Below are 41,280 nucleotides of genomic sequence, written 5' to 3' on the forward strand. Positions count from 1 at the left end.
CGCGATCGAGGTCTGCGAGACACCCTCACGCCGGGCCACCTCCGACATCGTCACCTCACCACGTAGAACAGCGAGCACAATCCGCACCTTGTCCTCCGCCGATCTCGACGGTGGTCGCGCCATCGGTTCTCCTTCGGGTCAGGCCCAACCTTGGCCTGTCTCACGAATCATGACACGGGACACTGCATGTCCCCCGGGATCTCGACATCCACGTGGTGTTGGACAATCTGTCGGCTCACAAGGCGCCACCGGTCGCTCAATGGCTGGCGCACCCCCGCCGGACCCGCTGGCATCTCCACTTCACCCCCACCAGCAGCTCATGGCTCAACCTCGTCGAACGCTGGTTCAACGAACTCACCGCCCGACGTCTACGCCGCGGCGTCTTCACCTCCGTCGACTCGCTCATCGAAGCCATCGAGATCTGGGCCGACCACTGGAACCACGACCCCACACCCTTCATCTGGCACAAACCCGCCCAAGAGATCATCGCCAAAGTCAGCCGAGGCAGAACCGCACTCACCACAGTCTCGACACGTGGGCATCTTCGATCGACTCGCTCAGCGCTTCCGGGGGAATCGGCTGCCCGAGGCTGATGACGAACAGCCCGGGGTTGTGGTAATTGGAGTCCAGATGGCAAAGGCGGTCGATGCCGACCGTGCGTGGCGCGCCGAACGAGGGCACGATCAACCATCGCCGATCGGTGCTTTGTACGACGTGGGTGCTAGTGAAGGAGACCTGCTCCGGTTCATCGACTCGGATGTGGACCTCCTGATCGATGAGCTCGTCGCCACATACCGATCATCGACACCCACCCAGCGAGGGGCGATGCTGACGAGCATCGGACTCGATGACGCATACGCGCTCCTGCTCTATGCGCGAAGGTGCGCAGTCCGGGCGATGCGGGCGCAGAACGCCCCGACTGCAGTCGATGGGCTCACCGCTGTCTCGATGGTTCCGGTCGAGAGAGTGGACCCGCGAGACCTCCCCCAACCCGTCGGCCTCCTGTTCTTCGTTCTCGGTGAGCTTGGTGAGGATGCAGCGGGCATCTGCCGACAAGTCGGTGGAACGGGCGCGTCCGAGGCCGCACAGTACGTGGCCGCGTTTCCGGATCGGTTCGGAGATGGATTCAAACTGTCGGACTGGATGTATCGCGCAATCGACACACCGAACGGTGTCGGGTTCGTGGATCAGTCAATCGACCAGTGGGAACCTACGTTCGACTTGCTGGGAGCAGGTCTTGCCATCGCCGAGGTGCTTGAGGCCGACAAGTACCGGGCATCGCTGGAGGTTGCCAGTGGCCTGCCCGGCGTCTGGATCGGCAGCGGACCGCGGAGTACAGCACGGGCAGACCGACAGCCCCTGGCTGACTCAGCGAGGGCGGGACTGGCCGTTCACGGATACCTCCGGCCCGGCACAACGGAACGGCCCGAGGACCAGATGTTCGTGGTCTTTATGAGCGAGATGCGCTCATCCGAGGACGCTGCACAGATCGCGGCGTGGGCAACGGAAGCGCGACGACCAGCGAGCCACGTTGGATTCGGATTCAGCGTCGGGGTGGTTGCGGCCGTAGTAGTCGCTCGCTCCACGGTGATGGGTGTCGAACACTCCGAATCTGAGCTCGCCATCGAACGCTTCCGGGAACCGTTCGTCCGCGCGGTCGAGGCCTGCGTGTAGGCGAAACGCTCTGCTGAACCATCATCTGGGACGCTCACTACGCCGGTCCGGTAGGCCGTGGCAGCGCTTGTACTTCACACCCGATCCGCACGGGCATCGTTCGTTGCGGCCGGTCTTTGCGCTGACTTGCGCGGGCTGTGTAGACAGTTTGGTCGCTGCCTCCACTCGCCACTCCCGGACCTCCAGTTCGTGCTCCCACCCGCGGAGGTGCTCGCTCCACCGGCGGACCCGCTCTTCGGCTGCGCCGAGCTCGCCCTCTCGCTTGGTGAGCGCGGCCTCACGATCCACGACTTGCCGCTGCGCCTGCTCTTCAAACATCGACACCGCCCCTTCACTGGACTTGCCGAACACTGAGGCCAGCTCGTAATCGATGAGTTGAGCGATGGCGCGGCCCATGGAGATCCCGGCGGTATCGCAGTAGCGCTTCCACGTTGACCATTCCGCCGGCGTCACTGGGACCCGCACCATCTGGAAACGCTCGTCCCGACCGAGACCGGCCAACAGCCGGCGGTCGAGTCTCGCCAGCTTGCCGCGGTCAAGATCCATCACAGCCTCCGATGTCTACATGTAGACATCGGCAACTGTGTTGCAGGTGCGTGTGGTTTTCGAGGGGGTCGGTGCGCGAGGCGCGCATGCTGTCGATCGCATCCTCCTTGGCTGTCGTCGTGTCCATCCGGGGTGCTCCTCGTTCGTTCCTGCCATCGGCGCGATTCTTCTCCGGAACGCTTTCATTTCGATCTCAGCGTGGCGCGGGCAGATCGCTCCTGGACTCGTTTCACTGGCCCAAGTGCCTACACCGGCCGACCGCTGCGGCCGTTGTTCCACGGCGTCGATCGAGGCCGGTGCTCGGAGTCCTCGTCCCGACCCCGTTCCACCTCGAGCCATCCCGTCCGCCTGACGTGACCACCGAGGAGGTGTGAAACCGATTCTGCGACTGGCTTGTAAGCGGTGCTGCGACTCGCATGTGACCCGCATCTAGCAGGCGACCCTGTTCTCCGAGTGCCCGGAACCCTGTCATTCCGCGGTCATTTCGATGCTTCGGCTGCTCGTGTTCATCCCGGTACAGACACCGTCGCATCTGGGAACGCCGGCCACGACGGTGGGGGAAGCTCGGCGCAACGAGCCGATCGGTGAGGAGATGACAGGGTCACGGACAGGGTGTGTGCAATCGTGTTGAAAGCGGTGTCCCGCAGGATGCGTCGATGGAATCGAAGGATCGTCTGCTGACGGTGCAGGAGCTGGCCGCGTACCTCGCGGTTCCCGTGGCGACTGTCTACCAGTGGCGATGGCGTGGGGAGGGCCCACCCGGCTTCCCGGGTCGGGCGGCACGTCCGCTACCGCTGGAACGACGTCCGGGAGTGGGTCGACCACCAACTTCACGACTTCGTCGACTGAAGATCTGTCGGCGCCGACCTGTACGTTCGGAGGCGTCGGGCAGGGACCACGGTCGTCACAACTGACGGCTCAGTGACGGGAGGCTGAATCGTGCGCAACGGGAGCAACCCCACCGGTCATGTGGAACGACGTGGCGACGCGTGGCGGGTCGTCGTCGAATCAGGTCGTGACCCGGCAACCGGCCGGCGGCGCCGGATCGTTCGATCCGGCCTGGCGTACCAGGAGGCTCGACGCGAGTTGCGGCGAATCCTGGTCGAGCTCGAGGGACAGACGTACGTCGAACCGGATCGGAGTTCCGTTGCCGGCTACCTCGAAGGTTGGCTCCGAGGCCACGCCATGGTGGCCGCCGAGAACACGCTGGAGGTCTACGGCCATCAGATCCGGGCGTACGTCGAGCCGTACATCGGTGGCATCGCCCTCCAGGACCTCACACCCACGGATCTCGACCACCTGTACGCCACACTCCTGAAGAGCGGGCGGCGGAACGGCACCGACCTGGCGCTGAAGACGATACGCAACGTCCACGTCATGCTCCACCGGGCATTCCAGGATGCCGTCGAGCACGATCTGCTCCGGCGAAATCCGGCTACCCGGGCCAAGCCACCCAGCGCCCGACGAGCACGCAAGCCCGCGGTGCAACGACGCACCTGGAGCCGTGACCAGGTCGAGACCTTCCTCGGCCAGGTCGCCGCCGATCGACTGCGCGCCCTGTACACGGTCGCACTCACCACCGGAATGCGACGCTCCGAGGTACTCGGACTCTCCTGGGACCACGTCGATCTCGACGACGGTCATCTGGCCGTAATGCAGGCACTGGTCGAAGTCGGGCACCGACCGCAGCTCAAGCCGTTTCCGAAGACCGACCACTCACGACGCCGCATCGCCCTCGACGCCGCGACCATCAGAGAGCTGCGAACCCATCGCACACGACAGCTCGAAGAACGGCTTGCTGCCGGCGACGAATGCCACGACCACCGTCTCGTGTTCACCCGAACGGATGGAGCACCGATCTCGCCGACGTCGCTCTCACGTCGATTCGCCACGTTGGCAAGGGATGCCGGACTCCCCGACCTGAGCCCGCGGCCTTTCCACGGTCTCCGCCACAGCTACGCGACACTCGCCCTAGAAGCCGAAGTGCCCATCGAGATCGTCTCCAAGCGTCTCGGACATGCTTCCCTCGCCATCACCGCCGACCTCTATCAGCACGTCACGAAAACCGTCGATCGGGATGCGGCAGAGGCGGTCGCTGGCCTCATCTTCGGCGGTTCCTAGAGGCTGCGGGCACCTGAACGGGCACCTGAGAGGGTGTCGACACCCGTCACCCGGACCAGCGATCGCCGAAAACCCTTACACAGCCTGGTGTCGGAGAGAGGACTCGAACCTCCACGAGCTATTAGCTCACTAGGCCCTCAACCTAGCGCGTCTACCAATTCCGCCACTCCGACGCGGGTGCGAGATTATAGAGCCGCGAGGTCAGACAACCTTGACGACCTCTGGGAAGTGGCAGGCGACCCAGTGAGCCGGCTCGAGCTCCGTGAGCTCCGGGTCGATCACGTCGCACGTGCCCATCTGGGCCTTGGGACAGCGGGTGTGAAACCGGCAACCGGACGGCGGGTTCGCCGGCGAAGGGATGTCCCCCTGAAGGATGATGCGCTTGCGGCTGGCCTCGACCGTCGGGTCCGGGATCGGGACGGCCGAGAGCAAGGCGTGGGTGTAAGGGTGCATCGGTCGGTCGTAGAGGGTCGCCCGGTCTGCCATCTCGACCATGCGGCCGAGGTACATGACCGCAACCCTGTCAGAGATGTGCCTCACGACAGACAAGTCGTGTGCGATGAACAAGTAGGTGAGGCCGAGCTCGTCCTGGAGGTCGTCGAGCAGGTTGAGGACCTGGGCCTGAATCGAGACGTCGAGTGCCGATACCGGCTCGTCGAGGACGATGAAGCTCGGGTTGAGCGCCAGCGCCCTGGCGATGCCGATGCGCTGCCTTTGCCCGCCGGAGAACTCATGGGGATAGCGATTCGTGTGCTCGGGGCTCAACCCGACGACCTTGAGCAAGTCCTTGACCTTCTGGAGGCGCTCCGACGAAGAGCCGATACCGTGCACGGTCAGCGGCTCGGCGATGATCGACGCCACCGTCATCCTCGGGTTGAGGGACGCATACGGGTCCTGGAACACGATCTGCATGTTGTTGCGCAGGACCCGTAGCCGGCTACGGTCGGCACTGGCGATGTCGATCACCTCGGTCCGACCGTCACCGTCGCCACCGGCGATCTCCGCCCTGAAGTACACCTGCCCGGATGTCGGCTCGAGCAGCCGCAGCAAGCATCGTGCCGTCGTCGACTTGCCACACCCGGACTCGCCGACCAGACCGAGCGTCTCGCCCTTCTTGATCTGGAACGAGATGTCGGAGACGGCTTGGACTGCGCCGACCTGCCGCTTCAGGAACACCCCGCGCGAGATCGGGAACTCCTTGACGAGGTGGTTGACGCGCAACAGCACGTCTTCGGGGAGGTCGGCGGCGGGGCGTTCCCCGGTGCGGGCCGTGTCGGTCATCCGGCCGCCCCGACGGCGATCGACTTGAGGTCGAGCTCCTCCGAGTAGTGGCAGGCCGCCTCCTGGACGGTTCCGGGGATCGGTCGCAGCAGCGGAAGCTGTTGACGGCACAGGTCGGTGGCGAAGTCGCACCGCGGGCTGAACCGGCAACCTCTTGGCAGGTCGATGAGCGAAGGCGGGGCGCCGCGCACCGAGTTGAGCCGGTGCTTGTCGGTCTCGTCCAAGCGGGTCATCGACCCGAGCAGCCCCCACGTATACGGGTGCTGCGGATCGTGGAAGAGGTCGTTGGCGTTGCCGCGCTCGACGATCGAGCCGGCGTACATCACCTGGATGGTGTCGCAGAAGCCGGCGACGACGCCGAGGTCGTGGGTGATGAGCATCACCGCCGTGCCCCTGTCGTCGGCGAGCTTCAACATGAGGTCCATGATCTGGGCCTGGGTCGTCACGTCGAGGGCAGTCGTCGGCTCGTCCGCGATGAGCAGGTCGGGGTTGCACGACAACCCCATGGCGATCATCACCCGCTGGCGCATCCCGCCCGAGAACTGGTGTGGGAAGTCGTCGAGTCGCTGCCCGGCTTTGGGGATCTGCACGTCGGCCAGCGACTGGGCGGCGATCTCCCTCGCCTCACCCTTCCTCACGTGCTGATGGAGCATGATCGTCTCGACGAGCTGGTCGCCGATCGTGTACACCGGGTTGAGCGACGTCATGGGGTCCTGGAAGATCATCGCGATCTGGCCGCCGCGGATCTGCTGCATCTCGTCCTCCGACAAGGCGAGCAGGTTGCGGCCCCGGTAGCGGATCTCCCCCGTCACGATGTTGCCGGCCGGCGGCTCGATGAGGCCCATGATCGACATGGCCGTCACCGACTTGCCCGACCCAGACTCGCCGACCACGCCCCTGCGCTCGTGAGGATCGAGTGTGAAGGAGACCCCGTCGACGGCGCGCACGACGCCCTCTTCCGTCGAGAAGTAGGTGCGCAGGTCGTCGACCTCGAGGAGGTGGTCGGCCACTGCGCTACTTTCGCTCGATCGTCTGGGTCGGATCGAGCGCGTCACGGAGCCCGTCACCGATGAAGTTCACGGAGAGGACGGTGAGGACGAGGGCGAGGCCGGCCCCCACCAGCTCCCACCAGAAGCCTCTGGCGGCGATGCCGGCCCCCGACTGCGCCATGCCACCCCACGTCGGTGTCGGGGGCGGCACCCCGAAGCCGAGGAAGCTGAGCGCCGCCTCGAGGATGACCGCCGTGCCGACGATCAGCGTCGTCTGCACGATGATCGGGCTCATCGCGTTCGGGAGGATGTGACGAAACACGATGCGGCGGTCGCTGGCGCCCGACGCCCTGGCCGCTTCGACGAACTCCTTCTCCCGAAGCGACAGGAACTCGGCCCGCACGATGCGCGCCAGGGTGCCCCACAAGAGAAAGCCGAACAGGAAGGCAATCCCCCAAGGTCCACCGCGCATCCACGGCGGTAAGAACGGGAGGTCCTGGATTACCCGGCCCACGACGATGGCGACTGGTAACAGGGGTAACCCGAGCACCAGATCGGTGAACCTCATGAGGGCTTGGTCGACCGGCCCCGGGTAGAAACCGGCGATCGAGCCGACGACCGTGCCGAACAATGCGACGATGAAGCCCGTCACCAGTCCGACGAGGAGGCTCGCACGACCGCCGTGGACCACCCTCGAGAGCACGTCGTGAGCGACCTCGTCGGTGCCGAGGACGATCCCGTCTCGCGGGCCGATGTTGACGAGGAGGCGTCCGGTTGCGTCCCGACGCTGGGTCTCCGGGTGGTAGAAGACCTTGTCGCACGGGTCGACGTTCTTCTCACACGTCACGAGGGGGGCGACGACGAAGGACAGCAACACCATGAACAGCAGGAACGCGGCGGACAGCATCGCCAGCCGGTGCCTGCGCAACCGAGTGAAGAACAGGTCCCATTGGGTGACCGGCTCGTCCGAGATGCCCTCGGCCGCGTCGATGCCGCCGAGTCCGACCCCGTCCGGGTCGCGGTCGCGATCAGTCATACCGGACGCGAGGGTCGAGCACTCCGTACATGATGTCGGCGAACAGGTTCATGACGACGATGCCGATGCCAATCGCCATCACCACCGCCATGATCACCGGGTAGTCGATGGCGTTGATCGCCCCGATGTACGCCCGCCCGATCCCCGGCCAGCCGAAGATCGTCTCCGTGATGATCGCCCCACCGATGATGCCTGCGATGTCGAGCGACACGAGCGTGACGATCGGGATCATGGCGTTGCGGAGGGCGTGCTTGATGATCACCTTGCGCCGCGGCAGCCCCTTGGCCTTGGCGGTGCGGAGGTAGTCGGAGTGCATCACCTCGAGCATCGAGGCACGCTGGAAACGCGAGTATTGGGCGATCGAGATCAAGGCGATCGCCAGGGCCGGCAGCGCCAGGTGGCGAAAGATGTCACCGAACTGGGCGAGTGACGGGAGCTCGAGGGGGCCGATGTTGATGCGGCCGAGCGACGCATAGGTCGTCTCCGTCATGCCTGCCGTGAAGAAGAGCTTGACGCCCGTCCAGCGGTCGAGGTAGCTCGCCAGGAGCAGCTGCAACCCGACGCCGATGATGAAGATCGGGGTCGAGAACGCCACGAAGGAGAACGTCGTGCCGAGTTGGTCGAAGAACGAGTACTGCCTGATCGCCTGGTAGATCCCGAGGGGGATCCCGACGATGAGCGCCAGGACGAGGGCTGCGAGACCGAGACGGAATGTGGCCCCCGCCGCGCCGAACACGTAGTCCCACACCGGCCCGTCCCCGCGGAACGACTCGCTCCAATCGAGCGCCAACGCGATGCGCGAGTGGACGAACCACAGGGCGAGCACCCACACCGCGGCGCTGGCGAACGCCCGGAAGGTCCTGAACCACGGGCGGTCGTATCTCGCCAGGAAGAAGATCGCAGTGACGCCCACCGCGATGAGCAGGGCGATGACGGGAGCGAGGCCCCGGAAGCCGAGGCGCCAGAACGGGATGATGTTCGGGGTGTCGAGCGAGGTGATCGGGTTCACGTAGTCGGTGCGGAGCACCACGAACAACCCGCTGCCGATGAGGAGCACCGGGATGGCGGTGCGCCTGAACGCCGGCCACCACGCATCGCGCACCCTGACGACTGCGATGCCTATGGATGCGCCGATGGCGGCCACGAGGGCGACGATCGGCGCCGCCCCGTTGACGCCGAACCTCCAGAAGAATGCGTACTGCCGGCCGGTGGCCTCGATCGTTTCCTCGACGACCGGGATCGGAGTCACGAATCCCTTCAGCCACACGAGATACTGCTGCCAGGCCGGCTTGTCGAGGCCGAAGTGCTCCGTCATCCGCTGGATAGTCCCGGCTTGAATCCGCGGGTTTTGCTTGAGCCGATCGAGGGGTGACCCCCCGCCGAGCTGGATGACCGTGAAGACGACGATGCTCAACGCGAGCAGCGTGACCAGGCCATACACCAGCCTACGAATGATGTACGCAACCACTGAGCGGTGCCTCCGGCTCGGTTGCCAGAAACTATACCCACCCGGAGCCGCCGTCGCCGTGGCACCGGGCCACCATCGCCGCCGCCACGGGTCCGTTCGCCCCCGGGCGCGGGAGGGCCCGCCTCACGGCGGGCCCTCCCTGCTAGTCGTTTGGTCCGAGGCGGCCTACAGGTCGACCCGGTACCACGTCTCGATGTTCCACTCGGTGCTGGCCTGCGACGGGTTGTGCTTGAACCCGCCGATCTCGTCGGACCACACCGCGCCGGGGTCGAGCCTGGCATACAGCGGGATGATCACGACCTCATCGGCGATTATCTGCTCGCCCTCGGCGATGAGCGGCAAGAGCACCGCGTCGTCGACGGAGGAGTTCAGCTCGTCGCGGATCGCCGCGAAGCGGGCCGTGTTGTCGTTGATCACCGCAGAGTCCTCGGTGCCCCAGCGGTAGTAGTTGCCGCCCTCCGGGGGAGGTGCCTCCGGGTCGAACAGGTCGAACGCCGACACCAGGCCGCTGAAGCCGGGAGTCCCGACCCACGCCCACTCGCCGAAGTCCCAGAGACCGGTGTCGAGGGTCTCGCCGAAGAACAGCTGGCTGTCCTCCAGGTCGTTCTGGTAGACGATCCCCACGGCCTCGAACATGCCCTGGAAGAGCTCGGAGAGCGTCACGCGGGCGTCGTTGTTGCTGGTCGTCGTGAAGACGGTTTGGATGTCCGTGACACCCTCTTCCGCTCGCACCTCGTCGAGCAGCGCCATCGCCGTCGCCGGGTTGTAGTCGTACTGCGACCACGAAGCCCCCGACAGTGTCGGGCTGTAGGCCTCGACGAAGCTGTTCAGCGGCTGTACCTGGCCGGCGAGGATCTCGTCCACGATGAGCTGCTTGTCGATCGTGTGCGCCACTGCCTGTCGGTACTTCACGTTGTGGTTCAGCGAGTCCGGGTTGCGCTCGAGGCGCCTAGGCCCGAACTGGAAGTTGACGTGCTCCCACAACGGACCGCTCAGCACCTCGACGGTCGCGCCCTCGGGCTCGAGCGTCTGCAGGTCCTGGATGGTCGCCGTCGCCGGCGGCGGGTTGATCACGTCGACCTCACGGTTCTTGAAGGCCGTGATGAGCGACTCCGTCTCCGGGATGAACCGGAAGATGACCTCGTCGAGGAACGGAAGCTGCTGGTTGGTCTCCGGATCCGTCTTCCAGTAGTTCTCGTTGCGAGTCAGGCGGATGAATTCGCCCTTCTGCCACTCGGAGAACACGAATGGTCCACCGGACGCCCACATCGTCTCGTTCCAGTCATTGACGAAGTCGGTGCCTTCGACGTCGTGCTTCGGGATGAGGGTCCCGAAGATGAGGTCGTACTGCACCGACGGGGCAGCGAGCGTATAGGTGAAGGTCTTCGGTCCGACCTCCGTGTCGACGATGTCCTCGTAGATCGTCATGTCGGCCAGGTTGTCCGGGTTGAGGATCGTGTCGAGCGTGAACTGGAAGTCGTCACCCGAGATAGGGGTGGCGTCATCCCACTGCGCCTCGTCGCGAATCTGATACGACACCGTCATCGTCCCATCGTCGTTGAGGACGACGCCGCCGTTGTCGACCGTCGGCAGGTCGGTCACGACTTCAGGGATGAGCTCGAGCGTGAAGCCGTCGACATCCCAGACGCCCGTGTGATAGGCCTGACCGACCTTCGACACGATCAGGTTGTCACCACCGGGAACGAACGGGTTGAGAGTCGGTGGCTCCTGGTCGTCGCCGATGACGACATTGCCACCGTAGGCTTTGCCTTCGGCCGCGGTCGTCGTCGTCTCGCCTGCCGTGGTTGCCACGGCTGCCGTGGTCGTCGGCGCCGCCGTGGTGTCAGTCGGGGCTGCAGTCGTATCCGACGGCTCCGAGTCACCACAGGCGGCTGCTACCAGCGCGAACGCAAGCAGCGCTACGAACCACATGACCGTGCGGCTGCGCCACAAATGAGTCAAGGTGTTGCCTCCTTAGTCTTCCTCCAGGGTCCCCCGGCTTCGCTCAGCTCCAGAGCCACGTCAGTAGAAACGTGGTGATGCCGAACAGCGCAGCAGCTGCCACCGTGATCCGGTCGAGGTTTCGCTCCATGACCGTCGATCCCGATGGGCCTCCCGCGCCGAATCCGCCACCGAACATGTCCGATACTCCACCGCCCCGGCCCGCGTGAAGCAGGATGAGGAAGATGAGGAGCAACGACAGCACGACGTGGAAAACGGCCACGATGCCAGTTAGCAAGGGAACCCTTTCTTGCACGGGACCCGCTCCACGGCGGACCATCCGTGTAGAGAAGTATGAATCTCCCGCGGAAACTTTTCAAGTCTCGCCCCCCCAGGTACTGCCAAGGTGGACGAAGGGCCAGCGTGCGGGGGCTGCGGGTCAGCGGGCCTGGTTTGCTACGGCGCGCGCCGCCGCTTCGGCAGCGGCCGGATCGCCGAGATACCGGCTGCCGACTGGGGCGAGATCGGCGTCGAGCTCGTACACCAGGGGGATGCCGGTCGGGATGTTGAGGTCGGCGATCTCGTCGTCCGGGATGGCGTCGAGGTGCTTCACGAGAGCCCGCAGGCTGTTGCCGTGCGCCGCCACGAGCACCCGCCTCCCGTCACGGAGCGCAGGCACGATGGCGTCGTACCAGTGCGGCAGCATCCGCCCGACGACGTCCCGGAGGCACTCCGTCGCAGGGAGCAGGTCGGGAGGCATCCACGCATAGCGGGCGTCGTGGCGCGGATGCCGCTCGTCCGATGGGTCGAGCGCCGGCGGCGGCACGTCGTACGAGCGACGCCACAGGTGAACCTGTTCTGCGCCGTGCTGTTCGGCCGTCTGTTTCTTGTCGAGACCTTGCAGCGCCCCGTAGTGGCGCTCGTTGAGGCGCCAGCTCTTCCGCTCGTCGATCCAGCCGAGCCCCATCTCCTCGAGCGCGATATGCAACGTGTCGACGGCGCGCCGCAGCACCGAGGTGAACGCCAGGTCGAAGGTGAATCCCTCAGCCTGCATCAGCCGCCCCGCTTCTCTCGCCTCGGCGACGCCGCGGTCGGACAACTCGACATCGGTCCATCCGGTGAAGACGTTCTCGAGATTCCACACGCTCTCGCCGTGGCGAAGCAGCATCAGTCGAGTCATGCTTCCGAGATTAGAGAGACGGCGCAGGCTCGGCGGCGACTCCGTCGGCGCCGACGCCGAGGGCGCGTTGCCGCCTGATCAGGACGCTCCCCGAGTCACCTTCGCCGAGCGCAGCTGCCAATGAGGCGTCCGCAGACCCGACCAGGCGTTCACGTTCGACTTGGCACGGGACTCGGCGCGCAGGTTGAGGAGGCCTTCGTGGGCTCCGCCCGCTCCCCTGATCGCCTCGCCGAGGATGCTCCTCGCCTTGGTGTCGGCCTGCTCCTCCGACTCGGCAACGAGCACGACCTCGAAGTGGAGCGCAGCCGACGACAGGTCCCCTCCGAGGCGGTACTGCTCGATGCCCGGCGCCGAGTCCAGCCGGGCACACACCGTGTCGAGATGGCGCTCGAGGGCGTCGAGTTCCTCACCCCACGGGATGCGGCGCCCGACCTTGAAGTCGAACACGCCGTGGTAGGCGGCCGGCTGAGGCATGACCCGACGATACCCTGCTCCTCCTCAGCCAGATCAGAGCCTCAGACCCAGTAGCGGACGACCGACGCGAAGGTGTCGGGATCGAGGCTCGCTCCCCCGACGAGCGCACCGTCGATGTCGCGCTTCGCCATGAACCCTGCAATGTTCCCGGGGTTCACGGAGCCCCCGTACAAGACGCGAACCGAGTCGGCCGCCTCTCCCCAACCCTCGAGAATGGTGGCCCGGATGAGCTCCGCCACCGCACCTGCGTCGTCGGGGTCGGCGGTCCTGCCGGTGCCGATCGCCCAGATCGGCTCGTAGGCGACGACGAAGCCGGCGACGTCGGCCGGATCGACCCCGCCGAGCCCGGCCCGGAGCTGTGAGGTGACACGGCTCTCGGTGGCGTCCTCGTCTCGCTCCGCCTCGGTCTCGCCGACACACATGATCGGTGTCATGCCTGCGGCGTGGACCGCTTTCACCTTGCGGTTCACGTCGCCGTCCGTCTCGCCGAACAGCTGGCGGCGCTCCGAGTGGCCGACGATGACGTGGCTCACGGACAGCTTGGAGAGCATCCCGGGCGAGATCTCCCCCGTGAAGGCGCCCTGGGCCTCCCAGTGACAGTCCTGGGCGCCGAGCTTGATGCGGAGGTGATCGCTCTCGATGACGGTTTGGGCGGAGCGCAGCGCCGTGAAGGGCGGACACACGACGACGTCGACCCTGTCGTAGTCCGGGAGGTCGAGGCGATACGACAGCTTCTGGACCATCTGGATCGTGTCGAGGTGAGTGGCGTTCATCTTCCAGTTGCCGGCGATCATGTCCTTGCGCACGTCACTCCTCCTCGAGCACGGCGACGCCCGGAAGCGTCTTTCCCTCGAGCATCTCGAGGCCGGCGCCTCCACCCGTCGACACGTGGGTCACGGAAGTGTCCAGTCGGAGGAGGCGCAATGCGGCGACGCTGTCGCCCCCGCCCACCACCGTGAAGCCGTCGGAGCCGGCGATGGCCTCGGCGACGCCTGCGGTCCCCGCCCGGAAGGCCTCCCACTCGAAGACACCCATCGGGCCGTTCCAGAACACGCTGCGGCCCGAGGCGATCACCTTGCCGAACCGCTCGACGGTCTGCGGCCCGACGTCGAGCCCGAAAGCGTCTCGTGGGATGGCGGTGGCGCCGACGATGCTCGGCTCGGCGTCCTCTGCGAAGCGGTCGGCGACCACGATGTCCACCGGCAGCATGAGCTTGCCGCCGTCCTCGGACCCGAGCAGGTCCTCCACCTCGTCGAGCATCGACTGCTCGACGAGCGAGTTCCCGATCTCGTGGCCAGAGGCCGCCAGAAGGGTGAAACACATCCCTCCCCCGACGAGCATCAGGTCGACCCTCGGCAGGAGGTGCTTGATGACAGCGAGCTTGTCCGAGACCTTGGCGCCGCCCAACACCACGATGTACGGACGATCAGGATCGCCGAGGAGCCTGCCGAGGGCGGCGACCTCGTTCTCCATGACAGGCCCGGCCGCCGAGGGCACGAGCTCGGCCACCCCGACCGTAGATGCGTGGGCGCGGTGCGCCGACCCGAAGGCGTCCAGCACGAAGGCGTCTGCCAGGGCGGCGAGCCCGCTCGCCAAACCGGGGTCGTTCGTGGTCTCGCCCGGCTCGAACCTGGTGTTCTCGAGCACCGCCACGGTTCCCGTTGGCCTCGCCTGCCCTGCCGCCTCGAGCGCCTCGTCGCCGACGACCTCGTCGGACTTCACGACCGGGAAGCCGCCGAGCTCGCCGAGGCGCTTGGCGACCGGGTCCATTCGGAACCCGGGCTCGCGATCCTTCGGTCGCCCCAGGTGACTGCACACGACCACGGACGCTCCACGCCCGTGCAACTCGGCGATCGTCGGGACCGTGGCCGCGATCCGGAAGTCGTCGGTGATCTCACCCCCGTCGAGGGGGACGTTGAGGTCGGCACGCACGAGGACACGGCGCCCATCGAGCTCGAGGTCGTCGAGCGTTCTGAGGCGATGCACGTCAGCCGAGCTTCTTCACCAGATCGACGAGGCGGCTCGAGTAGCCCCACTCGTTGTCGTACCAGCCGCAGATCTTCACCATGGTGTCGCCCGACGTGAGCGTCAGTCCGCTGTCGAATACACACGAGTGGGGATCGCCGACGATGTCCGTCGACACGAGCGGCTCGTCCGTGTAGCTGAGGATCCCCTTGAGCTCGCCTTCCGCCGCTTCGCGAAACGCCGCGTTCACCGAGTCGACCGTCACGGTCTCTCGCGTCGTCGCCACGAGGTCGGTGATCGACCCGTCGTTGACGGGGACCCGCATGGCCACCGCCTCCATGCGCCCGTCGAGCTCGGGAAGCACGAGCCCGATCGCCCTCGCCGCCCCCGTCGAAGTCGGGATGATGTTGCTGGCGGCGGCGCGGGCTCTCCGGTAGTCCTTGTGCGGCAGGTCGAGGATCTGCTGGTCGTTCGTGTATGCATGCACCGTCGTGAACATGCCGCGCTCTATCCCGAACGAGTCGTTGAGCACCTTGGCCATCGGGGCGATGCAGTTCGTCGTGCACGAGGCGTTCGAGATCACCTTGTGGGCGGCGGGGTCGAGCATGTCGTCGTTGACACCGAGCACGATACTGATGTCGGCGTCGCCCGCCGGGGCGCTGACGATGACATGCTTGGCGCCGGCCTCGAGGTGCTTGGCGGCGCCCTCGCGTTTCGTGAAGATGCCCGTCGACTCGATGACGACGTCGACCCCGAGGTCGCCCCACGGCAAGTTCGCCGGGTCGCGCTCGGTGAAGACCTTGAAACGGTCGCCGTCGACGTCGAGATCGCCGTCGATGATCTCGATCCGGGCCCCGTAGCGCCCGTGGACACTGTCGTACTTGAGGAGGTGCGCCAGCATGTTGGCGTCGGTCAGGTCGTTGACGGCGACGATGTCGATGTCTGAATCGTTTCCCTTGGCGGCGCGGAAGAAGTTGCGCCCGATCCGCCCGAACCCGTTGATCGCTACCTTCATGATTCCTTCCTCAGTCGTCGGAGATCAGCTGCCGCAGGACCTCGCCGAGCTTCGCCGGATCGTGGCGCGGCCAGTCGGCGCCCTCGTCCAGGAGGTCCCTCGTGATGGTATCCACACCATACGTCTGCATGATCTCCGGGTCGGCCTGGAGCGCCTCCAGCGGTGCAGCGACCTGGATGGGCTCCGAGTTGGCGACGATAGCAGTGGGGGATCGCAGCCCCGTGAAGGAGAGCAGCGCCTCGAGGTGCTCCCGGCAGTCCATGCCGAGGGTCTCGCCGTCCTGCGTCATCATGTTCGACACGTAGACGAGTTGGGCGCCCGACCCGTTGACAGCCTCGGCGAGGCCCGGCACCAGCAGCGTGGCGACGACCGACGTGAACAGGCTCCCGGGGCCGAGCACGATCTGGTCGGCGGCCTGGATGGCGGCGACGGCGGAAGGGCTCGCCTCGGCATCGGGCGGGAGGACGGCCAGGGACTCCAACTTGCCGCGGGAGGTGGCGATGTTCACTTGACCATGGACGGGGGTCCCTTCGATGACCGCCGTCAGGCTGAGGCGCTGCGGTGAAGCGGGCACGACGGAGCCGACCGATCCGAGGAGTCGTTCGGATGCACGCAGCGCCGCCTCGAAGTCGCCTTCGAGGTCCGCCAGGGAGGCGATGATCAGGTTGCCGAGCGAATGGCCAACCACGTCGGCACCGTCGAACCGGTACTCGAACAGTCGTCGCCACACCGTGTCCTCCGGCGTGAGCGCGATGAGGCACTGCCGGATGTCTCCCGGAGGAGGGATGGCGAGGGCGGGAGCGAGCCTGCCGGAGGACCCTCCGTCGTCTGCCACGGTGACCACGGCGTGCGTCACACCGGCGTAATGGGTGACGGCGCGCAGGGCCTGGGCGAGTCCGTGCCCGCCGCCGATGGCGACCACGCGGGGACCGGCCCGCCCGCCGACCATCTCCCTGAGCATGACGTCGGGGTCGGCGATCGGCCTCACGCCTGCGTCTCCTCAGCCGAGTCGCGGTGCCTGACCGTGATCACGGCGTCGAGAGCCAGACGGTCGGCGAGCTCGTTGGCGATGGCGACCGAGCGATGGCGTCCCCCCGTGCAGCCGATCCCGATGGTGAGGTACGCCTTGCCCTCGGTGACATAGCGCGGCACCAGCCACTCGAGCATGGACTGAGCCCGCTCGATGAACTCCATGGCGTCCTCCTGGCCGAGGACGTAGTCCTTGACAGGCTGGTCCCGCCCCGTGAGCGGCCGAAGCTCCGGAATCCAATGAGGGTTCGGAAGGAACCGGACGTCGAAGAGGATGTCGGCCACCCGCGGCATGCCACGCTTGAACCCGAACGAGACGATGTCGACCCGCATCCGCCTGACGGGGCTCCCCTCGTCGAAGGCGCTCTCGAGACGGCGGCGCAGCTCGTGCACGTTGAGGTCGCTGGTGTCGACGATGACGTCGGCCAGCCCCCTGATCTCCTCCAGGGACGTCCGCTCGAAGGCGATCTTCTCGGCGAGCGTTCCCTCCTTGACCGGGTGGGTTCGCCTCGTCTCCTCGAAGCGGCGGATGAGCACGTCGTCGTCTGCGTCGAGATACAGCACCGTGGTCGGCACCCCCCGGCTGAGGAGCCCGAAGATGGCGCCGTTGACGTCCGCCGCGGTGACACCACCTCTCGTGTCGACGACAACCGCAACCTTCTCCCTGGCGCCCTCGAAGAGCCCTGCCCGGTCGACGACGTCGACGATCAGCGGAGGAGGGAGGTTGTCGACGACGAAGTACCCGAGGTCCTCGAGCACGTTGGCCGCTTGGGACCGTCCGGCGCCGGACATGCCGGTGACGATGACGACCCGCGGGTCAGCCACCTCGGTGCTCCATCTCGATGAGGTACCTCTTCATGTCGAGGCCGCCCCCGTACCCGCGCAGCGAGCCGTCGGCGCCGACGACCCTGTGGCACGGTATCAAGGGAGCGAACGGGTTGCGCGCCATTGCAGCCCCCACAGCCCTTGCCCGACTCGGCGACCCACACAGCTCTGCCACGGCGGAGTAGGTGAGGGTGGAGCCTGCGGGTATGGCCGACACGGTGCGGTAGATGTCCCGCAGCAGAGCCGTGCCCCCGGCCCGCTCCACGAGGCCCGGCATCACCGGGAGACCTCCCTCGCCCCGCCAGTAGAGCTCCAGGTCGATCACGAGGGCCGCGATCGGCTCGGGAACCCGGACCGCCGGGGCAGCCAGCTCGGCACCGGGGAGCCCGAGGCGGACGATGTCGCCTGCGTCGTGCTCGATCCATCCATTGCCGAACGGCGTCGAATAGGTGGCAACGCTCACAGCTGCCCTCCATGGAGCGCCTCGTACAGCTCGACGGCGACGGTGGAGGGGACCACCGAGGCGAGCTCGTCGACCTCCGCCTCGCGTATGCGTTTCAGCGACCCGAAGCGGCGCAACAGATCCCGCTTGCGTGTCGGGCCGATGCCTGGGATCCCGTCGAGGACCGAGTCGACCATTCGCCGGCCGCGCAGAGCCCTGTGGTACGTGATCGCGAAGCGGTGGGCCTCGTCGCGTACCCGTTGCAGGAGGTAGAGCGCCTCCTCTCCCCTGGGGATCACGAGCGGCTCGGGCTTCCCGGGGAGGTAGACCTCTTCGAGCCGCTTGGCGAGGCCGGCCAGCGGGATGTCGAGGCCGAGCTCGTCGAGCACCTTGACGGCCCTGCCGAGTTGTCCCGCTCCCCCGTCGATGATGACGAGAGACGGCGAGTATGCGAACTTGCCCCGCTCCTCGATCGGCCGGCCGACGTCGGCGAGGAAGGCAGTGAACCTCCGTCGCAGGACCTCCTCCATGGCAGCGAAGTCGTCCTGGCCTTCGACGGTGCGCACCTTGAACCGCCGATAGTCGCTCTTCTTGGCGAGGGCGTCCTCGAACACCACCATCGAGCCGACCGTGTCGCGACCCTGAATCGTCGATATGTCGTAACACTCGATGCGCAGCGGCGCCGCCGGCAACTCGAGATGCTCCTGGAGGTTGCGCAGCGCCCGCGCCCGGGCGTTGTGATCGCTGCTGCGCTTCAGACGGTGCCGCGAGAACTCCTCGGCGGCATTCGCCCTCGCCGTCTCCATGAGTCGGCGCTTGGCGCCCCGTTTCGGGACGCGCAGCGACACCTTCCCCGGGCTTCTCGTGTCGTCGGCAGCATCCGTCCTGCGCAGCGTGAGCCATTGCTCCCAAATCTCGTGGTCTTCGGGCAGCGTCTGGACGAGGACCTCCCGCGGAGGAGTCTCGGGACCGTAGAGCTGACCGAGCATGACCCCGACGAGGCCCTCCGTCGTGACGTCCTCGACCTTGTCGATGACGGTGACCTTGCGGCCGGTGACGCGCCCCTTCTTGACGTTGATCACGACGAGCACCGCTTCGAGGTCGTCCTCCTCGAGCGCTACGAGGTCGAAGGTCTCCCGCCGCTGCGAGATGAGCTCCTGGCGGGCGAGGGCCTTGCGGATCGCCACGAGCTGGTCGCGGAGACGCGCCGCCCGCTCGTATTCTTGGGTGTCCGCCGCCGACTTCATCGTCGCTTCGAGCTTGGCGACGACCGAGTCGCTGTCCCCCTCGAGGAAGGCCGCCATCCCGTCCACATACCCGGCGTAGTCCTCCGGGGTGACCTCACCGACGCAGGGCCCCGAGCAGCGCTCGATGTGATAGAGGAGGCACGGCCTGCCGAGCGCCTCGTGGGTGCCGAACTTCGAGTCGGTGCAGCTGCGAATGGGGAACGTCCGCAACAGGAGGTCGCGAGTTTGCCTGATGGCGTAGGCGTGGGCGTATGGCCCGAAGTACTGGACGCCTTTCCTGCGCCTGCCCCGCATGACCGACACCCTCGGCCATTCCTGGTACCGGGTTATCGCCAGGTACGGGAAGGTCTTGTCGTCGCGCAGCCGGATGTTGAACCGGGATTTGTGCTCTTGGACGAGGGAGTACTCGAGCATGAGCGCCGCCACCTCCGAGTCGGTGACGATCCACTCGACCGAGTCGGCGGCATCGACCATCGCCCGCGTGCGAGGTTGTAGGTCGCTGGCGAAGTAGTTGGCAAGGCGCCTGCGGAGCGACTTCGCCTTCCCCACGTACAGCACGGCGCCCGCCGGGTCCCTGAACAGGTAGACGCCTGGCGTGTCTGGGATCTCGGAGGGTGGCGGGCGCCGGAACATCGCACCCGATGTTAGGAATCGGGCGCGACGTGGTTCGCGTCGCCGGTCAGGAGACCAGCGCCAACGCGCCGTCGACGCTGCCTCGCAGGATGTGGTCGAGGGCGTGGGGATCTGCGACGTCCACGGTGACGTGGTCTCGCAGGACGGCGAGGTCTTCGTGCGTCAACCAGCGGGGGGCGACGTAGTAGACGTCCACCTCGGGGAGACGCCGGGCGATCGTCTCCGGCGAGTCTGCCATCACGAAACCCCAGGCCTGGCCGCTCCCGTATTCATACGCAACGAGATGCTCGTGCATGTTCCAGCTCCTACCGTGACTACTGAGAGTCATCGGCATTCCACCGGCTCGTCTTGAGCGAGCGCCCGTTCTCCCACCGCATCCCGACCATCCGTGGCATGTGCTCCTGCCCGACGTACCCGGGGTCGCCGGCCACACTCGCCGACCCGAGCCCGATCTCGACCATCCGGCGCAGGTCCCACCCCGCCTCCGCAGCAGTCGTGAGGACGGCGCCCAGTGGGCGATGGAAGAACGTGACGAGCACCGCGCCGACCGGCTCGAGGCTCGAGGAGTGCTCGAAGTAGGGGCCCCAGCGCCACAACACCTCGCCGTCGGATTGGTCGATCACCGGGCCGGCCCCTCGGGCCGTGTAAGCCGGATGGTTGGCGACGACGACGAGCGACCCGCCGGGACGGACGACGCGGCCCGCCTCCTCGAACATCGTTGCGAGGTCCGGGAGATGCTCGAACACGAACACGGCGTATGCCGCCTCGATCGACCCTGTGCGGAGCCAGCCGAGGTCGGGGAGCCGGCACCGGATCACCGGGCCGACGGACCTGGCCTCGGAGAGCAGGGCGGGGGTCACGTCGCATCCGAGCACCGCAACTCCGGGAAACGTCGCCATGATGTGGCCTTCGCCGCATCCAAGATCGAGGACCCTTCCCCCGGGGTCTCCGATGAGGTCGTGGAGCATGGGGACCACGTCCTCGGAGTAGGACGGGTCGTCGACGCCCTCTCGCATCCACCATCCGGCCAGGGCCGCCCACTCCTCCGGGATCGATGCCGGGCCCGTCCCCGGAGGCGGTGCGCCGGACGGATCGTCCCTCATCCGGCGACACGGGTTGCAGGCGGCCGATCCTCGAGGGCGAGCGGTCCGAGGCTGGTGATCGCCGACCACTGGACGACGAGCAATATGAAGAAGCCGGGGCTGAATCCGATCGACGAGATCCAGGTCTGCGACACCGAAACCACCCAGATCGCCGCAAGGAACGGCAGGGCGCGGCGCCCGAGGTGAGCCGCCATCACCGCCAACGTGACGAGCACGACGGCGCCGTCGTGCGACATGGCGTGGAGGGACAACAGCACCATGCCCGGCATCGAGATCGCGAGGAGCACATCGAGCGGACGACCCCGGCTGCGCAGCCAGAGCCAGGAGAGCCCGAGCGCCGTTGCCGCCGCGAGACCGCCCCCGATGGCGATCGCAGCGGGAGCCCCGACGCCCAGGGCGTTCTCGAAGAACCCGACGAACGAAACCGCGCTGAACCCGTTCACCTCTGCGTCGAGGCGTCCGAAGTCCGACGCCACCCTGAGCCAATCGCCGACCCAGCCGGGTCCGACGAGCAGAGCGCCGAGTCCGTAGAAGAGCGCCGACCCTGCCGCCACCCCTGCGACGATCCGCCACCGCCTCGCCAACAGGAACAGCCCGGTCAGCGGGATGGCGAACTGCGGCTTGAAGAGGAGGAGCGAGAGGACCAGCCCGGCTGCACCGTCCCTGTCGTCGTGCGCCAGACGCCACGCGGCGACGACCAACAGAGCGGTGAGTGCCGTGTTCGACCCGCCGGTGACGCTCTTCAGCATCGGCCAGAACGTGAGCGAAGCTGCCAGCGCCGGGACGACCCTGCCCTGCAGCAGCGGAACCATCGGCCGGGCGAGGATCACCGCGGCCGCCAGGAATGCCCCCATGAGCAGCGAGTGGATGGCGTACGAGGCCGGGTACGGCAACTCGGCGAGCGGCCGGTACAGCAGCGCCACCTGGGGCGGGTACGCGAAGAAGCGCGCCTCTCCGGCGTGCTCCTCTCCCTGCAGGGAAGCTTGCGCCTCGACCTGGCGGTCGAAGCTCCACAGCTCGTCCCAGTCGCCATCGGCTGCGATGCGGCCCGCTCCGTAGAAGGCCGGGTAGTCCTCGCCCACGTCGGCGTCGGGGCGATCGTCGCCCGCCGCGCCGAAGGACACGAAGACGAGGCCGACGGCGAGGGCGGCGACGACGCCGAGCGAGTACGCCTGGAGGCGCCATGCCACCGTCTTGGATCCTCGATCGTCATCCACGGAGACCAGAGGGGATCCTCCCGTGTTCGAATGATGGAAACGTAGCGGGAGTATCGGCCGGCGCCGCGCCACGATGAAGCCGGCTGTCGCTCGATCGACCTAGTGATCGAGCAGGTCGCGCAGGAACTTGCCCGTGTAAGACTCCGGAACGGCCGCGATCTCCTCGGGCGTGCCGGCCGCAACGACGAAGCCGCCCTCGTCACCGCCCTCCGGGCCGAGGTCGATGACCCAATCCGCCGACTTGACGACGTCCAGGTTGTGCTCGATGACGACGACGGTGTTGCCGGCGTCGACGAGGCGCTGCAGCACCCCGAGCAGCTTCCTGATGTCCTCGAAGTGGAGGCCGGTCGTGGGCTCGTCGAGGATGTAGAAGGTGCTCCCGGTCGAGCGTTTCCCGAGCTCGGACGACAACTTGACCCGTTGTGCCTCACCCCCGGAGAGCGTCGGGGCAGGCTGGCCGAGCTTGACGTAGCCGAGGCCGACGTCGTAGAGGGTGCCGACGATCCGGGCGATGCGCGGCTGGTTCTCGAAGAAGGCCATGGCCTCCTCGATCGACATCTCGAGCACGTCGGCGATCGAGTGGCCCTTGAACTTCACCTGGAGGGTGTCCCGGTTGTAACGACGGCCCTTGCAGGTCTCGCATGGCACGTAGACGTCGGGCAGGAAGTGCATCTCGATCTTGATCGTGCCGTCGCCCTTGCACGTCTCGCAGCGGCCCCCGGCAACGTTGAACGAGAACCGTCCAGGCTTGTAGCCGCGCATCCTGGCGTCGGGAGTCGCCGCGAAGAGCTCTCTGATGCGATCGAACGCCTTGGTGTACGTGGCGGGGTTCGATCGCGGTGTCCGCCCGATCGGCGACTGGTCGATGTCGATCACCTTGTCGATGTGATGCACACCCATGAGCTTGCGGTGCTTGCCGGGCTGCGCCCGCGAGCCGTGCAGCGCGGCGTGGAGGCTCCTCGACAAGATCTGCTCGACGAGCGACGACTTACCGCTGCCCGACACGCCCGTCACGGCGACGAGCTTGCCGAGCGGGAACCCGACGTCGATGCCTTTGAGGTTGTTCTCGGAGGCGCCGACGATGGTGATCGACTGTCCCGACCCGTTGCGGCGGACTTCCGGCAGCGGGATGGAACGCCTCCGCGCCAGGTAGTCGCCCGTGATCGACCGCGGCTCGGCGATGATGTCGTCGAGCTTGCCTTCGGCGACGATGCCCCCGCCGTGCTCTCCTGCGCCGGGACCGATGTCGACGATGTGGTCGGCAACCCGGATCGTCTCCTCGTCGTGCTCGACCACGATGAGCGTGTTCCCGAGGTCCCTGAGTCGCAGCAGCGTCTCGATGAGCCGGTGGTTGTCGCGCTGGTGGAGGCCGATCGACGGCTCGTCGAGGATGTAGAGGACGCCGACGAGACCGGAGCCGATCTGGGTGGCGAGGCGTATCCGCTGAGCCTCGCCACCCGCCAGGGTGGCCGCCGAGCGCATCAGGGTGAGATAGTCGAGGCCGACGTCGACGAGGAACGCCAGGCGCGATCTGATCTCCTTGACGACGAGGCGGGCAATCGCCCACTCCCTGTCCGAGAGGGCGACGTCGTCGAAGAAGTCGATCGTCTTGCGAAGCGGCAGCGACGACAGGTCGAAGATGCTCCTACCCCCCACGGTCACCGCCAGCGACACCGGGTTGAGCCTTCCTCCTCCGCATGCCGAGCATGGCACCTCGGCCATGAACTGCTGGTACGCCTCTCGGGCGCTCTCGGACTCGGCGTCCCGGTAGCGGCGCTCCAGCCATGGCACCGCTCCCTCGTACGATGCGGTGTACTGCCTGCGCCTCCCGAATCGGTTCTGGTAGCGCACCGTGTAGTGGCCGGCGGCGTCGCCCTCGAGGATCAGCCGGCGTTGGGACGGCGTCAGCGAGTGAAACGGGGCCTCCATGTCGATGCCCTCGGCTTCGGCGACGGCGCCGAGCAGTCGCTGGTAGTAGCGCATCCGGTGCCGTCCGGCCCAGGGCGCCACCGCTCCGTCGGCGAGCGACTTGTCCGGCTGGGGCACGACGCGGTCGGGATCGACCTGGTAGCGGGTGCCGATGCCGCTGCACACCTGGCATGCCCCGTACGGGCTATTGAACGAGAAGTTCCTGGGCTGCAGGTCTTCGAACGAGAGGCCGCACTTCGGGCAGGCGAAATGCTGGCTGAACGTCAGCGGCGCCCCGTCGACGATGTCGATCAGGGCGACGCCGTCGGCGAGGCGGAGGGCGGTCTCGAGCGAATCCGTGAGCCGGCGCTCGATCCCTCGCTTGCTGACGAGCCGGTCGACGACGACCTCGATGGTGTGCTGGAAGTAGCGGTCGAGCTTGATGTCCTCGGTGAGGTCGCGCACCTCGCCGTCGATGCGAGCCCGGCTGAAGCCGTCTTTGGCGAGGTCCTTCAGCAGCACCTCGTACTCGCCCTTCCTGCCGCGCACCATCGGGGCCAGCACCTGGAAGCGGGTGCCCTCCGAGAGCGCCAGCACCTGGTCGACGATCTGCTGCGGCGTCTGGCGCGTCACCGGGGTCCCGTCGTTCGGGCAGTGCGGGATGCCGATCCTGGCGAAGAGCAGTCGCATGTAGTCGTGCACCTCCGTGACCGTGCCGACCGTCGAGCGCGGGTTCCGGCTGGCGGTCTTCTGGTCGATGGAGATGGCAGGCGAGAGGCCCTCGATGAAATCGACGTCCGGCTTCTCCATCTGCCCGAGGAACTGCCTGGCGTACGCCGAGAGGCTCTCGACGTACCGTCTCTGCCCCTCGGCGTAGATGGTGTCGAACGCCAGAGAGGACTTGCCGGAGCCGGAGATGCCCGTGAAGACGATGAGCTGGTCGCGCGGCAGCTCGAGGTCGATTCCCTTGAGGTTGTGCTCACGAGCGCCGCGAACGACGATCGAGTCGATGGCCACCGTGTCCTCCGCCTGCGGTTCCTGCCGCTGCCGTTCCCTGCGCAGCGCCGGGAGGCCCGGAGTGTAGTGACGGCCTGTGACAGGAATTACATCGACGTACTTCGCCGCGCCGCCGGGCGTGGCGCGGCGTCGTAATCTCCGCGCCGCATCCGCCACTTGACCCGGAGCACCTCCCACAGCGTGGTCAGATACGACACGGCGGTGACCCTGGTGTCCGGATCGTGGATCCAACGTGTCGGAACCTCGACGAGCGCGTACCCGCCTCGCCGCGCCAGAGCGAGGATCTCGACGTCGAAGCCCCACCCGTCGATGACGCTCCGGCCGAACAGGTCGTCTGCGGCATCGCCGGAGAAGAGCTTGAAGCCGCGCTGCGAGTCCCGGACGCCGCTCAGCACGAGACGCTGGATCATCCAGTTGCCGGCCCGGCCCGCCACTGAGCGAACGGCAGACTCCCCTCGCTCGACGTGCTCGCCTCCTGCGATCGACCCGAAGGCGACCCCGCGGCCGCCGGCAGCCACGAGCCCCTCTTCGAGCTTCGTGAGCTCCGCCATCGGGGTGGCTCCGTCGGCGTCGGCGAACAGGCGCAGGTCGCCGGTGGCCGCCAGCATGCCGACGCGCACCGCCTTCCCCTTGCCGGCGTTGCGATCGAGCCGGATCACGCGCAGTGCGGGCAGACGACCGCGGAACGCCTCGGCCGCGGCGGCCGTGCCGTCCGTCGATCCGTCGTCGACGACGATCACTTCGACGGAGCGACGCTGCCGTCCCGCGAAGTCGACGATGGATTCGAGCGTCGGCGGCAATCGCTTCGCCTCGTTGTACGCGGGAACGACGATCGACAGGTCCGTCACGAAACAGCCTCGGTTCTGGCGGCGGCGGTCACTGCGACCCCGCAAGCAACCGCCATCGTCACGATCGCCAGCGGACTGAAGCCCGTGATCCCGTCGAGCAGCTCGGCCGCACCCAGGACCCAGAAACCCGCCAACAGGGCACCTCGGCCCGTCGCCGTTGCAACGAGAGCAACCGGGAAGAGCAGCAGGCCGACCTCGTAGTAGAGCGGCTGCGGAGTGACGGCGACGAGCGCCGCGGCGGCCACCGCATGACGCCAGACGACCAGGTGGGGCCGCCACCGCCAGAAGGCGGCGGCCGCCAGGCCCACTCCGATGGTCCACACCCACCCGGCGAGCGCCGCGGCGCCGCTGTCGGGCGCCAGGTGCGATACGAGACCCGGCAACGAGACGAAGAGGCCCCCGTTGGCGGCGACGTTCTCGTCGGCGAAGCTCGACGCGTTGCTCCACCACTCCGATGGCCAACCCCAGCCGGAAACCGCCGCGCCGACAACGTAGAGAGCGACGCTCGCCGCCAGCCACCCCCGAAGCACGCGCCATCTCCCTGCCGCCATCACGAGCAGGGCCAACGGCACGCCGAACTGGGGTTTGTAGAGGAGCCCGGCGACGGCGACTCCCGCCAGCTCCGGCCTGCCGACCTGCTCGAGCCGGGCGGCGGCGCACAACAACACCAGGGTGAGGGCGGTGTTCTGGCCGCCGATGACCGCCCGGAGCATCGGGTAGAAGAACAGCGCGATCGCGAAGGACACCCGCGGGTGACGGGCGATGAACGGTACCCAGGCAGACGCCAACCTGACCGCCAGGCCGAGCGCCGCCACCATCAGCAGTGTGTGGAGCGCAACGGACCAGTTGTACGGCACGACGGCGAGGGCGGCGTAACCCGCCGCGGCGAACGGGGGGTATGCGAAGTACAGGTAGCCGTTGGGGTCCTCGAGCAGGCCGCGCTGCTCCGTGGCCTGGCGCGCCGCGTCGTAGAGGATGGCGCCGTCTCCCTCCACGACGATCCGTCCGGCTCCGTAGAACGCCGGGTAGTCGCCCCCGACCTGCCCGGAGGCGTCCGACCCGCTGGCCACGGCGGCCACCACGACGACGGCGACCAGCGTCGCAGAGACGATGGCGGCGTAGCGCTCCAGCCTTGCCGCCAACCCGGCCGCAGCCGTCGGCTGGGTGGTCTCGTCCGTGTGCTGCATGACCGTCCCAAGGTGTGGTGGGTGCCTTCGAGCGTATATCGGGCGATCGGCAGGCGGGCTGAATCATCCGCTGCCGACCGGCATCACCTGACCGATTCAGAGAGGTCCCGCAGCTCGCGCTTCAGCTCGTTGATCTCGTCCCGCAGCCTGGCGGCGTACTCGAAGCGCAGCTCGGCGGCGGCTTCGTGCATCTCTTCCTCGAGGCTCTGAACGAGCCTGCGCATGTCGTCCATCGGCAGCTCGAGCGGGAGGCGCTCTCGGACCTCGCGGGCCCTGCGCTCGGCAGCGGGAGCGGCACCCGACTGGACGAGGTCGAGTATGTCGGAGACGCGCTTGCGGATGGTCTGCGGATCGATGCCGTGCTCCTCGTTGAACCGGCGCTGCCGCATGCGCCGCCTGTTCGTCTCGTTGATCGCCCGCTGCATCGAGTCGGTCACGTTGTCGGCGTACATCACCACCTGGCCCTCGACGTTCCTGGCGGCCCGGCCGATCGTCTGGATCAGGCTGGTCTGCGAGCGGAGGAAACCCTCCTTGTCGGCGTCGAGGATCGCCACCAGCGAGACCTCGGGGAGATCGAGGCCCTCGCGCAACAGGTTGATGCCGACCAGGACGTCGTACTCACCGAGCCGCAGGTCGCGCAGGATCTGGACCCGCTCCAGTGTGTCGATGTCGGAGTGCAGGTAGCGAGCCCGCACTCCGAGCTCGAGCAGGTAGTCGGTGAGATCCTCGGCCATCTTCTTCGTCAGCGTCGTGACGAGCACCCTCTGGTCACTCTCGGCCCGCATCCTGATCTCCTCGACGAGGTCGTCGATCTGGCCCTTGGTCGGCCTGACGACCACCTCGGGATCGACGAGACCCGTCGGGCGGATGATCTGCTCGACGACCTGAGTCGACACGTCGAGCTCCCACTGGGCGGGCGTCGCAGACAGGAGCACGACCTGGTTGGCGCGCTCGTACCACTCGTCGAACGTGAGCGGCCGGTTGTCGAGCGCCGATGGAAGGCGGAAGCCGTGCTCGACGAGCACGTCCTTCCTGCTCCTGTCGCCTGCGAACTGCCCGTGGATCTGCGGGATCGTGACGTGGCTCTCGTCGATGACCATGAGAAAGTCGTCGGGGAAGTAGTCGAGGAGGGTGTACGGCGGCTCCCCTGCCGAGCGCCCGTCGAGGTAGCGGGAGTAGTTCTCGATGCCGGAGCAGAAGCCGACCTCACGCATCATCTCCATGTCGTAGGCGGTGCGCATCCTGAGGCGTTGCGCCTCGAGTAGCTTGCCCGACCTCTCGAGCTCGCCGAGGCGCTCGTGCAGCTCGACCTCGATGCCGGTGATCGCCTTCTCCAACCGATCGCGGCTCGTCACGTAGTGGGTCGCCGGGTACACCCACAGCTCGCTGAGCTCGTCGATCACCTCCCCCGTGAGCGGGTTCATCTGGATGATGCGCTCGACCTCGTCCCCGAAGTACTCGACGCGGAAGATCGTCTCCTCGTAGGAAGGGAACACCTCGAGCGTGTCACCTTTCACGCGGAACCGGCCCCGCACCAGGTTCACCTCGTTGCGCTCGTACTGGATGTCGACGAGGCGACGCACCGCGAAGTCGAGCGGCAGCTCCACACCCCGCACGAGCCTGAGGAGCTGACCTTGGTACTGCTCGGGTGAGCCGAGCCCGTAGATGGCCGACACCGAGGCGACGATGACGACGTCCCGGCGCGTCAGCAGCGCGGCGGTGGCGGAGTGGCGGAGCCGGTCGATCTCGTCGTTGACGGTCGACTCCTTCTCGATGTACGTGTCCGTCTGCGGGATGTACGCCTCAGGCTGGTAGTAGTCGTAGTAGCTGACGAAATACTCGACCCGGTTCTCCTTGAAGAACTGGCGAAACTCGTTGGCCAGCTGGGCGGCGAGCGCCTTGTTCGGGGCGAGCACCAGGGTCGGCTTCTGCACCTGCTCCACCACCCATGCAATGGTGGCCGACTTCCCCGAGCCGGTGATCCCGAGGAGGGTCTGGAAACGGTCGCCTCGCTTCACGCCCTCGGAGAGGCGCGCGATCGCCTCGGGCTGGTCGCCCGCAGGCGCGAAATCGGACTCCACCCTCAGTGCCGGCATCGACGTGGAGCGTACCCGGTGGGTGCGACAAGAACGGCGGGCCCTCAGGCATCTCCCGAGACGTCGCGCCACAGGGCCTCGACCTGGCGGGCCAGGCCGTCGAGCGAACCGTCGTTGCTGATGACACGGTGCGCCCTTCCCAGCCATTCGGCCCTCGTCGGCTGGCTCGCCATCCGGTGCCTGGCGTCTACCTCGCCGATGCCGCGATCGAGCGCCCGCGACAGCCGGACGTCGTCGGGGGCGTCGACGAGGACCTCCACCCACCCGTCTCCGACGAGATCCGCCGCAACGGGCAACTCGACGGCGACCGGCACGTCGCCGGCGTCGGCCACCCTGCGGGCGATCTCGGCAGCGATGTGCGGATGGGTGAGCTCCTCGAGCCGTTCGAGCTCCTCGTGGTCGGAGAAGACGATCCCAGCGAGCGCCGCCCTGTCGATGCGACCCGCCGACACCGCCTCGGGCCACTCGGCGGCCACCGCTGCGAACGCCGGGCCGTCCGGCTCGAGGACGGCGTGGCCGATCCGATCCGATTCGATGACGACGACTCCCTGCGCCTCGAGCATGGCGGCCACTGTGCTCTTTCCCGAGCCGATCCCGCCGCGGATGGCGATACGGACGGGGCGCCGAAAGGTCGAGCCGGGCATGCGGGCGACTGTACCCTTGCAGGCATGCTGGCCACCCGTCCGGCCTGGGAGAACCGGCTCGACCGCATGGGGTCCGGGCTGTTCTGGGTGTCGTTCACGGCCGGCGCCGTGGTCACGCTCGCAGGGGGTCTGTCCGCAGGCGAGATCCTCTCGGCCGTCCTCACCGGCGCCTATGTCGTCGTGATGCAGGTGGCGCCTCGCCGCTACCGGAACCTCACGATGGTGGGGGAGCTCCTCGCCATCGGCGGCGTCGTCATCTCGCTGATCGCCATCTCGCTGACGGGCGGGATCACCAGCCCGTACGTGTTGTTCGCGGCCACGCCGACGTTCTTCGCCTCCGCCTTCCTCGGCAGGCGGATCGGGTTCGAGACTGCCCTGCTCTCGTCGCTCGGACTCATCGTCGTCCTCATGGCGCTCGACCAGGAGCTCCTCACCACCCAGCTCCTCCAGACGATCCTCCTGTACCTGCTCATCGCCCTCACGTTCTCCCAGGCCCGTCGGATCCTCATCGAAGAGGGCGCCAAGTCACGAGCCGCCACGCTGCGAACCCAACGGCTCGAAGCAGCCAACTCGTTGCTGTCGAGCCTGTCCGAGCTTGCGAACTCCGCCGAGCTGAACCCGATGACGGTCGGGTACGCCGCCTTGCGCGACCTCGCCAACGCGGTGCCGATATCGGCAGGAGAGGTGTCGATGCGCGACGACGAAGGGTCTGTCGTCGTCGCCAGGCGCGGCGAGCCTGACCCTTCCTCGCAGCGGCTCGTGCTGCCGATGGACGTCGCCGGCAGGAACCTCGGCGACGTCGTGCTCTGGGCCGAGCCCGGGTCGACGCTCGTCGACCACCGCGAGACCATCGACAACGCCATGCGGCCGGTCGAGCTGGCGTTCGACAACATCCGGCTGCTCCAGCAGATCGCCCGGCGGGCCGTTGCCGAGGAGCGCACCAGGGTGGCTCGCGAGCTGCACGACGAGATCGGGCCGTCACTGGCGTCGCTCGGCCTGACCATCGACACGCTGATGCTCCAGCCGGATGTGGGCGGGCACACGGCCCACCAGCTCGAGCAGATCCGCAGGCACGTCACCAGCCTCGTCGAGGAGGTGAGGGGCGCAGTGTCCGACCTGAGGCACGAGAGTGTCTCCAGCATCGTCCAGCACACGCACCGACTGGCCGCCGAGCTGAGCAGCGACGGCCCCGGCATCGACGTCGACATCAACGAGCGCCGCCCGCCGCGCGGTCAGATCGCGACTGAGATCGCAGCGATCCTCACAGAGGTGGTGCGCAACGCGGTGGCGCATGCCGACGCCACACTCATCAAGGTGGGCGGCTACGTCGACCGCGACCGGGGCAGCCTCGTGGTCGAGGACGATGGCGTCGGCTTCGACACGGACGCACGGCCGAGAGGCCACTACGGGCTGATCGGGATCCAGGAGAGAGCGTCCGAGGCGGGTGCCAAGCTCGAGATCGAGTCGCATCGCGGCGTCGGAACATTGGTTAGGTTGTCGTGGGGAAGTTGAGGACACATGACGTTCCGCATCGTCATCGCCGATGACCATCGCCTGCTCCTGGAGGGGCTGAGCCAAGCGCTCGACAGCATCCCGGACATCAGCGTGGCCGGCCTGGCGTCGAACGGCCAGGAGCTGATCACGGCGATCGAGGAGCACACGCCCGACGTGCTGCTCGTCGACATCGAGATGCCGGTCATGACGGGACTGGCGGCTCTCTCGAACGTCACGGATCCACCGCCGGCGATCGTCGTGACGATGCACACCGATGAGGAGCAGAGGCGCAGGGCGGCTGCGGCCGGAGCGGTGGGGTTTCTCTCCAAGTCGACTCCGCTGCCCGACCTCGCCGCCGCGATTCGCGCCGTGGCGAGGGGGGAGACGCTCATGGATCCGGCCGCGCTGTCCGAAACGCTCGACCGGCACCGCGCCCCCGTGCTCGACGCTGGAGCGGCTGCGCTCACCGCACGGGAACGAGAGTTGCTGAGGCTTCTCGCCTCCGGCGTCAGCAGCACGGAGGACCTGGCCGACCGTCTCTTCATCTCCCAGAAGACGGTGAAGAACCACCTCGCCAGCATCTACGAGAAGTTGGCGATCACGGACAGGGCACAAGCGGCCGTCGAGGCCATCAGGCTCGGCTTACACCGTGATCAGACGTCCTGACGGCGCTATGATCACCCGAAATGCGCCCTGACCTGGGTGTCTGCATTTGGGTCGCACGGCCTATTGAGTCACGGAGCGTGTTCGCCGATATTTGCTAACGGATCACCCTGCCAACAGGAGGTAAGAACCAGATGCTTCGCATGTGGACGGCCCTTCAGAGCCGACTCGTACGGAACGAAGAGGGAGCCAGCCTCGTGGAGTACGCACTCCTCGTCGCACTGATCGCAGTCGTGGCAATCATCGCCATCACCGTGGTTGGTAAGAAGGTTTCCAACAACTTCGACAGCATTGCCCAAGAGCTGTAAAGCTGCAGGCAAGAACTCGGAGAGGGCGCCCACCGGGGCGCCCTCTTCGCGTTCTGGGTCTCGGATCGGCTCGATCCCCTACCTGGGGCGATTAGGTCGAACGACCCATGTCCCCACGGTGGCGGCCCCGTTACCGTGAGTGACGACAAGGAGCCGGATCGGCCCGTATGCGCCCCGGAGGGCCGAGACGGGCCGATGAGCGTGATCGCCAGGGGGCGGCGAGAGCACTGTGTGGGAAAGGTGGGCGTTCGATGGCACGGATCCGCTCGTTCATCGCGGATGAGAACGGCGCAAGCCTCGTCGAGTACGCCTTGCTGGTAGCGCTCATCGCGCTCGTGGCGTTCGTAGCGGTCGCCACACTCGGCAAGAGCGTCTCGAACTCCTTCGACAGCATGGGCCAGGGCCTCCCCTGAGTCCGCCCATCCCCTGACCCTCATCGCGGCCTATGAGGGCGCTTCGTAAACCGCAAAGTGGTCGTCGCGGTACGCCGCAAGCCAGTAGGCCTCCACCAGGGCGTGTTCCAGGCGGGAGTCGACGGCCACGATCGCCTGGTTGAGCCCATATCGGGCGAACAGCGCCTCCCAGCCGCGTCCCGCCTGTGCTTCGAGCACTGCACGCATCTCGCCCGCTCCGTAGAGCTCCGCCCTGTCGTCGATGAGAACGCGCCGCCCCGGCCATTCCTGGTAGATGAGCAGTCCACCCTCGCCGATCCCGTGGAAAGCGGGACCGGCACCGAGAGCGGCAATGGCATCCCGTGTGGGGAACACGGTTGGGCTCAATCCCACGGGCCGGAAGAGACCGAGCGCCACGATGAAGAACAGGGCACCTGCAACCGCGACATTGAGGACGCGACTCTCAGACGTCGCCCGCCCGGCACGGGACGGCACCGCAGCCGCCGCGAACGGAGCAAGCACGATCACGGCGGGCATCAGGTTGCGCACCGCAGTCATGCCGAAGGCGGCGAACGGGACGATGACCCACAGGTCCCGGCTCTCGACATCCCGACGCGCCAACCCGATGACCACCAACGTCACGACGATGAAGAACGGCCACGTCCGGTGGTCGGTCAATGACGGTCGCTGCCACTCCTCGATGAGGTCGAGCGCCTCCCGGTTCGTCGCGAAGTCGACGATGATCCCCCAGAGCGCAAGCCCGTGCGCCGTGAGCGACACCCCGATCGCCGAGAGTCCCAGCGCGACGGCGGCCCGCCCCGAACGGCGCTGTACGGCGACCAGCGCGATGAATCCGAGCCCGATGACGAACGAGCCGTGCACGCATGCCCACAGCCACAGGATGGGCGGGAGCGCCCACCACTGTGGGCGGGCGCGGTCCGATGCGAGCACGACGAGCGCCATGAGCGGGAAAGCGAGCGCGGCCGGGCGGGGAAACGAGAACGGCACGGTCATCCACGCCACGAGGAGCATCCCGACGACCATGCCCCCATGGCCGGACCGGCGTCGGCGCATCGTGATCCCGACGAGCGCCACGGCGCACGCCATCGAAGAGAACACCACCCAGGGCGCCCATCCGATGCCGCCGGCGGCTCGCTCGAGGGCGCCGTAGCCGAGCTCGGCCAGCCAGGACTGGGTGCGCCACGGCTCGCCGCTGTGGGTCAGCGAGAAGGGGTCGGAGCGGAGCACCTCGCCGGCATCGAGTTGAACCGTGCCGGCCCGGACGTGCCACAGGAACGAGTTGTCGGTGAAGACCCGGGTCGCCGACCACGCCAGGACGATGAACGGCACGCCGAGCCAGAGCCTGCGTAGGGTGAGAACCGATTCCCGCACCGATGGCTCCTCGACAGCCGCGTCGTCCCGGCCGTCTTCACCGACGCCCGGCTGTGACGTTACCGCGGCGAGGCGCCGCGGTGGGGTCATCGTGAGCTCGCCGCAGCCACAGCCGTTCGCCCGGAGGGAACGCTACAGGTTCAGGTTCTGGACGATCTGCACGGCCGCCGGGCCGAGGAGCACGACGAAGATGCTCGGGAAGATGCAGAGCACGAGCGGGAAGACCATCTTCACGGGAGCTGCGAACGCTCGCTCCTGAGCCTTCTGGCGCCTCCGCACCCTGATCTCGTCTGCCTGCACTCGAAGCATCCGAGAGATGGAGACACCGAAGGCGTCCGCCTGGTTCATCGACAGGATGAAGCTGTTCAGGTCCTCGACGTCGGTCCGCTCGGCGAGTGACCTCATGGCGTCGTGGCGGCTGACACCGACCCTGGTCTCCTGGAGCATCCGCGAGAACTCGTCGGAGAGCTCTCCCGGGACGTTCTGGACGACGCGACCGAGTGCGGCCTCGAACCCGAGGCCCGCCTCGACGCTGATGACGAGGAGGTCGATGATGTCCGGGAGGTCGTGCTCCATGGCGCCCCGCCGCTCGTCGATCCTGCGGCTCAGGATGGCATCGGCACCGAAAACGCCCATGAGGAGGAACAACCCTCCGACGACGAGCTTCTGGAGCCCCGGAAGGAAGCCCTGCACGGCGACCCAGGCGACGATGCCGCCGATCGTCGTGAGGACCCGAAGCGCGGCCCACGAGTTGGCGTCGACGCGGGGGAACCAGCCGGCCACCTGGAGGCGCCGGTTGACTCGTGCCGCCCAGCCCTGGGGCGTGAACCGCATCGCGAAGCGTCCGACCCTCTGCACCATCGGCGCGACGGCGCGCTGCGCGAAGTCGGCCTGGAGCAGCTCCTCACGGGATTGAAGGCTGAGGAGGCGGCCCCGCGTCCTCTCCCCCGCCCGCACGACGCCGAGCCCGACGTACCACGCCAGGGCGGCGGCGGTGATGGACACCGACATCACGGAGATGAGCAGGTAATCCATCAGACGTTCACCTTCACGATCTTGTTGAGCCAGACGATGCCGGCGACGAGCATGACGAGGGCGCCGACGACGGCGATGATGCCGCCGGTGTTCCTGAAGAGGGGCTGGAGGTAGGTCGGATTCGTCAGGTACAGGAAGGCGAACAGCCCGAACGGCAACCCTCCGAGCACCATGGCCGAGATGCGGCCTTCAGCAGTGAGCGCCTTCATCTCACGCCGCAGGCGGTTGCGCTGCAGCATCGTGTTGGCAGCCGTCTGGAGCACCTCCGCCAGGTTGCCACCGACTTCGCGCTGGATGCTTATGGCGAGCACGGCCCACTCGAAGTCGACCGAGCCCATGCGGGTGGCGACGTCGGTGAGGGCGTCGACCGGCGAGCGACCGAGTCGCGTCTCGCTCATGGCTCTGCCGAACTCCCGGGCCGTCGGGTCTGCCGCCTCGGAGGCGACCGCCTCGACCGCCTGCAGGAGCGAATAGCCGGCTCGCAGCGATGTCGAGATCAGGTTGAGGGTGTCCGGAAGCTGCCGCTCGAACTTCGACCGCTCCCTGCCTGCAACCATCTGGACCGTCATCCCGCTCAGCACCATCGTGACGACTGCGGCGATTGCCGCGACGAGCAGGCTCCTGGCGAAGAGCCCGCCGACGATCCCGACGATGAAGGCGATCCCGATCATGCCGGCGATCGCCTCGCCCGGCCGGAGTGGCAAGTTCGCCTGCGCCAGCGCGGTGTCGATCACGTCGAGCAGGCCGCGTTGCTCGGCGACGCTCTCCGCCTGGTTCACGAACCGGCGGAGCAGCGGGAAGTTGGCCAGCCGTCCCCGGTCCTCCCTCTGACCGGAGTAGGCGCCCAGCCTGCCCTGCAGATCGCGCTCGACGGCCTTGTTCGGCCCGAACAGGAGCACGATGAGCAGGAACAACGCCACCGCCGCCCCGATCGAGCCGAGCAGGACGAACGAGGTGTTCGGGTCTCCCGAACCGGCGTCCTGGGCGAACGCAGGGGCGGAGGTCATCACGACCGCCCCGGCGATCACCAATGCGATTGCTGTCAGTCGTTTCACGGTCATCGCCTCGCGAACGGCTCCGGCTCGAAGAGGTCGGCCGGCAACTGGATGCCGAAGTTCTCGAGGTGGTCGCTGAAGGTCGGGCGGATGCCCGCAGCCTTCAAGTGGCCTCGATACATGCCGTTCTCGTCGATCCCCATGCCGTAGTCGAACAGGAAGAGGTCCTGGGTCGTGATGATGTCGCCTTCCATGCCGGCGACCTCGGTCACCTGGGTGACGCGCCGTGTGCCGTCGCGGAGCCGGTGGAGGTGGACGATCAGGTCGACGGCCGAGGCGACCTGCTCGCGGATGGCCCGCACCGGGAGGTCCATGCCCGCCATGAGCACCATCGTCTCGATTCGGGCGAGGGTGTCACGCGGCGAGTTGGAGTGGATCGTGGTGAGCGAACCGTCATGGCCGGTGTTCATCGCCTGGAGCATGTCGAGGGCTGCCCCGTCACGAACCTCACCGACGACGATGCGGTCGGGCCGCATACGCAGAGAGTTGCGAACGAGGTCACGGATGGTCACGTGGCCCTTGCCCTCCAGGTTGGGGGGACGGGCCTCGAGGCTGAGGACGTGCGCCTGGTTGAGCCGGAGCTCGGCGGCGTCCTCGATCGTGACGATGCGGTCGTTCTCCGGGATGTAGCTGGAGAGCACGTTGAGCAGCGTCGTCTTGCCGGAGCCGGTGGATCCGGAGACGATCACGTTCAGGCGACCCTGGACGCAGCGGCGCAGGAAGCCGGCGGTCTGATCGGTGAACGTGTCGTTGGCGACGAGGTCGTCCGTCGTGAACGGGTCGACGGCGAACTTCCTGATCGTCAGGAACGGGCCGCCGATGGCGAGCGGATGAACGACCGCGTTGACGCGGGAGCCGTCGGGGAGGCGGGCATCGACCATTGGGGTCGACTCGTCGATGCGCCTGCCGACCTGTCCGACGATCTTCTCGATGATCCTCTCGAGGTGGGTGGCGTCGACGAACTTCGTGTCGGTGCGCGTCAGCTTGCCGAACCGCTCCACCCAAACCGAGTGCGGCCCGTTCACCATGACCTCAGTGATGCTGGCGTCGCTCAGGAAGGGATCGATCGGCCCGTATCCGAGGACGTCGTCGGCGATCTCCTGGAGGAGTTGGAGACGGTCGGCCCGCGAGAGCGGGACGGACTCTTCCTGGTCGAGAGCCCACTCCAGCATCTCCATGACGCGCAGCTTGAGCTCGGCGTCGGACATCTGGCGGTCGTACAGCGTCGGGCCGAGGCCCTCGACGACCTTGTAGTGGAGCTTGCGACGCAGCTCCTGCCGCATCTCTTCGCGGTGGTGACCGTCGACGGTCACGTCTGCGGCCTTGGCGGCTCGCACTCGATCCGCAAGACTCATTTGGAGACCCCTATCGTCCTGGCTTGGCAGCGCTCGGGAATGATCGATCGAGGGGCCGGCCCTCGCTCGTGAAACGCTGCGACTACTTACCTGTTACCGAACCATCGGCGCTTCGCGCCGTCGTCTTCAGCATCATCTTCTCCGGACATTTCGCCGTCGACGACCAGCCTGGCCACCGACCGCAGATCCCTGGCCACCCGCGACCGCGGGTACATCGACACCACCGGCTCGCCCTCGTTGACGGCGCGCGGCACGAGCTTGTCCGACGAGATGGCGGCCATCACCTCGAGCCCGAGCGAGCGCTCCAGCTCGTCGATGTCGAGCCGGGCCTTCGAGTTGACCCGGTTGAGAACGAGCTTGATCTTCTCGAACGGGAACTTGATGAGGCGGAGGGTGTCGAGAGCGAGCTTGGCGTTCTTGACGCTCGGCAGGTCCATGTCGACCACGAGCAGCACGGCGTCCGAGCGCTCCAGGATCGACAGCACCGGCTCATCGAGGAACGGTGCCGTGTCGATGACGATGTAGTCGAACATGCGCTTGAGCATGCCGATGGTCTTGACGACCACCTGGGTGGACACCTCGTCTGCGAGTGACGGCTCGAGGGGCGCTGAGAGCACCTTCATCCCGCTCGAGTGGGTCGCCAGGAGGCTGTACAGGAGCTCCTCGTCGAGCTTGTCGATGTCCCTGGCGACGTCGACGATCGTGTGCTTCGGGTCGACCTGGAGTGAGATGCAGATGTCGCCGAACTGCAGGTCGGCGTCGAGGATGACCACGCGGCCGGGGTCGCCCCACATGGCGAGGGTGAGGGCCGTGTTGGTGGTCGTCATCGTCTTGCCGGCGCCGCCCTTGGGCGACATGATCGTGACGACCTTGCCGATCTTGCGCCTCGCCACCGCCTCGGGGGCCTGTCGCTGCGAGAGCTGGACCACGACCCCGAGGGCCTCTTCGATCTTGCTGACCGTCAGCGGAGACTCGATCACGTCCTTGATCCCTGTCCGCAGCGCAGCCCGCAACAGATCGGTGCTCATCGTCTCCGCCACCATCACGATCGGAAGAGAGGGGCGGACGTCGAAGAGCTGAGACACATCGGTGACCCCCGCCTCGTGGGCGAAGGCCGGTCCGATGACGGCGATGTCGATCCCTTCCTCGGTGAGCCGGCGCTGGGCGTCTGTGATGTTGCGGGCGCTGTAGACCTTGTGGCCGTTCAACAGCCCCCGCGCTCCATCAACGAACGCGTCGTCGGTGTCGACGAGGAGGATCGAATACGTGCCGGCGTCAGTTGCCAAGCGACTCTCCCAAAAGCCTCAGCTGCTCCTCGATGCGGTCGAGCAAGGCGAACAGATCGTCCACGAGGACGCCCTGTGCCTCGAACTCAGTGTACGGCTCGTCCTTCGGCAGGAGCGAAAACGCCACGGACGTGTACTGACGCGCGAACTCGATCTTCTCCGCCTGCTCGGGCGTGACTTCGAGGACGACGACTTGGGCGCCCTGTGGCTCGAGCCCGACGCCGAGCGGCGCGTCCCTCGTGTCAGGGCCGACCGCGAGCACCTCGAGGTCCTGCAGCACGGTCTGGGTGAACTGCAGCGAGTTCGGGATCGTATCGGCGAAGGCCGCCAGAGGATCCACCGGCTGGCCGGTCTCGTCGACCTCACCCTCGCCTTGCTCGCCCTGGGTCTGGCCGAGGCCGCCACCGAACACGAGCTCGCGGAGCTCGGCGTCCTGGAAGAGCTCGACGAGCTGGGTCAGCTCGACGGATGCCGAGGCGAGCAGATTGACGCGGTCGCCCGGGCGGATGAATCCACCCACCGATGCCTCTTCCTCGGGCCGGATCGAGATGGCGACCTTGCCCGCCGGGATCGACTCGGAGAGCGACACCGACGCCTCGGACAGCGTCACGAACATCTCGGACGTGATGAGCTGCTTCGCCGAGATCGGGCCGGCTGTGAGGCGGGCCTCGAGGGCGGCCTGCAGGTTCTGCGGGTTGTTGTCGCAGAGCGTCTGGTCGTCACCGGGGTCGACGACGCCGAAGCAGAGGATGGTGGAGCCCTCGAATGCGACGTCCTCGGCGAGGGCCGTGCCCTCTTCGATGAAGTCTGGGATGGTCAGCGTCTCGCCAGCCGTCCCCGCAGGGATGAACTGTGCTGCACGATAGACGCGCACCTCGCGCAGGCCCTCACGGAGGTCACCTTCGACACCCGAGAGGTACTGCCATATCGAGAACGCAGACACAGCGGCGAGCGCCAATGCCACCACGAGGACGATCGTTCGTTTGCCCATTTCAGTTGGCCCTTCCGGTCAGAGATACACGCGCACCACACGACGGTGTCTCGACGACCTCGGATGTCCGGGCCAGCAGCGAGTAATGGCAGACCGGAAGACCGGCCGGGCCGCTAGTTGCGGCCGATGCCTTTCTCTTTGAGCTCCTGGAGGATTGCCTCCAGGGACGCGTCGGCACTGAATGAAGGTTCGGGGGCAGCTTCTTCTTCACGTTGAAACTCCCGCCGCTTCGGGCGTGCCGGCTGAGTACTGCGTTTGTCGTTCCACGTCGAGCGTTCCTCCCATTCGGGGAGTGCCTGTTTGATGGACAGGCTCACTCGACGTCTGTCGGCATCGATCTCGGTCACCTTTACACGGACTTGTTGCCCGATCGAAAGTTCCAACTCCGGGCTCTCGACGTGGTGAACGGCTATCTCGGACACGTGGACTAGTCCCTCGACGCCTTCACCGACGGAGACGAAGGAGCCGAATGGAACGGTCTTGGTGACCATGCCGTCGATGATCGAGCCGACCTCTACATCTCTGGCGAACTCGTCCCACGGATCCTCACGGGTTTGGCGGATCGAGAGCGAGATGCGCTCTCGGTCGCGGTCGACCTCGAGGACGCGAACCTGGACCTCGTCGCCGACGTTGACGACCTCGCCGGGGTGGCTGACGTGCTGCCAGGACAACTCGCTCACGTGGACGAGACCGTCCATCCCGCCGAGGTCGACGAATGCGCCGAAGTTGACGACGGAGGACACGACCCCGGGGCGGATGTCCCCGGGCTCGAGGTCGGCGAGGAACGCCTGGCGCTGCTCGGCCTGCGCCTCTTCGAGGTAGGCACGTCTCGAGAGCACGACGTTGTTGCGGTTCTTGTCGAGCTCGATGACCTTGGCCTCGATCGCCTCCCCCACGTAGGGGTTCAGGTCACGGACCCGGCGGAGGTCGACGAGCGAAGCGGGAAGGAAGCCTCGCAAGCCGATGTCGACGATGAGGCCGCCCTTGACGACCTCGATGACCGGCCCGCTCACCGTGCCGCCCTCGTTCATCACCTGCTCGATGCGACCCCAGGCACGCTCGTACTGGGCGCGCTTCTTGGAGAGGACGAGCCGCCCTGACTCGTCTTCCTTCTGGAGCACGAGGGCCTCGAGCTCGTCGCCGACCGCCACGACGTCCGATGGGTTGGCCGTGTTGCGGATGGAGAGCTCGTTGGACGGGATGACGCCCTCTGACTTGTAGCCGATATCGACGAGAACCTCGTCGGGGTCGACGCGAACCACCCGTCCGGCGACGATGTCGCCCTCGTTGAACTGGAAGACGGTGCGATCGACGGCCTCGGCGAAGTCGTCCTCGCTGAGCTCGTCTGCGACGTCACCGATGTCGCGGGGCGCGGTGATCGCCGGCCTCTGCGAGGTGACCGTGAGCGGCTTCTCGGGCTCCG

At 67.0% G+C, this 41,280-nt stretch carries 37 protein-coding genes, 1 tRNA gene and 2 pseudogenes; 8 read left to right on the forward strand and 32 right to left on the reverse strand.

Annotated features, from left to right (window positions below):
* The first annotated feature begins 215 nt into the window (after positions 1-215).
* Together VGC47_05695 and VGC47_05700 are read left to right on the forward strand one after the other, a co-directional pair.
* Positions 216-593, forward strand: coding sequence for a transposase (locus VGC47_05695; protein ID HEX9854787.1), 378 nt, complete (start codon positions 216-218; stop codon positions 591-593).
* Positions 594-630: 37 nt separating this feature from the next.
* Positions 631-1,674 (forward strand): hypothetical protein, encoded by a 1,044-nt coding sequence (locus VGC47_05700; protein ID HEX9854788.1) that lies wholly within the window; start codon positions 631-633, stop codon positions 1,672-1,674.
* A 21-nt stretch (positions 1,675-1,695) separates the two neighbouring features.
* Here VGC47_05700 and VGC47_05705 read toward each other — a convergent pair whose 3' ends face one another.
* Positions 1,696-2,220, reverse strand: a complete 525-nt coding sequence (locus VGC47_05705; protein ID HEX9854789.1) for an SEC-C domain-containing protein — start codon at positions 2,218-2,220, stop codon at positions 1,696-1,698.
* A 656-nt stretch (positions 2,221-2,876) separates the two neighbouring features.
* Here VGC47_05705 and VGC47_05710 point away from each other — a divergent pair.
* Positions 2,877-3,069, forward strand: a pseudogene (locus tag VGC47_05710) (helix-turn-helix domain-containing protein).
* 90 nt (positions 3,070-3,159) lie between these two features.
* Entirely contained in the window at positions 3,160-4,341 is a 1,182-nt protein-coding gene (locus VGC47_05715; protein ID HEX9854790.1) for a site-specific integrase, read from the forward strand.
* An 85-nt stretch (positions 4,342-4,426) separates the two neighbouring features.
* Here the strand turns inward: VGC47_05715 and VGC47_05720 are convergent.
* The 24 genes and pseudogenes from VGC47_05720 to coaE all read right to left on the reverse strand — a co-directional run bounded on the left by VGC47_05720 (position 4,427) and on the right by coaE (position 29,886).
* Positions 4,427-4,514, reverse strand: a tRNA-Leu gene (locus VGC47_05720).
* A gap of 28 nt (positions 4,515-4,542) precedes the next feature.
* Positions 4,543-5,622, reverse strand: coding sequence for a dipeptide ABC transporter ATP-binding protein (locus tag VGC47_05725; protein ID HEX9854791.1), 1,080 nt, complete (start codon positions 5,620-5,622; stop codon positions 4,543-4,545).
* 44 nt (positions 5,623-5,666) lie between these two features.
* Positions 5,667-6,632, reverse strand: a pseudogene (locus VGC47_05730) (ABC transporter ATP-binding protein).
* A 4-nt stretch (positions 6,633-6,636) separates the two neighbouring features.
* Entirely contained in the window at positions 6,637-7,647 is a 1,011-nt protein-coding gene (locus VGC47_05735; GenBank protein HEX9854792.1) for an ABC transporter permease, read from the reverse strand.
* Positions 7,640-9,115: an ABC transporter permease subunit gene (locus tag VGC47_05740; GenBank protein ID HEX9854793.1), complete on the reverse strand. Its 1,476-nt coding sequence runs from the start codon at positions 9,113-9,115 to the stop codon at positions 7,640-7,642. The genes VGC47_05735 and VGC47_05740 overlap by 8 nt, the downstream gene beginning before the upstream one ends.
* 165 nt (positions 9,116-9,280) lie before the next feature.
* Positions 9,281-11,077, reverse strand: coding sequence for an ABC transporter substrate-binding protein (locus VGC47_05745; protein ID HEX9854794.1), 1,797 nt, complete (start codon positions 11,075-11,077; stop codon positions 9,281-9,283).
* A 43-nt stretch (positions 11,078-11,120) separates the two neighbouring features.
* Positions 11,121-11,372 carry a preprotein translocase subunit SecG gene (gene secG, locus VGC47_05750; protein ID HEX9854795.1) on the reverse strand — a complete coding sequence of 84 codons (252 nt, stop codon included), beginning with the start codon at positions 11,370-11,372 and terminating at the stop codon, positions 11,121-11,123.
* Between the two features lie 123 nt (positions 11,373-11,495).
* Entirely contained in the window at positions 11,496-12,236 is a 741-nt protein-coding gene (gene gpmA / locus VGC47_05755) for a 2,3-diphosphoglycerate-dependent phosphoglycerate mutase (protein ID HEX9854796.1), read from the reverse strand.
* Positions 12,237-12,314: 78 nt separating this feature from the next.
* Positions 12,315-12,710, reverse strand: coding sequence for a hypothetical protein (locus VGC47_05760; GenBank protein HEX9854797.1), 396 nt, complete (start codon positions 12,708-12,710; stop codon positions 12,315-12,317).
* 41 nt (positions 12,711-12,751) lie between these two features.
* A complete protein-coding gene (gene tpiA, locus VGC47_05765) occupies positions 12,752-13,516 on the reverse strand; it encodes a triose-phosphate isomerase (protein HEX9854798.1) in 765 nt (254 codons plus the stop codon).
* A gap of 1 nt (position 13,517) precedes the next feature.
* The gene (locus VGC47_05770) at positions 13,518-14,696 is read right to left on the reverse strand and encodes a phosphoglycerate kinase (protein HEX9854799.1); all 1,179 of its coding nucleotides are present in this window, start codon (positions 14,694-14,696) and stop codon (positions 13,518-13,520) included.
* 1 nt (position 14,697) lies between these two features.
* Positions 14,698-15,690 carry a type I glyceraldehyde-3-phosphate dehydrogenase gene (gene gap, locus VGC47_05775; GenBank protein HEX9854800.1) on the reverse strand — a complete coding sequence of 331 codons (993 nt, stop codon included), beginning with the start codon at positions 15,688-15,690 and terminating at the stop codon, positions 14,698-14,700.
* A gap of 10 nt (positions 15,691-15,700) precedes the next feature.
* Complete coding sequence (gene yvcK / locus VGC47_05780) at positions 15,701-16,678, reverse strand: uridine diphosphate-N-acetylglucosamine-binding protein YvcK (GenBank protein ID HEX9854801.1); 978 nt, start codon at positions 16,676-16,678, stop codon at positions 15,701-15,703.
* Entirely contained in the window at positions 16,675-17,544 is an 870-nt protein-coding gene (gene rapZ, locus VGC47_05785) for an RNase adapter RapZ (GenBank protein ID HEX9854802.1), read from the reverse strand. The genes yvcK and rapZ overlap by 4 nt, the downstream gene beginning before the upstream one ends.
* Complete coding sequence (locus VGC47_05790) at positions 17,537-18,007, reverse strand: MGMT family protein (GenBank protein ID HEX9854803.1); 471 nt, start codon at positions 18,005-18,007, stop codon at positions 17,537-17,539. Before VGC47_05790 ends, rapZ begins: the two co-directional genes overlap by 8 nt.
* Complete coding sequence (gene uvrC / locus VGC47_05795) at positions 18,004-19,866, reverse strand: excinuclease ABC subunit UvrC (GenBank protein HEX9854804.1); 1,863 nt, start codon at positions 19,864-19,866, stop codon at positions 18,004-18,006. Before uvrC ends, VGC47_05790 begins: the two co-directional genes overlap by 4 nt.
* A gap of 46 nt (positions 19,867-19,912) precedes the next feature.
* The gene (locus VGC47_05800) at positions 19,913-20,161 is read right to left on the reverse strand and encodes a hypothetical protein (GenBank protein HEX9854805.1); all 249 of its coding nucleotides are present in this window, start codon (positions 20,159-20,161) and stop codon (positions 19,913-19,915) included.
* Between the two features lie 19 nt (positions 20,162-20,180).
* Positions 20,181-20,969 (reverse strand): methyltransferase domain-containing protein, encoded by a 789-nt coding sequence (locus VGC47_05805; protein ID HEX9854806.1) that lies wholly within the window; start codon positions 20,967-20,969, stop codon positions 20,181-20,183.
* The gene (locus tag VGC47_05810) at positions 20,966-22,186 is read right to left on the reverse strand and encodes a glycosyltransferase family 87 protein (protein HEX9854807.1); all 1,221 of its coding nucleotides are present in this window, start codon (positions 22,184-22,186) and stop codon (positions 20,966-20,968) included. Before VGC47_05810 ends, VGC47_05805 begins: the two co-directional genes overlap by 4 nt.
* A gap of 99 nt (positions 22,187-22,285) precedes the next feature.
* On the reverse strand, positions 22,286-25,111 hold the full coding sequence (gene uvrA, locus VGC47_05815) for an excinuclease ABC subunit UvrA (GenBank protein ID HEX9854808.1): 2,826 nt from the start codon (positions 25,109-25,111) through the stop codon (positions 22,286-22,288).
* An 86-nt stretch (positions 25,112-25,197) separates the two neighbouring features.
* A complete protein-coding gene (locus VGC47_05820) occupies positions 25,198-25,959 on the reverse strand; it encodes a dolichyl-phosphate beta-glucosyltransferase (protein HEX9854809.1) in 762 nt (253 codons plus the stop codon).
* A complete protein-coding gene (locus VGC47_05825; protein ID HEX9854810.1) occupies positions 25,956-27,146 on the reverse strand; it encodes a glycosyltransferase family 87 protein in 1,191 nt (396 codons plus the stop codon). Before VGC47_05825 ends, VGC47_05820 begins: the two co-directional genes overlap by 4 nt.
* 83 nt (positions 27,147-27,229) lie before the next feature.
* Positions 27,230-29,242, reverse strand: coding sequence for an excinuclease ABC subunit UvrB (uvrB, locus tag VGC47_05830; protein HEX9854811.1), 2,013 nt, complete (start codon positions 29,240-29,242; stop codon positions 27,230-27,232).
* Positions 29,243-29,286: 44 nt separating this feature from the next.
* Entirely contained in the window at positions 29,287-29,886 is a 600-nt protein-coding gene (coaE, locus tag VGC47_05835; protein HEX9854812.1) for a dephospho-CoA kinase, read from the reverse strand.
* 24 nt (positions 29,887-29,910) lie between these two features.
* Between coaE and VGC47_05840 the strand changes: the two genes are divergently transcribed.
* The 4 genes from VGC47_05840 to VGC47_05855 all read left to right on the forward strand — a co-directional run bounded on the left by VGC47_05840 (position 29,911) and on the right by VGC47_05855 (position 32,764).
* Positions 29,911-31,398, forward strand: a complete 1,488-nt coding sequence (locus tag VGC47_05840; protein ID HEX9854813.1) for a histidine kinase — start codon at positions 29,911-29,913, stop codon at positions 31,396-31,398.
* A 6-nt stretch (positions 31,399-31,404) separates the two neighbouring features.
* Positions 31,405-32,046 (forward strand): response regulator transcription factor, encoded by a 642-nt coding sequence (locus VGC47_05845; protein ID HEX9854814.1) that lies wholly within the window; start codon positions 31,405-31,407, stop codon positions 32,044-32,046.
* A gap of 140 nt (positions 32,047-32,186) precedes the next feature.
* Positions 32,187-32,351 (forward strand): Flp family type IVb pilin, encoded by a 165-nt coding sequence (locus tag VGC47_05850; protein HEX9854815.1) that lies wholly within the window; start codon positions 32,187-32,189, stop codon positions 32,349-32,351.
* A gap of 251 nt (positions 32,352-32,602) precedes the next feature.
* Positions 32,603-32,764: a Flp family type IVb pilin gene (locus VGC47_05855; GenBank protein HEX9854816.1), complete on the forward strand. Its 162-nt coding sequence runs from the start codon at positions 32,603-32,605 to the stop codon at positions 32,762-32,764.
* A gap of 30 nt (positions 32,765-32,794) precedes the next feature.
* Here VGC47_05855 and VGC47_05860 read toward each other — a convergent pair whose 3' ends face one another.
* The 7 genes from VGC47_05860 to rpsA all read right to left on the reverse strand — a co-directional run bounded on the left by VGC47_05860 (position 32,795) and on the right by rpsA (position 41,236).
* Positions 32,795-34,225 carry a hypothetical protein gene (locus VGC47_05860; protein HEX9854817.1) on the reverse strand — a complete coding sequence of 477 codons (1,431 nt, stop codon included), beginning with the start codon at positions 34,223-34,225 and terminating at the stop codon, positions 32,795-32,797.
* Positions 34,226-34,267: 42 nt separating this feature from the next.
* On the reverse strand, positions 34,268-35,170 hold the full coding sequence (locus tag VGC47_05865) for a type II secretion system F family protein (protein ID HEX9854818.1): 903 nt from the start codon (positions 35,168-35,170) through the stop codon (positions 34,268-34,270).
* A complete protein-coding gene (locus VGC47_05870) occupies positions 35,170-36,225 on the reverse strand; it encodes a type II secretion system F family protein (protein ID HEX9854819.1) in 1,056 nt (351 codons plus the stop codon). Before VGC47_05870 ends, VGC47_05865 begins: the two co-directional genes overlap by 1 nt.
* A gap of 2 nt (positions 36,226-36,227) precedes the next feature.
* Positions 36,228-37,580 (reverse strand): CpaF family protein, encoded by a 1,353-nt coding sequence (locus VGC47_05875; GenBank protein HEX9854820.1) that lies wholly within the window; start codon positions 37,578-37,580, stop codon positions 36,228-36,230.
* Positions 37,581-37,666: 86 nt separating this feature from the next.
* Entirely contained in the window at positions 37,667-38,866 is a 1,200-nt protein-coding gene (locus VGC47_05880; protein HEX9854821.1) for an AAA family ATPase, read from the reverse strand.
* On the reverse strand, positions 38,856-39,857 hold the full coding sequence (cpaB, locus tag VGC47_05885) for a Flp pilus assembly protein CpaB (GenBank protein HEX9854822.1): 1,002 nt from the start codon (positions 39,855-39,857) through the stop codon (positions 38,856-38,858). Before cpaB ends, VGC47_05880 begins: the two co-directional genes overlap by 11 nt.
* A 113-nt stretch (positions 39,858-39,970) precedes the next feature.
* On the reverse strand, positions 39,971-41,236 hold the full coding sequence (gene rpsA, locus VGC47_05890; GenBank protein HEX9854823.1) for a 30S ribosomal protein S1: 1,266 nt from the start codon (positions 41,234-41,236) through the stop codon (positions 39,971-39,973).
* Positions 41,237-41,280: the final 44 nt, after the last annotated feature.

This window comes from Acidimicrobiia bacterium, assembly GCA_036396535.1.
Lineage (GTDB): Bacteria > Actinomycetota > Acidimicrobiia > Spongiisociales > UBA5794 > DASWKR01.

Excerpts from the sequence above, each read along its gene's own strand:
- VGC47_05865 (HEX9854818.1), bottom strand. The coding sequence starts at position 35,170 with ATGGATTACCTGCTCATCTCCGTGATGTCGGTGTCCATCACCGCCGCC.
- VGC47_05725 (HEX9854791.1), bottom strand. The coding sequence starts at position 5,622 with ATGACCGACACGGCCCGCACCGGGGAACGCCCCGCCGCCGACCTCCCC.
- VGC47_05735 (HEX9854792.1), bottom strand. The coding sequence starts at position 7,647 with ATGACTGATCGCGACCGCGACCCGGACGGGGTCGGACTCGGCGGCATC.
- VGC47_05800 (HEX9854805.1), bottom strand. The coding sequence starts at position 20,161 with ATGCACGAGCATCTCGTTGCGTATGAATACGGGAGCGGCCAGGCCTGG.
- VGC47_05860 (HEX9854817.1), bottom strand. The coding sequence starts at position 34,225 with ATGACCCCACCGCGGCGCCTCGCCGCGGTAACGTCACAGCCGGGCGTC.
- VGC47_05855 (HEX9854816.1), top strand. The coding sequence starts at position 32,603 with ATGGCACGGATCCGCTCGTTCATCGCGGATGAGAACGGCGCAAGCCTC.
- VGC47_05700 (HEX9854788.1), top strand. The coding sequence starts at position 631 with ATGGCAAAGGCGGTCGATGCCGACCGTGCGTGGCGCGCCGAACGAGGG.
- gpmA (HEX9854796.1), bottom strand. The coding sequence starts at position 12,236 with ATGACTCGACTGATGCTGCTTCGCCACGGCGAGAGCGTGTGGAATCTC.
- VGC47_05845 (HEX9854814.1), top strand. The coding sequence starts at position 31,405 with ATGACGTTCCGCATCGTCATCGCCGATGACCATCGCCTGCTCCTGGAG.
- VGC47_05840 (HEX9854813.1), top strand. The coding sequence starts at position 29,911 with ATGCTGGCCACCCGTCCGGCCTGGGAGAACCGGCTCGACCGCATGGGG.
- VGC47_05705 (HEX9854789.1), bottom strand. The coding sequence starts at position 2,220 with ATGGATCTTGACCGCGGCAAGCTGGCGAGACTCGACCGCCGGCTGTTG.
- uvrB (HEX9854811.1), bottom strand. The coding sequence starts at position 29,242 with ATGCCGGCACTGAGGGTGGAGTCCGATTTCGCGCCTGCGGGCGACCAG.
- VGC47_05850 (HEX9854815.1), top strand. The coding sequence starts at position 32,187 with ATGTGGACGGCCCTTCAGAGCCGACTCGTACGGAACGAAGAGGGAGCC.
- VGC47_05805 (HEX9854806.1), bottom strand. The coding sequence starts at position 20,969 with ATGAGGGACGATCCGTCCGGCGCACCGCCTCCGGGGACGGGCCCGGCA.
- coaE (HEX9854812.1), bottom strand. The coding sequence starts at position 29,886 with ATGCCCGGCTCGACCTTTCGGCGCCCCGTCCGTATCGCCATCCGCGGC.
- VGC47_05760 (HEX9854797.1), bottom strand. The coding sequence starts at position 12,710 with ATGCCTCAGCCGGCCGCCTACCACGGCGTGTTCGACTTCAAGGTCGGG.
- VGC47_05825 (HEX9854810.1), bottom strand. The coding sequence starts at position 27,146 with ATGCAGCACACGGACGAGACCACCCAGCCGACGGCTGCGGCCGGGTTG.
- gap (HEX9854800.1), bottom strand. The coding sequence starts at position 15,690 with ATGAAGGTAGCGATCAACGGGTTCGGGCGGATCGGGCGCAACTTCTTC.
- uvrC (HEX9854804.1), bottom strand. The coding sequence starts at position 19,866 with ATGTTCCGGCGCCCGCCACCCTCCGAGATCCCAGACACGCCAGGCGTC.
- VGC47_05875 (HEX9854820.1), bottom strand. The coding sequence starts at position 37,580 with ATGAGTCTTGCGGATCGAGTGCGAGCCGCCAAGGCCGCAGACGTGACC.
- cpaB (HEX9854822.1), bottom strand. The coding sequence starts at position 39,857 with ATGGGCAAACGAACGATCGTCCTCGTGGTGGCATTGGCGCTCGCCGCT.